The sequence below is a fragment of the Capnocytophaga haemolytica genome (assembly GCF_001553545.1).
GTDB lineage: Bacteria > Bacteroidota > Bacteroidia > Flavobacteriales > Flavobacteriaceae > Capnocytophaga > Capnocytophaga haemolytica.
This window is the reverse complement of sequence record NZ_CP014227.1, coordinates 1,447,859-1,505,529: the sequence shown is the minus strand read 5'-3', so window position 1 is coordinate 1,505,529 and position 57,671 is coordinate 1,447,859. Positions and strand designations below refer to the sequence as shown.

Here is a 57,671-nt window from a genome sequence, read left to right as displayed (position 1 = left end):
CCATAACTTAAACTTATCCCATTCGAGTTTGAACTTATCAGGCTCACCAGGGTGTTCTACTGGGTGGGCAGTGATGTCAATATCGGAGTATTTCACCTCACAAGGCGGAATCTCAATCTGTATATAGCCCCCTGGCTTGTAGTCCATATCCTCAGGGATTTCCACCACAAACTCCTTGATAAAGGACGCCACATTGTAGTTGCGCACTACGGTTGCTTCCCACTTCTTGATACCAAACACTTGCTCAGGCACCCCGATTTCCATATCTTGCTTCACCTTCACTTGGCACGCCAAGCGCACCCCTTCTTTGAGTTCCTTCTTGGTGAAGTGCGGTGTCTCGGTTGGGAGTGCTTCCCCCCACCGGAATACACGTGGCACTCACATTGCAAGCACGAGCCCTTACCACCACAAGCCGATGGCAAGAAGATCTTTTCATTCCCCAAGGTAGATAGCAGCGAGCCTCCGATAGGCACTTCCACTACCTTCTCTTTATTGATTGTAATCTTCACAGGTCCTGTGGGCGTTAGCTTTTGCTTCACGTAAAGCAAGATAATCACCAATAGCAGAAGGATTACCAATAAGCCAACGACAGTTACTGTAATCGTTGTTAATATTTCACTTGCTAATATCATCGCTTAAATCTTTTGTGTTATGAGCTAATTTATCTGCTGCCTTCTCGGGCTGCAATGTAGTCTCTTTCTTAGGTTCTTCTTTCTTCTTGTCGCTACCGCCTGTGAGCATACCACCGAAGCTCATAAAGCCGATAGCCATAAGCCCCGTAGTGATAAAGGTGATTCCCAAGCCACGCAACTGTGGTGGCACGTGCGAGTAGCGTATCTTCTCGCGAATCGCCGCCATTGCCAAGATGGCTAAGAACCAACCCAAGCCTGAACTAAATCCGTACATCACCGAAAGCCCAAAGGTAGGTATCCCACGCGATTGCATAAAGAGCGAGCCACCCAAGATAGCACAGTTCACCGCAATCAGTGGCAGGAAGATACCTAAGGAATTGTATAGTGCAGGAGCAAACTTCTCAACAATGATTTCTACTAACTGCACCATCGTAGCTACCGTTGCTATAAACAAGATATAAGTAAGGAAACTCAGGTCGTAGTCAGCGTACTGAGGTCCTAACCACGCCAGCGCACCTTCCTTTAAGATATACTCATTCAGCAGCCAGTTCATAGGCACAGTGAGTACCTGTACAAATATAACCGCAACCCCTAAACCAAGAGCGGTGGAAACCTTCTTAGATACCGCCAAGAATGAGCACATCCCTAAGAAAGTGGCAAAAATCATATTCTCAACGAATACCGATTTAAAAAATAGTTCTATATATTCCATTTCTCTGTTAGTTTAAAGATTAATGACTGTCCTCTATTAAGGATTTATTTCTGCTGCGTTGTATCCATACGAAGATACCAAAGCAAACTAATGCCATTGGAGCCAAGAGCATAAAGCCGTTGTTCTCGTAGCCTATGCTGTATAGGCCTGTCTTCTTGATAGGGTCACCCAATACTTGGAAACCAAGTAAAGTGCCTGAACCTAATAATTCACGGAAGAAAGCCACCACTATCAAGGCTATAGAGTAACCCCCTGCATTCCCAAGCGCATCTAAAAACGACTCCTTTGGGGGATTACCCAAGGCAAAGGCTTCAAAACGCCCCATCAGGATACAGTTGGTGATGATAAGCCCCACGTACACCGAAAGCTGTTTGCTGAGGTCGTACATATAGGCTTTGAGCACAAAGTCCACCACGATTACCAAAGCCGCAGCTACTACGAGCTGAGCGATGATACGGATCTTAGGTGGTATCACGTTTCTGAGCAACGAGATTACTACGTTACCCATCGCAAGCACGAAAGTAAAGGAGAGACTCATCACAATCGCAGCTTTTAATTGCGCTGTAATAGCCAGCGCGGAACAAATCCCCAACACCTGAACGGTTACAGGGTTATTATCCATTAAAGGGTCTGTTACTAATTTTAAATCTTTCTTTGATAGTCCCATCGTCTTACTTGTTTAGATTTTTAATAATTGCTACATAATCTCCAAGTTCGTGTAGCATTGCTGCTACGCCATTCCCTGTAAGCGTTGCCCCAGCGATAGCATCAATCTTGCCATCTTCCTTACGCTTGTTCTCAGGGTCGGCATTGGTTTTGGAGATCTCTATAGGGCGGAACACTCCGCTGGCATCTAAAAGGTGCTCACCAATAAAGTCGTCCATAAAGAAACGTTCTTTGATGTTCGCCCCCAAACCAGCTGTTTCACCTTTGTGGTCAAAGAATACCCCTTGAATGATCATATCCTTATCAACAGCTACATAGCCCCAAATAGCATCCCACAATCCTTTCCCTGTTACAGGAATGATGTAGAGCGTTTTGCCGTCTTTCTCTCCTACAAAAAGTTGATACCCTTTGCCTATCTTAGGCGGATTAATGAGGTCAGTCTCTTTAGCCACTCCATCATTAATCAAGTACTGCTTTTTGATGTATTTATCAAACTCAGCCTTTACTTCTGTAGTGGGGATAAACTCCACTTTACCACCGCCGAGCTCGCCTACATTCTTATTCACCCCCATAGCGTAGAGGATGTTCTGTTGCTTTTCGAGCTTACGGTTATTGCTGATCTGCTCACTGAATGCAGAAGAAACCCCGCAAGCAACGCGCCGACTATCACCACCATTACGATGGTGAAAATCACTGTATATGAATTACTGTCTGTCTTTAGTGCCATAACTTATGCGGTTTTAGTTTTTAGACGTTTTTTTCTGCGAGATACGTTTGCTTGTACCACAAAGTGATCGATGGTTGGAGCAAAGACGTTCATAAGTAGGATAGCGAGCATTACTCCTTCTGGATACGCTGGGTTAAAGCAACGCACTAAGATAGAGATTACCCCTGCTAAGAAACCGTAAATGTATTTCCCTGTGTTGGTCTGTGCAGCCGTAACAGGGTCTGTCGCCATAAAGACTGCCCCAAATGCCAAGCCACCTATCATCAGGTGTTGCCAAGCTGGGAAGCTCCATATTGCGTAGAAGTTAGTGCCTACTACACTTGGTGCCAAAGCGTTGAAAGTAGCAGCCATTAAGAATGCTCCTACGAACATACTCACGATGATGCGCCAAGAGGCGATCTTACTGAATATGAGGAAGCAGGCTGCCAGCAATATCAACAGGGTTGAGGTCTCCCCTACTGAACCAGGGATAAAGCCAAAGAACATATCGCTCCAGCTATAAGGGTGTGGCATCTCTGCTTGGGCTAAGCCCCCGAGGATGGTTTCCCCTGATACGCCGTCCAAGGTTGTCCCTGAAAGCACTTGCTTACCAGCCATTGCACCCTCTACCCATATCTTATTACCTGTCATTGAGGTAGGATAAGCAAAGAAGAGGAACGCACGAATGGTCAGTGCTGGGTTGAGGATATTCATCCCTGTACCGCCAAATACTTCCTTACCGATGATTACCCCGAAAGCTACTGCTACGGCAAGCATCCACAATGGAATATCAATAGGTACGATAAGCGGCACGAGCATCCCCGTTACCAAATAACCTTCTTCTACTTCGTGCCCTTTGATAGTGGCAAAAAGGAACTCAATGCCCAAACCTACCACGTACGACACTACTATTAAGGGCAATATCTTCACCGCCCCAATGCAAAAGTTCGTCCAACTCCAGAAATCACCACTGAAGAAAGGCAAACCTTGCTTGAAACTCAAGTGCCCAAAAGCCAATTCGCTCTGATAACCAGCGTTGAAGATACCGAAGATAAGACACGGAATGAGTGCCAATATTACGGTGTTCATCGTACGCTTCAGGTCGTCAGCTGCCTTAATGTGCGTACCGCCGTGGGTAACCTCATTAGGCGTATAAAGGAAAGTGTGGAATGCGTTAAACGCACTCTCCATCTTAGTGCCTTTATACTTCTTTTTTAATGTATCTAATTTACTTTTTAAACTCATTTCCTTCCTGTGTTTAGCTTAATTCTTCAATCATTAAATCTAACCCATCGCGGATAATCTGCTGATGTGGCTGCTTCGATACGCAGAAGAACTCCGTAAGCGCAAAGTCCTCAGGAGCTACTTCATAAGCACCTAAGTTCTCCAGCTCGTCTAAGTCCTTGTAAAGGCAAGCCTTCAGCAGCTGCATCGGATAAATATCAAGAGGGAATACTTCTTCATACATCCCTGTTACCACAAAAGCACGCTCTTCACCGTTGGTATTGGTGTTGAGGTTGTACTTCTTTTTCTTGGAATTAAGCCAAGAGAAAGTAAGCGCGCGCGTAAGCGACAGCTTGTTGCTCACGGGCTTGAGCCAGCCAAAGAGGTCATAGTCGTCTCCCTCAGGGATTGCCGTAAGCTGGTCGTCATAGAAGCCTAAGAAGTCCCCATTTGCCTTGGTGCCTGTCAGCACATCACCACTGATAAGGCGGTTGTTGCCTTCTTTGAGTTCGCCTGCCAATACATCGAGGGAAGCCCCTGCGATCATCGTAGCGTATTTAGGCGTCTTAAACTCAGAGCCTGTAAGGGCTACCGTGCGGCGGAGATTGAGCTTGCCAGTGAGCAAGAGCTCCCCGATCACCAAAAGGTCTTGAGGGGTTACTACCCATACCACTTCGCCCTTGTTGATAGGGTCAATCTTTGCAATCTGCGTACTCACGTTGCCTGCTGGGTGCGGACCCGATACATTGTGCAGCACAATGCCACTGAGGTTGCGGAAAGGCGAGAGCGAGCTATCTTTGAACACCGATACGTGCACCTTGCCCGTGGTGAGCTTACCCAACGCGGTTACAGCTGTCTGCAATTCCTTTTCCTTGCCTTTGAGTACGTAGTCGTAATCAGGGGCGAGTGGATTGGTTTTGCAAGCCGAGATAAATACGGCTTTGGGTGCGGCGTCTACAGCGGCAATCACATCGTAAGGACGTTGCTTGATAAGCGGCCAGCAGCCCGAGGCGAGCAAGTGTGCTTTAAGAGCCTCAGCGTTGATGTCCTCTACATTTACCTTTCCAAAGTCAGCAAATTCCTGAGTTGCTGAAGGCTCAATGCGTATTTCAAGGATTTTGCGGCGTTCGCCACGCACGATTTCCTTAATCGTCCCACTCACAGGCGAGGGGAACAACACACGCTCATCGCTCTTTGAAAAGAACAGTGCTTCACCTGCCTTCACTTCACTCCCTTCTCGCTTGAGGAGCTTGGGAATGATTCTATGAAAATCACTGGGTTTGATGCCATAGAGTTTCGAGAGAGGCAACTGCTGGGTAGTCTTGTCAGCCTCACCTTCTAACTGTATGTCGAACCCTTTTCGAATGCGGATGTCGTTTGACATATCTAAATAATATTAGTTAGTTTTATTAAATTTGGGCACAAATATACAGAGAATATCGCACATAAAAATAAAAAAGTCTTTTTTTTCTGAGCGTACGAAAGCCGCTGAGAAAAAAAAGACTCTGAGCAATTTATATATCAATGAGTTACGAAGTATTTGTAATCGTTCTATATTAGGGGTTGATAGAGATCAGAGGGCAGGAGTCAGGGGGCAGAGGGCAGAAAATGTATGACTTTAGGGACAGAGATCAGGGATTAGAGGGTAAAGCTGCCTCAATCTGCGCTATAAGTAATACGCCTAAGGACAGCATTGCCTTGTTGCAGTAGGTCGATGGTAGTTACTCCGCCTTCATAGTTCATTTCAATGCTGATGCCTTGTTTTTTAATATGATACACCACAGCTATCAGCCCTCCTCCCCTACTGACTTTTACCTCTGTATCTTTCTTAGGAAGCACTGCCAATAGCTTATGCGCTTTCTCAATTTTATCACTCTTCCTTATTTGCTGATAAACTGCTGAAATGGTTGTATTCCTGATTGTGCATTCTTCTATAAGCCCCATTTCTATTTCCGTCTCCTTACAGCTTATGCTATCTTTTAGCTTACCGAGGGACTGCGCTATGGATTGCTGCCAACACCCCATAAATACAAGGATGAGGATTAGTAAATATAACTTTTGCATCATACAATTTAACTATTAGAATCAGTGGCGGTTATCACATAGTATGGGAATTACAGCTGCCTTGTCATCGATAAATTCAATGACATCACAGCCAAAAGTAGGGCTGTAGAACCCAGCGATTACAGTGCCTTTCCCCTTAAGAATCTCTCCTGTCCACTGCGTGTTATAAGCATTCTCCTTACATTTACGATCCAAACAAAGTGGCAATATCTCTTCAGGTGATTCCATTGCTACATAAGTCTTGTCAAAAAGGCGTTTTTTACTTTTGGAGTCCTCAATAACCAAATAATAAGCCGATGGTTCATCAGAAATCCCGTCAGTGGTGGTAAGGCTGAGCAGATAATAATTACGTTGCCCTACCGTAGCGCGATACGCCTTGCCATATTGATAGCAAGTCACGAAGTTCCGTTGCAGTAGCTCAGGCTTTATCACAAAAGGAAATTGCTCAATGGCTTGCCACTGAAAGAAAGTGCGCTTACCTGTCTGAAAGGGATTGGCAGCCCCTACATAAGTGTAAGTAACAACATCAAAATTCAGTCCCTTAGGCAGTGCCAATCCGTACTCATAGCTACTGTCGTCTCTATCCTCTGCATCCTCGTATATGTTGATATAACACTTTGCTTGCAAGCCTTTTACAGGGATTTTAAAGACTGTATCCCTATTGACCTCGTACACGTAAATCGTATCGCGCTTACTGATGCCTGCCGACTTAAGCACCATTGCCCTACGGCGCACATCAAGCACAAGGCTGTCCTTTTTCAGTTCCTTAGCAGTGAGGAAATGTGGAGGCAAGTGCACCGACTCTGAGAGATTTAAATAAGTCGGGATCGCGTAATAGAGTTTCATCTTACTATCAATGTGGTAGGGTCGCAAATCTTTACCTTTTACCGATACAAACTGTTTGCCTCCTTTCTTAAAAGTCTTAGTTGCTTTAATCGTATCCTGTTCAACATCCCTTGCCTCTCCAAACTCAGAGGCATTTTGCACAGATAGGGTATCAAGTGCCATTCCATCTATCTGTGTGCTTGCCTTCTTATCCCAACACCCCATAAACACAAGGGTAAGGATTAGTAAATATAACTTTTTCATAACCTATTATTTCCTTCCATACGCCTTAGTAGCCTCTGCGAAGTGCACTTGCCACCGCCAGCACTTCCAAAGTATCCACACCACAGTTACTCTAATGGTAAGATAAACATAAGGCGTCATTATATTGAGAATCTTTACTCTAGCAGTCTGTTTGTGTGCAAGCACGTCCTCATCAAACCAATAGCTCATTCCGCCGTCCATATAAGGCATAGGTAGCCCCCACAAAAGAAGTTCTAATGCTATTAGCAATAGGCAGCCTCCAGCAACCCACTGTCCATACGCAAGGTGTAGGCTTGGGTAACGTGTCCATAAGTAAAGCCCCACAGCACAAAGGAGTGTACTCACTCCAAAATACAGATTGCCATTAAGCCCCATTATTGCAGTGCTCATCGTTATAAGCCCTATGATCAGCAGCAGCAGATAACACCCTTTAAGCATCGCCTTAGCACGCAGATAATCCTTAAAAGTGATAAGCAATGGCAATAACTCTGCACGCCGTTCTTGTTCCTCTTTTGGCAAGTCTTGGTAAGGCACCCCAGAAGGGAAGAAAATCTCCTTCTCTACCTCCTTGCGCAATCGTTCATCGCGGATACCTTCCAACAGTTCTGTTGGAAATTTACGATTAAGCACCTGCTGCCTGCCCCGTTCAATGAGTGCCTGCTTATGTCTCAACTTCTCACTAATATTCATTGTATTCATTGCAATATTAATAGGATTTCAATGCTCACTTACAGATAGTATTTATACAAAAAGGCTCTATATTTATTTCTGTAAAGTCTTATTGATATGACGGTACAAAAGTGCTACTTTCTCAGCAACTAACCAAATTATTTTACTATTATTTTCATAACTTTCGCATAACCTAATTATTTCCTTCCATACGCCTTAGTAGCCTCTGCGAAGTGCACTTCTGCCTGCCACGCCTGCCATAGCCTCAAGCCTACGAAGAAGTGTATCGCTAATAACAGGTATGGCGAGAGTAAGTTCAACGCCCTTGGGATGACCAGAAAGCTCAGTTCTGAAAGCATATACTTTACATCTCGCACTTCATAGGGGATGAAATAGTCTGGCAAGCCACAAATCGCAAGGGGCAACAGCTGTAGGGCTACATAGGCTACCATTACCCACTTCCAGCCTGCCTCTGAGCGCTGGACAAAGCGGTGCCAACACCATATCCCGATGCTGCACAGCAGACTTGCAAAGCCAAAGAGGTAATTTAAGTTACGCTCCACTACGCCATTGAGCACTGTAATGACCCCTACTGCGAAAAGCAGTATACACGCCACCTTTAAGCGTCGTTTTGCCTGTCTATCTGCCTCAAAAGCTGTTACTATTGCGTGTAAGTTTGTACGTCGCTCTCTTTCCTCTTCTGATAAGTCCTTAAAGGGTATTTCTGAGGGGAAACACACTTTTTTTATCAGCTGTGCTCTGAGTTTCTTATCCGCCCGATCGAATAGCTCGGCAGGGAAGATTCCTTGCTGCAACATTGCCTTTCCCTCGGCTACATAATCGTGTGCTGCTGTGGCATTGAAGTCGAACGGCTTGAGCGCTGTGTGTTGCTGGATGAGGGCTATCCTATCCTCGCCTGTGTTGTTCCACAAGGTGGCTTTGGTGATGACCATCGGCAAGCCTCGCTTTTTCTTGTAGATGACCGTTCCAAGGATCAGCAAAAGCACTATGGGCAATTTTGCATATAGTTTCATTACAAAAAAGGAAGTATAATCAAACAACTCAAAATCAAACCAACTAGTATACAAATAGTCAGCATATAACAATGCGTATTCTACAAGGAATACCACCCAGATATTGCCTCCCCATTCGGCGTATAACCACGAGCTCCAAAGGAAGTTAAAGAAAATGTATATCAGCACACTTAAAACAGCAAATTTCAGCGATCTTTCAAATGTAATTGTCAGTGTTTCTTCTTCAAAAAATATGGGAATAATTCGATTAAGGAGCGATATCAATAGAAACACAAGCGCTATCTTCAAAAAGCCCCAGCGTGCCTCTCGAAAGAGGTTGCCAAAGATAATTCCGCAGTATGTAATTACCGTAATCAAGACGGACATTGATATAATCATAACGGCATATCTATTCCCCAGAAGATTTATCAGGGCTTCTCTGGCTACTTCTCTATCAAGGATTGCCCATAGTTCACATAGGATAACATACCCGAAGGTAACGCCTAAAAACACTAACCCATACAGAGGGTTGCCCTCAAAGCCCAGCACTCGCTGCCAACGCTGATGTATATTGCACATTAGGGCAGCGACGAGCAATGGCAAAAATGTAACCATCGCCAACAAGACTCTTTGCCTTTGTAATTGCACGGGATGGTCACTGAGTGCTAGATAATCAATAAACCCATCTAAGTATTGAGACAATACGAGCGATACCGCATAACTAAGCCATATAATTATGGCGATCTTAACTTCTTTAGTCATCATTTTAAAACATTATTTTTCAGCGGCAAAGGTACATATTATTGTACGAACCAGCAAGAAAAGGCAATAGAATTTTAAGTAAATGTTTTATGACACTGATTTTAAATTTGTTAAATAAAATAGGCAAAGTTGTCGTATTCATTATCAACAACGCCCCCCACATACTGTCGTACTGCAAAAGGATCTCAGCAGTGAGGTAGCTTTAACATATTCTCATCGAAATTTAACTATTATTAAATAATATGCAATCGCTAATAGTACGGAAATAGGGGCTTTTTAGGTACGGAGAAAGTCCGTAGTGCATCCGTATTGGTACCGTATTGCAACCGTAGTTGCTCTTACCTTCCTCTTACCTTCCTCTTACCTTGCTCTTAGGTAGGTCTTACGACAGGGGTCAGAGATCAGGAGGGCAGAGGTCAGAAAATTGGACTGTGGTGTTGTGTTGTAGTATTGTTAAAAAGATGGCGCAAAGGTAAGAAATAATTTATAATGTACAATGGATAATGAATAATTCTTTTAAGGGTATAGATCGGGGTTGTTGTATACTGTTGATTATCAGTAATGTAATTTGATGTATAGCTACTGTATTGAATGCGTTTGGCGTAAAAATTCTCTTTTTGTATTTGTGTTTTTCCAAAAAAGTAGTACCTTTGTCGCTCAAAATAACTTAACAATTACATTAGATTATGGCACTTATAAAGTCTATTTCGGGCATTCGCGGCACTATTGGCGGCACCCCTGACGAGAACCTAACCCCTATTGACGCGGTGAAGTTTGCTGCGGCATACGCTACTTGGCTCAAACAGCACTGTGGCAAAGAGCGACCTGTGGTGGTGGTGGGGCGTGATGCGCGCATCTCGGGTGAGATGGTGCAAAACTTAGTAGCCTACACCTTAGTGGGTATGGGCGTTGATGTGGTGGACACTGACCTCTCAACGACCCCAACGGTGGAGGTAACGGTAACGGCCCAGCACGCCGATGGGGGCATTATCATCACGGCAAGCCACAACCCTAAGCAGTGGAATGCGCTGAAACTCCTCAATGAGCGAGGTGAGTTCTTGAATGCTGAGGAAGGGGCTGCCATACTCAAAATAGCGGAGAAGAACGACTTTCATTTTGCTGAGGTAGATGCTTTGGGGGCATTGACCCTCTATACGGCTTCGATTGACGACCATATCGATAAAGTGTTGGCACTGAAAGCCGTTGATGTAGAAGCGATTAAGAGGCGTAAATTCAAGGTAGTGGTAGATGCAGTGAACTCCACAGGGGGGATTGCGATCCCTAAGCTACTGAAAAAATTAGGCGTGGAAGTGGTAGAGCTCTACTGCGAGCCTAACGGGCACTTCCCTCATAATCCTGAGCCACTGAAAGAACACCTTACTGACATCTCGGCTTTGGTGCCCAAGGTAGGTGCTGACCTCGGCATTGTAGTAGACCCCGATGTAGACCGTTTGGCACTCATACAAGAGGATGGGGTGATGTTTGGCGAGGAGTACACCTTGGTGGCTTGTGCGGATTACGTGCTCAGTTTGACGCCAGGCGATACGGTCTCCAACCTATCCTCTTCAAGAGCTCTTAGGGATATTACTGAGGCGCACGGGGGTACTTATACGGCTGCGGCAGTGGGTGAGGTGAACGTAGTAACGCAGATGAAGGCGACTGGGGCTGTGATCGGTGGTGAAGGCAATGGTGGGGTGATCTATCCCGAACTGCACTACGGACGCGATGCGCTGGTAGGCGTGGCGTTGTTCCTCTCGCTCTTGGCTAAAAAGGGTGTGAAGGCGAGTGAGCTACGTGGGGAGTATCCTGCGTATTTTATGAGTAAGAATAAGATTGCGCTAACTCCTACCACCGATGTCGATGGCTTGTTGGAGGCAATGGCAAAGAAATACGCCAGCGAGCAGGTAAACCGTATTGATGGGGTGAAGATCGACTTTGCCGATAGTTGGGTGCACCTGCGTAAGTCGAACACAGAGCCTATCATCCGTATTTATACTGAGGCGAAGATGCAGGCAGAGGCTGATGCGCTGGCAGTGCGCTTTGTTGATGAAGTATCGGGATTAGCGAGCAAGGCTTAGCAAGTAGAAGTTTTTACGCAATGAATTTTTATAAAAAAGAAATACAATGAGTACAATTACAATGACAGGTAATTTAAGGGATAATTCAGATATATTCCTTATAGAGGGTATAATGAAAAAGTTTTTATCTAACTTTTCATTTACATTAAAAGAAGCAAAGGAAGATGATTCTCTTATGACAAAAGAAGAGTTTTTTTCTAAAATAGATAAGGCAAGAGCAGAAAAGGATGTCGCTATGAGTCTTGATGATATGAAAGAGTATTTAAGAAATAAGACAAATAGTGATGGAAAATAAAGATATATCTTCCACAGAGTACGTAATTGAATATAAAGATGAGTATTTTGAAGATATTGAAAAACACTCAAAATCAGGACAAAAGAAGTTAATCGAAAAAATAATCACTTTATTAGACGAAATAAAATATGCCCCAAAAGTTGGAATAGGTCATCCAGAAGCTTTAAAAAGTTACGGAGATATGAATGTATGGTCACGAAGAATAGATGGAAAACATCGATTGACTTATGAAATTTTTGAAGATGAAAAGAAAGTGAAAATACTTACAGCTTATGGACATTACGGAGATAAATAAATTGCATTGCTAACCTTAACCTACTATACACTCAATAATAAGGATAACAAATTTCTAATTAAATAATCGTTTTTTATGAAGCATTTATTTTTGATTGGGGCATTTTTAGTGAGTGCCGTAGCCGTTAAAGCGCAGACTTTGGCGGAGGTAATTAACGCTGATGGAACGCTATTGGTGGATGTTCGCTCAGCAGATGAATTTGCAAAGGGCTCCGTTGATGGGGCTATCAACATACCTTTGGAACAAGTAGAGAAGCAGATAGCGAAGTTTAAAGACGCGAAGGCTGTGGTGCTTTTCTGTCGTACGGGCAATCGCTCGGGGAAAGCAGAGGCACTCTTGAAGAAGAAAGGTATCAAGGCTGTCAATGGCAAGACGGTAGAGATGGTAAAACACCTTCAAAAGGTGAACATCCTCAGCAAGGTGCAGTACCATACCGATAAGCGCAGTACTTGGTTTGTAAAGGATGGAAAGAATATTCGTCAAGTAGCTGTTGCCTTGGGCGAAGGTGCAATGCTCACTAAGCACAACACTAAGATACCCGCTACGCTCATTATGCTCAAAGGTTCAGTGCGCTTTGTTATCGAAGGGGAAGAAGTAATCCTAAATGAGTTTGACACCTATCAAATCCCAGCGAACATTGACCACGAGGTGATAGGGCTTACAAAGGAAAACCTCTTTATAGTAACCAAAGGAGAGTAGTATTACCCTATAAAAAGAGCGCCAACTTAGTAATGAACAAGTTGGTGCTCTTTGATTTAGCTTCCTCAAAGTGCTATATTATCTATGAGCCTTACGCCCTCTGCATAAACTACTATAAAGGCGCGATAGTGTTTTGCTTTTTTCTTTTCAGTGATAGGCTGCAAGGTATCTGCATCGTTGATAGTAAAATATTCAAGTGTGAAGTCGGGGTGAGCGTCGAATTGCCCTTCTACCCAAGCTATTACCTCAGTAGCAGTTTGGCTTTGAAAGCGCTTTTTAGCACTTGTCAAGGTTTTGTATATGAAGGTAGCTTTGTGCTTCATATCTTCACTTAGCAATTGATTGCGTGAGCTCAGCGCCAAACCTTCTTCATTGCGAACGATCGAACAGCCAATAACTTCGACAGGAAGCCGTTTTTGTGTTACCATCATTTTAATAATGAGTAACTGTTGGTAGTCCTTTTCGCCAAAATAGGCTTTATTAGGCGTCACGATCTCAAAGAGTTTTTTTACTACAGTACCAACCCCTTCAAAGTGACCAGGGCGTGAGGGTCCTTCCATCACTTTATCAAGTGTTCCGAAATCGAAGTGTTCGGCTAATACATTTTCACCATAAATATCCTCGACTGTTGGAGCATAAATGAGAATATTTTTGCTAAGAGTTGCAATTTTTTTTGCATCAGCCTCTAAGGTACGTGGATACTTCTCCAAGTCAGCTGGGTTATTAAACTGTGTAGGATTGACAAATATACTTACTACGGCTATATCATTTTCCTGTAAAGCTCTGTTAATGAGTGATAAATGTCCCTCGTGAAGTGCTCCCATTGTGGGTACAAAGCCAATAGTTTTTCCTTGTTTTTTGTAGTCAGAAATAAGCGATTTTAGTTCCTTTTGTTGGGTATAAATTTTCATTATAAAATCTTTTTTGGGTGCAAAATTAGATATTTTTGTTGAGTTATGAATATTTTTTTGTACTTTTGTGCCTTCAAAAACTAACGAAAAAAACAATTTACTTTTTATGAAAGATAAAAAAGTACTCTATGTGTCGTCGGAGGTTTTGCCTTATTCACCTGATAGTGAGATTGCAAGAATGTCATTTGAAGCACCTCGTATGGTAAATAATAAAGGCGGGCAGCTGCGTGTCTTTATGCCTCGTTTTGGGAATATCAACGAGAGGAGGCATCAGCTACACGAAGTGATCCGTCTTTCAGGGATGAATATTATCATAAATGATATCGATGTACCTTTGATTATAAAAGTAGCCTCTATACCCAAAGAGCGCATACAGGTCTACTTTATAGATAATGATGAATATTTTAAGCGAAGTGGCACGCTTTTTGATGAGAATGGCACGTTTTATGCTGATAATGATGAAAGGTGTATCTTTTTTGCAAAAGGGATTGTAGAGACGATCAAGAAGCTGAATTGGAGGCCAGATATTATCCATATTCACGGATGGCTTCCTGCTTTGCTGCCTCTGTATCTGAGGACTTTTTATAAAGACGAACCACTCTTTTCTGAAAGTAAAATTATCACATCAGTTTTTGACAAAGGGTTCGATGGTCAGCTAAACACTACCTTGATTAATAAGGTAGCCTTTGATGGTATTAGCAAGAAAGTAGCTGAGCCCCTCAAGGAGCCTCACTATTACAACCTGATGAAGATGGCTATCAAGAATTCCGATGGGGTAATTGTGGTAAGTGAAGATATGCCCGAGGACTTTCAAACCTACCTGAGAGGACTGAGAAAGCCTGTTCTTTTCAACAGTGATAAAGAGACTTTCCAAGACTCATATCACAATTTTTATTTACAAATATTAAAACGATAAATATGATAAAGAAATTAAAGTTTGTTACACTCTTTGTAGGAGGAATTGCCTTTTTAAGTGCTTGCTCTGACGATGCATTCAATGAGATAGAAAGTAGCTTACCCAAAGATCCTAATTACAATACCGATGTATATACAGCTACGGTGTCCGTTAGTAATATAAAGGAAAAGGCTATCCAAACTAATGGACTGAGTGGTTACTTATTAGGAAAATACACCCAAGCTCCTTTTGGTACTAAAAATGCTACCATTGCCTCGCAAGTGATATTACCCTCAGCAAACCCTCGCTTTGGTGCTCTTACACAAGCAGATGAAACAGCAAAGAACACCCCTGAAAACGAAAAAGTAACTGAGGCGTATTTGTATATCCCGTTCTTTAATATCAATAGCTCTAACAGTAGAGCTACTTATAATAAAGACACTGAGTACCAGTTGGATTCTATCTACGGAAACAAGGATGCTTCCTTTGCAATCAATGTGAGCGAACTTAATTACTACCTGAGTAATATTGGTACTGACTACCAACCAAAGACCTATTACTCAAATGATACGGATATACCTACCCACATAGGAACTTCGGTAGCATCAGTAACTTCTTATACTATTAGTAACAAATCCATTACACGCTATCAGTTTGACGACCCTAAAACGCAGGACGATGAAAGCAAAAAAGAAGCAGATGTATTGGCACCAGGTATCCGCATACCACTGAGCACTAGCTTCTTCCAAACAAAGATCATTGATAAAGAAGGAAGTGATGAGCTATCAAACGCTGAAAAGTTTAGTAAGTACTTTAAAGGGCTAGTGATAAGCACCTCTAACTTCTCAAAGGATTTAATGATGCTACTCAATATGGCTGGTGCCAAGATAGAAATCGTTTATAGCTACGACACGACTAATAATGGGACTAAAAGCACGCTTAAAAGTCGTTATGAGCTCAACTTAGGGGGAGGCATCACCGTAAATTTGCTGAGCAACTCAGATGAAAACTTATCGGACAGCACCAAAACATACCTCAGTGGGGCTTTGGGGCAAACTGCTTCTATCACCATTGCCGATACAGATATTACCAAATTCAAAGAAGGTAACTGGCTGATTACGGATGCAAGTCTGTATCTATATGTGGATAATTCGGTGACTTACGCTAAGGAACCCGATAGATTATTTGTGTACAACGCCGAGACAGGCAACGTACTAGTCGACTATCAATACGACCCTACCTCAGCAGCTAAAACTGCTGCCAGCTCTTACCTGATACACCTCGGTAAGCTGCAAAAGCAAAACGGTAAAGGAGCTTATTACCAGTTGCGTATTACAAACCATTTAGTAGACCTAATCAAGAATAGCACCAACAAAAATATCCCATTGGGCATTGCAGTAGCTTCAAGTGTAAAAGTAACTACCTCAGGCGTTTACTTGGATACATCAGGTGCAAACCATAAAATAGCATTGACTACCTTGGCTACACCATTGAGCACTGTAATCAAAGATGTGCAGCTGATCATTCACTATACTAAGGCAAAATAACCATTGGCTAATGCTTAAAGAACAACTACAAGCCCTCTTCCCCGACCATATAATGGAAGAAGAGCCCCAAGAGGAAGCTGCACCTTATTGGATGCAGGACGACCCACTGCTCTGTAAGTACGAAAAGCGCAAAGGAAAGCCCGTTACCATCATTGAAGGGTATAACGGAGCCGATGCGGACTTCAAAGCTCTGGCTAAGGACTTGAAAACCTACTTGGGCGTTGGCGGTTCGGTGAAGGAAGAGACTATCCTCATACAAGGCGACTATCGTGATAAGATTATGACCTTCCTTAAAGAGAAGGGCTTTAAAGTAAAGCGCGTAGGAGGGTAAAGACGTATTACAACAAGATTTAACTATTTATTCACATACGAGTATGAAATTATTAGAAGGAAAAACAGCTATTATCACGGGGGCAAGCCGTGGCATTGGGCGAGGGATTGCACTGCTTTTTGCACAACACGGGGCAAATGTAGCCTTTACATACAGTGCCTCTGTTGAGAAAGCACAAGCATTGGAGAACGAGTTAAAGGCTTTTGGCATCAAGGCTAAGGGATACCAAAGTGATGCTGCCGACTTCGGTGAGGCTCAGAAGCTGGGCGAGGAGATAGCTACTGAGTTTGGCAGTATTGATATCTTGGTGAACAACGCGGGTATCACTAAGGACAACCTGCTGATGCGCATCTCTGAGGAGGACTTTGACAAAGTGATAGAAGTAAACCTCAAATCAGTGTTTAATATGACCAAAGCCGTGCAACGCACTATGCTCAAGCAGCGCAGCGGCTCTATCATCAATATGAGCAGCGTGGTAGGTGTGAAGGGCAACGCGGGGCAGAGCAACTATGCAGCTTCAAAAGCGGGGATTATAGGCTTTACCAAATCCATAGCACTGGAGTTAGGCTCGCGCAACATTCGCTGTAACGCCATAGCCCCAGGCTTCATAGAAACAGAGATGACTGCCGTACTCGATGAGAAGGTAGTGCAAGGCTGGCGCGATGCTATCCCACTGAAACGCGGTGGCAAGGTTGAAGATGTAGCAAATGCTTGTGTGTTCTTGGCTTCGGATATGGCCGCCTATATCACTGGGCAGGTGCTGAATGTCGATGGGGGAATGCTGACTTAATGCAGCCATAGCCGCCGAAAATTCGCAGTGGAGGAGAATGCTTTTTACAGTGAAAATGTAAAAAGAAAAATTTTCTGAGAAAGCGAAGGGAAAACACAGGGAAAACAAAGGGAAAACAAAGGGAAAACACAAGTAGGCAAAATTCCAATTTGTGCGTTTTTATAAAATAAAGAAATTTTAGTTTATTTTTATAAAAACATAAAGAATAACAGAAATTATTCATTATTCAATTCTATCTGTTTTAACCTCTTGGGAAGGGGTTTTCCACCATTGGGAGAAGATAAATTTTGTCAGTTAAATAAAATGTTGTACTTTTGCCGAATGCAAATGAAAAAATACATCCTATTAGGGCTTATAAGTGTGTTGCTCAGCAGTTGCAGTGAGTACCAGAAGGCACTCAAATCGCAGGATGCCGCAGTGAAGTACACAATGGCTGAAAAGCAATACCAAGCTAAGAAATACAAGAAAGCTAATCGCCTGTTTGAGGTGATTGCCAGTGAATATTCTGGGAAACCGCAAGGGGAGCGGGTTTATTATATGTACGGTAAATCGCTTTATGAATTGGGGCAATACCAACTGGCTGCCTACCAGTTTGAGCGTTTGCAAAAGCTCTATCCGCGCAGTGAAAAGGCTGCTGAGGCGGGCTTTTTGGAGGCTAAGTCGCTGTATAATGAGTCACCTAAGTATAGTGTGGATCAGACTTATACGTACGATGCCTTGGAGAAGTTGCAGAGTTTCTTAGACCGCTACGGTTCTTCGGAATTCGCTGAGGAAGCGAATAAGATGACGCTCGACTTGGTAACGCGTCTGCAGAAAAAGGATTTTGAGATTGCTAAGCAGTACGACCAAATCCGTGACTACCAAGCAGCTATGAAGTCGCTGGACAATTTCTTGGCAAACAATCCTGGCTCGGTGTTCAAGGAAGATGCGCTGTATGTGAGGTTGCACTCGGCTTATGAATGGGCGATTAACAGTGTGGAACACAAGAAGAAAGAGCGCCTTGAGACTGCTAAGGAGGCTTATGAGACCTTGCTGAGGACTTTCCCTGAAACGAAGTACAAAAAGGAAGCTGAGAAGATGCTCGAAAAGATTAATACATCACTAAAAAGTTTAACATAACAAACACATATTATGGATTTTAAGAGAATTGATGCGCCAACCACCACCGTTACTTATAGCCGAACTGCCATTGAGGCTCCTACAGGTAACATCTACGAGGCAATATCGATTATTGCCAAGCGAGCGACTCAAATCAACACTGAGATTAAGAAGGAGCTCAGTGAGAAGCTCGAGGAGTTTGCTACTGCTAACGACAGCTTGGAAGAAATTTTTGAAAATAAGGAACAAATAGAGGTATCGCGCTTTTACGAACGCCTGCCTAAACCTCAAGCTATTGCAGTAAAGGAATGGTTAGAAGGAAAAATATATTACAGAGAGGCGAATTAAGCATTTTATAGTACCATAAAAGAGGCTTTAAGCAATAGGGAACCCTTATTGTTTTAGAGTCTCTTTTTTATTCAAAAGAACCCTGAACTATGAATATTCTATTAGGCATCACCGCTGGTATTGCGGCTTATAAAACCCCTCAACTGGTGCGTCTGCTCACTAAAAAAGGGCATACGGTGCGCGTGATAATGACGGAGCGTGCGCAGGATTTTGTGACCCCACTGACGCTTTCTACCTTATCGAAACAGCCTGTGCTGACTGACTTTCAGAGTGCTGATCATCAGTGGAATAGCCACGTGGAAGCCGCTCTTTGGGCTGAGGCATTGCTCATTGCCCCTGCTACGGCTAATACGATGGCAAAGATGGCAAATGGCATCTGCGACAATCTCCTTTTAGCTACTTATTTTTCGGCCAAGGCACCTGTGTTTATAGCCCCTGCAATGGATCTGGATATGTACGCTCACCCTACGGTACAGCAGAATATAAAGCGGTTGGAGAGCTTTGGGAACTATATCATCCCTGCGGCTTATGGTGAGCTTGCCAGCGGACTGATAGGGCAAGGGCGTATGGAGGAGCCTGAAAATATCGTCGCTTTCCTTGAGAACCACCTGAGTGGCAGCCAGCCTCTAAGTGGTAAAAAGGTGCTTATCACCGCAGGACCTACGTATGAAGCCATTGACCCTGTGCGCTTTATAGGGAATTTTTCGACTGGCAAAATGGGAATTGCCCTTGCCAACGAAGCTGCACGGCAGGGGGCTGAAGTACACCTCGTGCTGGGTCCGTCAGCGGAAAACAACATAGCGCCGAGCGTTCGGGTGCACCGTGTGGTAAGTGCTCAGGAGATGCTGCAAGCCACCTTAAGCGAGTACGACAACAGCGACCTTGCAATCCTCTCGGCTGCGGTGGCTGACTATCGCCCTAAGGAAAAAGCTCTTGAAAAAATCAAAAAGCAAGGTGGCAGCTTGCATTTGGAACTGACGGAGAACCCCGACATACTGACAACTTTGGGCAAAGGCAAAACGCATCAAACCCTCATTGGTTTTGCCTTAGAGACGGAAAATGAACTCACTAATGCACAAGCGAAGCTCGCAAAGAAAAACTTAGATGCCATTGTGCTTAACTCGCTTAAGGACAAAGGGGCGGGCTTTGGCACAGATACCAATAAAGTGAGCTTTATCACTGCTGAAGAGGTTGTTTCTTTCCCTCTGAAAAGCAAATCGGAAGTAGCTAAAGACCTCTTAGGAGAGGCTCTTACCCTTATGAACCGTAAAAAATAAGCTGATAATGAAACGCATATTAACAACCTTTACCGTACTGACACTTGCGGCGTGTTCGCACCAAGAACCTTCGGCAACAGAAGCGCAACCTACTGACTATGTGGCTTATGTAAACCCACTGATGGGTACCGACTCAACCTTTGAGCTCTCTAATGGCAACACCTACCCTGCCATTGCGGTGCCTTGGGGAATGAACTTCTTTACCCCACAGACAGGCAAGATGGGCGATGGATGGGCTTATCAGTATCACGCCAATAAGATCAGGGGCTTCAAGCTGACTCACCAGCCCAGTCCGTGGATAAACGACTATGGGGCTTTTGCCCTAATGCCTACGACAGGAGCTTTGAAAATAGCCGAAGAGGATCGCGCTTCGTGGTTTTCACACAAGGCAGAAACGGCACAGCCGCACTATTATAAGGTATATTTGGCAGACTATGATACTTCTGTGGAGATCACCCCCACCTCGCGCGCCGCTCAGTTGCGCTTTACTTATCCCGCGACAGAGGAGGCGCACCTACTTATTGATGCTTACTTCAAAGGCTCGATGGTGAAAATACTCCCTGAGGAGCGCAAGATTATAGGTTATGCGCGCAATAACAGTGGAGGGGTGCCTGAGAATTTCCATCACTACTTCGTGATGCAGTTCGACAAAGACTTCACTGCCTACAACACTTGGGGCGATGGCTACAAGCTCAGCAATAAGCCCGAAGCCGAAGGTGAGCACACGGGGGCAGTACTGCACTTTAAGACCCAAAGAGGTGAGCAAATTACGGCAAAAGTAGCCACTTCGTTCATCAGTATTGAGCAAGCAGCATTGAACTTACAGCGCGAAGTAGGGAGTGATACTTTTGAGCAAACCCGCACAAAAGCCCACCGATTATGGCAAGATGAGCTTTCTAAAATAGCTGTTGAAGATACGAATACCGATGCGCTGCGCACTTTCTACTCTTGCCTGTACCGCGTATTGCTCTTTCCACGTACTTTTTACGAATACGACAAAGACAACAAAATAGTGCATTACAGCCCTTACAGCGGCAAAGTAGAGGCAGGCTATCTCTTTACCGACAATGGTTTTTGGGATACTTTTAGAGCTGTATTTCCGCTGTTTAACCTCGTATATCCTGAGCAGAACAAACTCTTTATGAAGGGGTTAGTCAGTACCTATCGCGAGAGTGGCTGGCTGCCTGAGTGGGCGAGCCCTGGACATCGCAACTGTATGATAGGCTCGAACTCAGCTTCCATCATCGCCGATGCTTATCTGAAGGGCAATATCAACAAGGCGGATGCTAAAATACTGCTGGAGGCAATGCTGAAAAACGCTACGGTAAGCGAGGGACGCCCTGTGAAATCCGTAGGACGCGAAGGCGTAGACTATTACAATCGATTGGGCTACGTGCCTTATAACGTGGGTATTAACGAGAATGTAGCCCGCACCTTAGAGTACGCTTATGCCGACTACTGCATTGCACAAATGGCTGAAAAGATGGGTGAGAAAGCTATCGCAGCTCAGTACAGGAAACAATCGTATCGCTATAAAAACGTATTTGACAAGGAAACAGGCTGGATGCGAGGGCGCAATGAAGACGGTAGTTTCCAGCGTCCTTTTAATCCTTTGAAGTGGGGCGATGCTTTCACCGAAGGGAACAGCCTGCATTATAGCTGGAGTGTATTCCAAGACATTGAGGGGCTTATGGCGTTGATGGGTGGTAAGGAGGCTTTCGGCAAGAAGCTCGATGAGGTATTTTCGATGCCGCCGCTCTTCGATGACTCTTACTACGGCTTTACCATTCACGAAATCCGAGAAATGCAGATAATGGATATGGGCAACTACGCACACGGCAACCAGCCTATACAACACCTTATCTACCTCTATCCATACGCTGGCGAGCCCCGCAAAGCACAGCAGCATATCCGTGAGGTGATGACCAAGCTCTACACCCCTACCCCCGATGGCTACTGCGGTGATGAGGACAACGGGCAGACCTCAGCGTGGTACGTGTGGAGTGCATTGGGCTTCTACCCCGTAACCCCTGCTTCTGACAATTATATCATAGGTAACCCTATCTTTGCAAAGGCAATCCTCCACTTGCCTAATAACAAGAATTTTATCATAGAAAATAGGGAGAAGACCCAAGGAAATATCTACATCAAGAGCGTAGAACTCAACGGAAAGCCCTTTACTGACTTCCGTTTGCCTTTTAAAACCGTTAGGGAAGGTGGCAAGCTCGTATTTAATAGGGATTAACCTGAATTGTAGAAAAGAGTGCAAAAGGGTATAGTGCACGCTATACCCTTTATTTCTCACCTGTATAGAATAATAAAGTAATAGCACACTTAACTTCAAGCAAAAAGTGATTTTTTAACTTATTAGTTTACAAAGAAATAAAGTAACATCCCCATTATAAAAGATCGACAAGTATTGCTATTTCTTAGTTGTGATTACAAAAAAACTTCGCACTTTTCTTGCATATTCCGTTAATTCTCTGTTATTTTGCAATCTTAATACACAGATATAAGAGAATTATGAATACCGTTACTCGCTTGTTTGATATTCCTTATTATCAGGCAGCTAACTATCCTTTGGAGGATGCCTTAGCGACTAAATACAACGGGGCGTGGGCAAGGACCTCTACTGAGGAGTATATCAAAAAAGCTAATACTGTAAGCCGCGGACTCTTGCGCCTCGGTGTTGAGAAAGGTGATAAGATCGCCGTGATTTCGCACAACAACCGCACTGAATGGCACGTCTTGGACATCGGTCTGCTGCAAATAGGGGCGCAAAATGTGCCCATTTACCCAACCATCACCTTAGAGGATTACGAGTATATCTTCAATCACTCGGAATGCAAATACTGCTTTGTATCTAACAAAGAGCTATTGGATAAGATTACTTCCATCAAGGATAAACTCCCTCATTTGCAAGCTATTTACACCTTTGAGGAGGTGGCTTATGCCCATCATTGGCAAGAGATTTTTGACCTCGGGGCAGATGAGAGCAATCAGGGGGAAGTGGAGGCGCGCAAGGCGGCTATTGGCAAGGACGACTTGGCTACGATTATTTACACCTCAGGCACTACCAATCGCCCTAAGGGGGTGATGCTCTCGCATTGGAATATCATCTCTAACATACTGAATTGCAAGGAACGACTACCGCTGAAGGCAGGTTCGCGTGCGATGAGTTTCTTGCCTGTGTGCCACGTCTTTGAGCGTATGCTGACGTATTTTTATCAATACAATGGCTTGCGGCTTTATTTTGCGGAATCTATCGACAAGGTAAGCGATAACCTCAAGGAAGTGCAGCCCGATATTATCACAGCGGTGCCACGCCTCTTGGAGAAGATTTTTGACAAGATTTTCGCTAAAGGTACGGAGCTGAAAGGCCTCAAGCGATCACTATTTTTCTGGGCAATACGCCTTGGAGAGCAGTATGAGCCTTACGGGGTGAATGGCTGGTGGTATCGTTTCCGCCTTGGGATTGCGCGCAAGCTGATATTCAGCAAGTGGCAAGAGGCATTGGGCGGTCATCTGGGGATGATTGTCTGTGGTAGTGCGGCACTTTCACCTCGTTTGGCACGCATATTTTCGGCAGCAGGGCTTTACGTAATCGAGGGGTATGGGCTTACAGAGACGGCACCCGTAGTGGCGGTGAATCGCCGTGCGGGAAGGCTTTGGCGCATTGGTACGGTGGGCAAGCCTATCGACAATGTAGATGTGAAGATCGCTGAGGACGGTGAGATACTTTGCAAAGGCGAGAATGTGATGCTGGGCTATTACAAAGCACCTGAGCTTACTGCCGAAGCCATCACGGATGGGTATTTCCATACGGGCGACATCGGTGAGCTTGATGACGAGGGTTTCCTTAAAATCACCGACCGCAAGAAGGAGATGTTTAAGACTTCGGGGGGCAAATATGTATCGCCACAACTCATTGAAAACCAGCTTAAGCTCTCGCGATTTATCGAGCAGGTGATGGTAGTAGGCGAAGGTGAGAAGATGCCCGCAGCCATCATTCAGCTCAACTTCCCTTTTGTGAAGGAATGGGCGCGCCGCCATCGCATTAAGATTGGTAAGACTAATGAGGAAATCATCAAGAGCGATAAGGTTTTTGAGCGGGTGAAAGAGGAGGTAGAACGTGTGAATAAGAACTTAGGGCAGTGGGAGAAGATCAAGCTCTTTGCCTTTACCCCTGATGAGTGGAGCATCGATGCGGGGCATCTTACCCCTACGCTCAAGCTCAAACGCCGCGTGATCAAGGAGAAATACATCGATATTTATAACAGCTTTTACAGTGAAAATCATAACGGATCTCTCTAACTTCACTGCTGATAGGGGTACGGTGGTAACCATTGGCACCTTTGACGGGGTGCACTGTGGGCATCAGAAGATCATCAAGCGATTGACAGAAGCCGCGAAAGCCGAAGGGCTGCTCTCTACGGTGTTCACGTTTTTTCCGCACCCGCGTATGATAGTGCAACACGACACGCAGTTGCGCCTTTTACACACCCTTGCCGAAAAGCAGACACTGCTCGCTGCCTTGGGCGTGGATTTGCTCATCGTGCAGCCTTTTGACAAAAAGTTCTCACAGATGTCTGCCGAGGAATTTGTGGAAGAGCTATTGGTGAAGCACTTGCGCGTACAAAAGGTGATTATCGGTTATGACCATCGCTTTGGCAAGAACCGTACGGCTGACATACGCGATATGCACCGCTTTGGCGAGCACTATGGCTTTGCGGTGGAGGAAATATCAGCGCAGGAGGTCGATGAAGTATCGGTGAGCTCTACCAAAGTGCGCGAGGCATTGCTCAGCGGGCAGGTGGAGAAGGCGGAGAGCTATCTCGGGGTGCCCTATAGCCTTACGGGCAAAGTGGTACACGGACAAAAGCTCGGGCGCACGCTTGGCTACCCAACGGCGAATATTCAGGTTGAGGAGGATTACAAACTCATTCCCGCCGATGGGGTGTATGTGGTGTACAGCCTCCTTGAGGGGAGGAAGGTCTATGGAATGATGAGCATAGGCAAGAACCCGACCATTGCGGACAAAGGCAGCAGCATAGAAGTGCACTTCCTCGACTACGATGGCGACCTTTACGATAAGTCGCTCACGGTTTATTTTATCAAATACCTGCGTGCGGAACAGAAGTTTGCTTCTGTGGCGGCACTTCAACAACAAATAGAGCAAGATGAAGAACAATCCCGAAAAGCAATTGCGCTACGATAAAGCCTATATGCGTATGGCATTGGAGTGGGCAAAGCTCTCGCACTCCACCCGCAAGCAAGTAGGTGCTATTATGGTGAAAGACCGTATGATTATCTCCGATGGCTACAACGGTACGCCTACGGGCTTTGACAACTGCTGTGAGGATGAGGAGGGCAACACCCTTTGGTACGTGCTCCACGCCGAGGCGAATGCTATTATGAAGGTCGCTGCCTCTACGCAATCTTCAGAGGGGGCAACGCTCTATATCACAATGTCGCCCTGCAAGGAGTGTAGCAAGCTCATTTACCAATCGGGCATAAAGCGCGTGGTGTACAAAGAAGGTTACCGCGATGACGATGGCTTAGAGTTCTTGCGCAAAGCTGGGGTGGAGATAGTGCATTTGGAGGAGGTATAATATAATGCACAATGGATAATTGATAATGTATAATATTAGAACTCTTGTGCAAAGCTGAGGTGGAGATAGTGCATTTGGAGAAGATTGGGAGTACAATATGTCAAAGAACTTAGTAATATTTCACGCTGCAAAATTACTAAATCCTGACATACCTCACAAAACTAAAGTTGTAATAAAGTTATAATATTTCTATACTCTTGAAAATAAAAGAGACCGCCTTCCCAGCGGTCTCTTATTATTATAAAAACGGAGTTAAATTCTCTTAGTTTAGTTTGTAAGTTAAACCAAAGGTAGGAGTAGTAAAGAAGTTGTTAAATACATTGAAGTCTCCTTTAAATGTATTGGTTGCATCACTTCCTTTTGGTTTACGAGAGTTAAATGAAATAATATCAGATAAGCCAAAATTAATAGCTAATTTTGGGGTAACAAAATAGTTCATTCCTAAGCCTGCCCCGATATTAAATGTGGTGTACTTGTCCTTACTACCACCTCCTACGGGTTGATCGCTTTCGAAATCAAAGCCTAAATCAGCTTGACCATATACTTTAAATCTCTGACCTAACTCGAGTAAGTAATAACGACCAAATAAATCAAAACCGAAAGAACTTACTTTTTGACTTGCATTTGGAACTACTTTACCATATTTTTCACTTGTAGTATCCCACTCTCTTTTAATATTTTTGTATGCTTTGTAGCTAAGTCCAAGTCCTACTGCGAACTTATCAGACAAAAAGTAACCAGCTGCTGGACTTACTTCAAAAAGATTGCTTTTTGAGTCACTATTTGCACCAGCTGTCCATTGACTTGAAAATCTTACGTTACCTTCTAAGAAAAGATTTCCTTGATTAAACCCGAAGTCACCTCCGTCTTGTGCTTGCGCTGCTGCTCCGAAACCGAAGATAGCAACTAATGATAAAATGATTTTTTTCATTGTAATATGTAATTTTAAAAATTAATACTGCAAAGGTAAGCCCTATTTTCGAAACTGCCAAATTTTTTAACACTTTTTTTCTTTGAAAAGTTTCTTAGTGCTGACCTATAATCAATTAGCGAGTAGCTTTTAGTTTATACCTCCTGCTTATACTATAAATTAGCTATTACGAAAGCCTATATTTTTCTTATTTTCTTTTATAAATTTTGACCCAGTCTACTTGTAGTCTAACAGGCTTCTCAAGTCCTTTGTCAATATGTTTTTCTACTTGAAAACAGATATGATGTGTCACCTTAGGAATGGTTTTTCGGTCTTCGAGCGTCCACATTAACTTTCCATCTACGTAAGTCTTGATATAGTCAGGCGTCCACTCCATTGCAACCACGCGCCACTGTGTTTTATCCATATCATAATTATGGTGATGTGTTTTGTGTTCTCCTTGATCATTGACATAATGGATATAGGTATCCCAACGGTGTGTTTCGTACTCTGTTTCAAAGATATCGTTCTCACCATCTTTAGGCCATACTTCACTTTCAGGCCAAGTAAGGGCAACACCACTGGTAGCGTATAGAGGGTCGTGATCCATACGTATCCTAAACTCAAACTTACCATAGAGATAGTTCTTGCGACAGCCTATCCCACCCGCCATAAAGTGCGAAGAATCTGTAGGGTGCTTATCAACGATACAGTTGAGCAAGCCATCTTTCACTTCAATAGCTTCAACACGGCGTTTGTGGTCGGGATTAGTACTCCCTGCATTGTCGTAAATTGTCCAGTTATCCTTATTGAGCTGGGTACCATCGAAATTATCTTCAAAGTCTAAAACCCACTCACCAGAACCCGAGTCGTCTTTTCCACAAGACGACACCATCATTGCAGACATTACTGCCATAAAATAAATAATTTTTTTCATTGTAATATGTATTTTAAATTTTATTCTGCAAAGATGTGACTTATTTTGTAACTACCAAATATTTTTCACTAAAAATAATAAATAGGTTATAACTTTTGTTCTTATTACAAAGCTATAACCTATTTGCTAAAAGCTATTTTCTATTCACTTTCCTTAAGAAAACATTTCTTTTACTTTCTCAAAGAATGACTTATCTTCTTTGGAGGGGTTAGGAGTGAAATGAGTATCGTCTTTCATCTGTTCAAAGAAGGCTTTTTGTTCCTTGCTCAACTCTTTAGGCGTCCATACATTCACGTGGATGATGAGGTCGCCTACCCCACCGCGCAAGCTCGGAACGCCTTTATCTCTCAGACGCAGTATTTTACCGCTTTGGGTGCCTGCTTCTATCTTGATGCGTACCTTGCCTGTTACGGTTTCTATCTCTTTGTTGGCACCAAGTGCTGCCTCTGGCATACTAATGTACAGATCGTAGTGGAGGTTGTCACCCTCACGCTTGAGCTTTTCGTGTTCCTGCTCTTCGATGAGCACTAAGAGGTCACCTGCAATACTATTCTTGGAGGGAGCCTCATTGCCTTTACCATCTATTTTAAGCTGTATGCCGTTCATCACCCCTGCAGGGATAGGAACAGTTATGGTCTCTTCTACGGTCTTCATCCCGTTGTGGTCGCTGCCCTCTGGACGATGGTCAAGCACCTGCCCTGTACCGCCACAATGGCCGCAAGTCGTGGAAGTTTGTATCATCCCCAATATTGTCTGGGCTTGGCGTAGCACTTGCCCTTGTCCGTGACAAGTGGGGCAAGTTTTATAAGTCACGCCTTCGGCTTTTACCTTGCGACGTACTTTGACTTTCTTTTCGGTACCTTTTACAATATCCTCCAAGCTCACTTTTACACGTATGCGGAGGTTTTCGCCTTTTATATAGGTTTGCCCCGAGCTTCTGCCACTGCTGCCAAAGCCAAAACTTGAGAAATGGCCTCCGAAGATATCGCCAAAGTGTGCAAATATATCCTCCATTGAGGAGAAGCCACCGCCTGCTCCCCCTTCAAAGGCAGCGTGACCAAAGCGGTCGTACTGGGCGCGCTTATTCTCATCGCTGAGCACCTCATAGGCTTCGGCGGCGAGCTTAAACTTCTCTTCTGCTTCTTTATCCCCAGGGTTCTTATCGGGGTGATATTTAAGGGCCTGCTGTCGGTAGGCTTTCTTAATCTCCGCCACCGTTGCTGTCTTAGATATCTCTAAAACTTCATAATAATCTTTCTTCATCTTCTGTTACTTATTGACCTACTACCACTTTCGGGAAACGAATGACTTTATCACCGAGCTTATAGCCTTTTTCCACCACATCAATGATTTTGCCTTTCAGGTCGGGCGTTGGGGCAGGTATTTGGGTAATAGCGTCGTGGTGCTCACTATCAAAGGGATCGCCAGCATTTACCTCCACAGGCTCTAATCCTTTGGCTTTAAGCATATTCATCAGTTTGTTGTAGATCAGTTCCACGCCTGTGAGTGCGGTATGGTCGCCCAGCTTGGTGAGTTCTGCCAAAGCTCTGTCAAAATCATCGAGAATAGGCAGCATAGCTGACAAAATGTCCTGTCCTGCGGTTTTAAAGAGTTCGATGCGCTCCTTAGTGGTACGCTTTTTGTAGTTCTCAAACTCGGCAAATAGGCGAACATAGCGATCTCTTTCCTTAGCTAATTCATCGGCAGGATTACTCTCTGAGGTAGTTGTTTCTTCCTCATCCTGAGCCTCTTCAGGCGTTTCATCAAAAACCTCTTGCTCTTCTGGCAAGAGCTCTTCGTTTATTTCTTCTGGTTCTTCTGTATGATCTGTATACTCACTCATAATATTCTTTTTTATAGTTTACCGTGTATATAGCAAAGACTTTGCCAGAGTGCTTTTGCCTGACAAATTGTCAGGTGTTTTTCACCCTGTGGCAGATTTCTGACATAAGAGGATGTTTTTTGAGAAGTATCGAAATAGAAAAACTTTCTTTTCGGTGGTAGTTCGCTCGTGGTTCGATTGTCCTCCGAAGATGGTTCGCTCATATAGGCTGTATTTTTTATAAATAAAATACTGTTATTATATTATTTATTAGAAAGATAAACTAATAACCAGTATTGTTATTTGTATTTTCTCATAAAGAGACCTTTATGATTTTGAGGTAGATCCGTTAAAATTTTTTAATTTCTTTAAAACAAATTCTTGCACATTTTATTATTTTATCGTACATTTGCCGCGAAGAATACACGACAACTTATTAAAGACACTACCAAAATGCCTAAAATTGAGTACATATTGAGCGATGATGGGCACACTCTGGTGGAGTGGTGCCTGAAGAAAACAGCGGAGATTGATATGCCTTCGAGGGTAGAACTCTCTGGGATAGAGGCGATTGCACCGAGAGCTTTTGCTGATTGTAATAAGCTCACGACTTTGGTACTCTCGGAAGGGTTAACTACCATTGGCGAGCGGGCTTTTGAGCGTTGTAAGCGGCTGAATTCAATAGTAATACCCGAGGGGGTGGTGAGTATTGGTGACTGGGCTTTTGCAGATTGTAATGCGCTTGTAGAGGTGCATTTGCCACAGGGGATTACACATATTGGCGAACGTATGTTCTCGAAGTGTGAAAGCCTTACGAATATAGTGCTTCCGCCTAAGGTACAGACTATCGGTGATCGGGCTTTCGGTGAATGTATCTCGCTTGAAGAGGTAGTGCTCCCTGAAGGGGTGACCAGCCTTGGTAAATGGGCTTTTAGCTATTGCTCGAAACTACGGAAGGTATCACTCCCTGAGAGCCTTACCACTATTGCTGATCACGCTTTTTTAGAGTGCCATAGCCTTACAGATATTCATCTGCCCGACAGCCTTGAGATGATTGGCGATACGGCATTCGCTTTTACTTCGCTCACCGATCTTGTGATCCCTGAGGGAGTTAAGGCGATTGGTGAACGGGCTTTTGCAGGGGTGCATTTAAAGCAGCTGACACTGCTTCCCCCCTACCCTCCTACCCTTGGTGAGGCTGCTTTTGACCTGAGAAAGACGATTGTCAATCTGCCTGAGGAGCATCGAGCGCTTTATAAGGAGAAACTCAATTGTGACGGCCACTGACCTGACATAATGTCAGGTGCCTGCCATTGTGGAATATTTCTATGATGAGGAAGGAGTTTGGCACAGTTTTTGACGGTGAATACTAATTAAAATACATATTAAAAAGATGACAACATATCGCATTAATGGAATGGGTTGTGAGGGTTGTGCCTCAACCGTAAAGGAACGCCTTTCGAAGGTAGAGGGCGTAAAGGAAGTAGCAGTGGACTTTGCTGGGAGCAAGGCTACTATTGAAATGACAAAAGAAGTGCCTTTATCGGCTCTACAAAAAGCGTTGGAGGGAACAAGCTATAGCATTACTAAGTAAGCACTATGGAAGAGAACAATACAAATAATACTTTTACTTATTACATAAAGGGAATGAGTTGCGCAGGCTGTGTGAATACGGTGCAGCAGGCGCTTTCAGGTGTTGAAGGGGTGAGCAGCGTTCAGGTAGACCTCAATGAGAAGAAGGCTACCATTGAGAGCGCCGAGGAAGTGCCTTTTGAGGTGCTTGAAAAGTCGCTGGAAGGGACGCACTACACTATCCATAAGACCGCTGAGGAGGCTACGGAGCAACACTCTCTAACGCTTGTAGAAGAAGGAGAGGAAGGTACAGGCGTGTTCTATTGCCCGATGCACTGTGAAGGCGATAAGACTTATGATCACCCTGGTGCCTGCCCTATCTGCGGTATGGACTTGGTGGAGCAAGTAAGCAGTGTTGAGGCTGCTGCCGAAGGCGAGAGGATGAAGCTACGCGATTTGCGGCGTAAGTTCTGGGGCTCAGTGATCTTCACTTTGCCGATTTTCGTAATTGCAATGAGTGAGATGGTGCCGAACAATCCTCTGTACGAGTGGCTGCCTCAAGAGTATTGGAATTGGATACAGTTTGACTTATCGCTACCTGTGGTATTCGGTTTCTGCTGGGTGTTCTTTCAGCGGGCGTGGCGCAGTATTGCAACACTGCGGTTTAATATGTTCACCTTGATTGGTATCGGTGCGGGTGTGGCGTGGCTTTTCAGCGTAGTGGGGCTACTCTTCCCGAATATATTCCCTGAGCAGTTCCTCTCACATCACGGTACGGTACACGTTTACTTTGAGGCTGCTACTGTGATACTGACCCTTGTGATGCTGGGGCAATACTTAGAGGCAATCGCTCACGGTCGCACTCAGAACGCTGTGCAATCGCTGCTTAGCTTAGCGCCTAACACCGCCATAATAGTAGATGAAGAGGGCGATATAGAGGTGCCTATTGACGAAGTAGTGATAGGCGACTTGCTGCGAGTAAAGCCTGGTAGTAAGATCCCTGTTGATGGGCATATCGTGGAAGGCAGTAGCAGTGTAGATGAAAGTATGATCACGGGGGAACCTATCCCTGTGGAAAAACAGGTGGGCGATAAGGTATCGGCAGGCACACTCAATGGTACTGAGGCTTTTGTAATGGAAGCTGACAAGGTGGGTGCTGAGACCTTACTTTCGCAGATTGTGGCAATGGTACAGAAAGCCAGTATGACCCAAGCACCTATACAGAAGCTCGCCGATCGGGTTGCGAGTTATTTTGTGCCTGTGGTGATTGGGATTTCGGTGCTTACCTTTGTGCTGTGGGCTATCTTTGGTGGTGAACACGCCTTGGTATACGCTTTAGTAAATGCTATTGCAGTGCTCATTATCGCGTGCCCGTGTGCACTGGGCTTGGCTACCCCAATGTCCGTAATGGTAGGAGTAGGCAAAGGCGCCCAGAATGGTATACTCATCAAGAATGCGGAAGGCTTAGAGCGTATGAATGTGGTTGATACATTGGTAATCGACAAAACAGGTACGCTTACCGAAGGCAAGCCCGTAGTAGAGCGAATGGTGTTATTCAGTGATATGACGGAAGAGGAGCTCTTACAGATTATCTATTCAATCAATATCAACAGTGAACACCCTCTAGCAAAAGCTACTAATGCGTACGCTGAGGAGAGAGGCGTTGAGCCTTTAAAGATAACAGACTTTAAAGCTATTGCTGGTAAAGGGGTGGTAGGCGCTTATAACGAGCAAACATACTACTTTGGCAATGAAGCCCTACTGAATACTGCTGGAATAATGCTCATAGGTGTCGTAAAAGCAATGGTGACTGAAGAGCAAGCCCGTGGTAAAACAATCTCGTATATAGCTACTAATAAGAAGATTGTAGGGGCAGTGGTGATCTCAGACCCTCTGAAGGCAACTACGGTTGATGCTTTAGCTGACTTACGTGATTTAGGTATGGAGATTATAATGCTCACAGGCGATAATCAACTTACAGCTAAAGCCGTAGCTAAAGCGGCAGGCATCACGGACTATAAGGCAGGAATGTTGCCACAGCACAAGCAGAAAGAGGTAGAGCGCCTGCAAAGAGAGGGCAAGATAGTAGCAATGGCAGGTGATGGCATTAACGATGCGCCTGCTTTGGCACAAGCTGATGTGGGCATTGCAATGGGTACAGGCACCGACATTGCTATTGAAAATGCTGAAATCACCTTGGTAAAAGGTGAACTCAACGGTATTGTAAAAGCAAAGAAGCTCAGCCAAGCGGTAGTGCGCAACATACGTCAGAATCTCTTTTTTGCTTTGATATACAATGCCATAGGAATACCTATTGCAGCAGGGGTGCTATATCCATTCTTTGGTGTCCTCCTCTCGCCGATGATAGGAGCGCTGGCAATGAGTTTCAGTTCGGTAAGTGTGATTAGCAATGCTTTGCGCTTGAGAAGTGTAAAGTTATAGCCTGACATCTTATTTGGCAGGTATTGACAGATTTTGTTATTAAAAACTGACATTTTGTCAGGTTTTTGGAGTTTGGCACAATCATTGTCTATAGTAAGGCGTAAGTGATCAGCGCAAGGGCGCTACCTTACAAGTGATTTTAATGATAATTTAATAACAGAAAAAACAGACAATTAATATTATGGGTAAAATTATAGGAATTGACTTAGGGACCACCAACTCGTGTGTTTCTGTAATGGAAGGTAATGACCCTGTGGTGATTACCAATGCTGAAGGCAAGCGCACCACACCTTCGGTAGTTGCTTTCGTTGAAGGCGGCGAAATTAAAGTGGGAGATGCTGCAAAGCGTCAGGCAGTAACGAACCCTCATAACACGATTTATTCAATTAAGCGTTTTATGGGTAATAAGTTCTCTGAGCTGAGCAAAGAGATTGCGCGTGTGCCTTACAAAGTAGTTCGTGGTGATAATGATACACCACGTGTGGATATTGACGGGCGTTTGTATACGCCTCAGGAAATCTCAGCAATGATTCTCCAGAAGATGAAGAAAACCGCTGAGGACTTCTTAGGGCAGCCAGTAACTGAAGCGGTAATCACCGTACCAGCTTACTTCAACGACGCACAACGTCAGGCTACCAAAGAAGCTGGTGAAATTGCTGGCTTGAAGGTACAGCGTATTATCAATGAACCAACAGCAGCTGCCTTAGCCTATGGCTTGGATAAGCAACATAACGACCATAAGATTGTGGTATTCGACTTCGGTGGTGGTACGCACGACGTTTCTATCTTGGAACTCGGTGATGGTGTATTTGAAGTACTTTCAACTGATGGTGATACCCACCTTGGTGGTGATGATGTAGACGAAAAGATCATCAACTGGCTTGCTGAAGAGTTTGAGAAAGAAGAAAGTTTAGACCTTCGTAAAGACCCTATGGCGCTTCAACGCTTGAAAGAAGCAGCAGAAAAGGCTAAGATTGAGCTTTCATCATCGTCAGAAACTGAAATCAACTTGCCTTATATCACTGCCACAGCTACAGGACCTAAGCACTTAGTACGCAAGCTCAGCCGTGCGAAATTCGAGCAATTGATCGATGATTTAATTCAACGCACTATTGAACCTTGTAAGAAAGCCTTAGAGAATGCTGGCCTACAGGTGAGTGATATCAACGAAGTGATTTTAGTAGGGGGTTCTACACGTATCCCTGCTGTACAAAACGCTGTTGAGAAATTCTTCGGAAAGAAACCTAATAAGAGTGTAAACCCTGACGAAGTGGTTGCTATTGGGGCAGCTATCCAAGGAGGGGTGCTCACAGGTGATGTTAAAGACGTGTTATTGCTGGACGTAACACCTCTTTCACTCGGTATCGAAACAATGGGTGGCGTGATGACTAAGCTCATAGAAGCTAATACAACTATCCCTACTAAGAAGTCACAGATCTTCTCAACTGCTGCGGATAATCAGCCAAGTGTAGAAATCCACGTATTGCAAGGTGAACGACCTATGGCGAACGATAATAAAACTATTGGTCGCTTCCACTTAGATGGTATTCCACCTGCCCCACGCGGTGTGCCACAAATCGAAGTAACCTTTGATATTGACGCCAATGGTATTATCAACGTATCGGCTACTGACAAGGGAACAGGTAAATCGCACGATATCCGTATTGAGGCTTCATCAGGACTTTCAAAAGAGGACATCGAAAAGATGAAACGCGAAGCAGAAGCTAACGCCGAAGCTGATAGAAAGGCTAAGGAAAAAGCTGACAAACTCAACGAAGCTGACGCTATGATCTTCCAAACTGAAAAGCAATTAAAGGAGTTTGGTGATAAGTTGCCTTCTGATAAGAAATCAGCTATTGAGTCGAGCTTAGAAGAACTTAAGAAAGCCTACAATACTGGTGATTTAGGCACTGTAGAACAAGCCTTGAACAAGATGAACGATGTGTGGCGACAAGCCTCTGAGGACATCTACAAAGCACAGCAACAAGGAGGTGCACAGCCAAATGCAAGTGAACCTCAGCAACAAAGCGGTGCTGACAATGTTCAGGATGTAGACTTTGAAGAAGTAAAATAATATTTAAAGAGTATAAATATGTCTTATAAATTAAAGCCAGGTCCAAAACCAATAGCAAAATCTACTGGTGAGGTTGATAAAAGAAGAAGAGATAATAAGGATACGCCAAAGAATAATCCTGCATTAAAACCTTCAAAATCATCTTCTAATAAATAGTAGATTTATTGAATAAACGATATATTACGCATATGTGTAATATATCGTTTTATTTATGTATAATTATCAGGGTGAAAAAATATGAAAAGACAAGTTTTATCAGCTAATATTTTAGAAATGATTTCCAATCTAATTGGGGATACAAATGAAGGATTAAAAGGCTCAGAAATTACTCGATTTTTAGCTCAAGCTCATATAGATGAAAAAGAGGAGGATAAAGCAATGACTAAAAGGATGCGATTGTTTAATGCTTTCGCAAATTTTCAGAATAAAGAGAGATGTTCAAACAATATCTTAAACTTTATTTCATTAGTCCTTTCTCCTTCAAGATATGTTAATGATAAAAGTAAATTTGATAACCTACGAACTAAAATAAACCAACAATTAGCTTTTGTTGGATATGAGTTAAAAGAAGATGGAAAATATAGACTAATACAGAAAGCAAGTACAATTTCTGATGTTCAAATAAAAACAGAGAATCTAAAACAGGAATTGGATAAACGGAACGCTCATGCAGAAATATTTAAATATTGCAAAGAAGAATTATTGCAAAACAACTATTTTCATTCTGTATTAGAAGCGAATAAAGGGTTATTCCAACGAATTAGAGATTTATCTAATATCTCAACAGATGGAATTAATTTGATTCAAGAAGTTTTTAGTTCAAATCCAATTTTGATAATTAATAACTACCAATCTAATTCTGAAAAGAATGAACATACTGGTTTCTGTAATTTATTGAGAGGCTTGTGTTCTATGTTTCGTAACCCAACAGCACACGAACCAAAAGTGGAATGGGAAATAAAAGAGCAAGATGCTTTGGAAATATTAGGAATAATATCTTACTGCCACCGAAGATTAGATAACGCTCAAAAAATACGGTAGATTAGAGATTAAGAATATACAATCAAACCTGAATAGAATTAGGTCAATCTTATGATATATTATGACAAGCTAATAATCAGTTAGTTATAAATATTTTATATATTGAGTTTTTATCTTATATCTACTTAGGAATTAATTAATTATAAAATCTCGTGCATTTAACTTAACTTTTTTTTGTAAAAATATTTGTAGATTAAAATAATTGTCGTAACTTTGCCGCCGAATTAAAAAACGTACATAATAATCATTAAATTAATATTGGAATGTATTTAACAAAAGAAGTTAAGGCTGAACTCTTTGCTAAGCACGGAGGCAGCGAGAAAAACACGGGTTCAGCAGAAGGGCAAATCGCTCTTTTCACATTGAGAATTAATCACCTTACAGAGCACCTGAAGAGAAATCAAAAGGATTTCAATACCGAACGCTCATTGGTGAAGTTGGTAGGGAAACGCCGCCGCTTGCTCGATTACTTAAAGCGTATCGACATTGAGCGTTACCGTAACATTATCAAAGAACTGAATATCAGAAAATAATTTACTGCAAAAAAGGGGCGCACATCGTGTAGCCCTTTTTTGCATTATTCTTTCATTGGCACATTAAACCACAACACGACGCCTTATAATAATTAAATTAAAAGAAATGATTCCAGAACCAAAAAGAGAAATCATCGAATTGGGAGATGGGCGTACCATCTCTATTGAAACAGGCAAGTTGGCTAAGCAAGCCGATGGGTCGGTTGTTGTGCGTATGGGCAATGCAATGCTGCTGGCAACAGTAGTCTCTGCTCGTGAAATTAATCCCGAGACGGACTTTCTGCCGCTCACTGTGGATTATCGTGAGAAGTTTGCTGCGGCAGGGCGTTTCCCTGGGGGCTTCTTCAAACGTGAGGCGCGCCCCAGCGATCAGGAAATCCTGACAATGCGCTTGGTAGACCGCGTATTGCGCCCGCTATTCCCTAAAGATTACCACGCCGAAACGCAGGTGATGATACAGCTCATCTCTCACGATGAGAATGTAATGCCCGATGCGCTGGCAGGTTTGGCAGCCTCTGCTGCGATAGCCGTATCAGATATTCCGTTTGCAGGGCCTATCTCCGAGGTACGTGTAGGGCGCGTAGGGGGTCAGTTTGTGGTAAACCCCAGCAAGGCACAGTTAGAAGAGTCGGATATCGACATTATGGTGGGTGCTTCGCGCGACTTTGTGGCAATGGTGGAAGGCGAAATGGATGAAGTATCCGAAAAGGATATGGCTGAGGCGATTAAGTTTGCCCACGAAGCTATCAAGTCGCACATCGATGCACAGTTGCGTTTAGCTGAGAAGGTAGGCGTACCTACTGAAAAACGCGCTTATGAGCCTGAGGTAGAAAACGAAGAGGTGAAAGCCAAAGTATATCCTTATGCTTACGATAAGTGCTATGCGATTGCTAAGGAAGGAACTACTAAGCAAGAGCGCGGTGAGAAGTTTGCTGCCGTATTAGACGAGTGCTTGGCGTTCTACACAGAGGAAGAGCAGGAAGAGTTGGCACCGCTGGTAAAGAAATACTTCGGTGATGCTGAGAAAGAGGCAGTGCGCCGCTTGATATTAGACGAAGGTATCCGCCTCGATGGACGTAATACCACGCAAATACGCCCTATCTGGTGCGAAATCGACTACTTGCCATCGGCACACGGGTCGTCTATCTTTACGCGTGGGGAGACGCAATCGCTCACTACCGTAACACTTGGTACTTCGCGTGAGGCAAACGTCATCGACCTGCCTACTGAGCAAGGTGAAGAACGCTTCTACTTACACTATAACTTCCCGCCATTCTCCACAGGCGAGGCACGCCCATTGCGTGGTACTTCGCGCCGTGAGATCGGTCACGGGAACTTAGCACAGCGCGCCTTAAAGCGTATGGTGCCTGAGGATTGCCCATACACCGTGCGTGTGGTATCGGAGATATTAGAATCTAACGGCTCCTCATCAATGGCGACTGTTTGTGCGGGTACGCTCGCGCTTATGGATGCTGGGGTGCAGATGATTAAGCCTGTATCAGGGATTGCAATGGGGCTCATCACCGATGGCGATAAGTATGCGGTACTTTCTGACATCTTGGGCGATGAAGACCATCTCGGCGATATGGACTTCAAGGTAACAGGTACTAAGGACGGTATCACCGCTTGCCAGATGGACATCAAGATTAAGGGCTTGACGTATGAAATCCTTGAAAAGGCGTTGGAGCAAGCGCGTGAAGGGCGTATGCACATCTTGGGTAAGATTACCGATACTATCGATGCGCCTAAGCCAACTGTGAAGCCACACGCGCCTAAGATTGTGAAGATGGAGATGCCTAAGGAATACATCGGTGCCTTTATCGGTACGGGTGGTAAGAATATCCAAGACCTACAAGCGCGCACTGAGACTACTATCGTAGTGGAAGAAGTGGGTGAATTTGGTATTGTGGAAATCTTAGGCACGAACGAGGCAGGCATTCAGGAAGCTATTGAGGCAGTGAAAGCGGTGTCGTTTGAGCCTGTAGAAGGGGAAACCTACACCGTAACAGTAACCCGCTTGCTCGAGTTTGGTGCGGTAGTAGAGTTTATGCCCGGTAAGGATACGCTCTTGCACATCTCGGAAGTAGCGTGGGAGCGCACGGATAAGATTGAGGACGTACTCAAAGAAGGTGATGTGCTTGAGGTGAAATACTTGGGTATCGACCCTAAGACAAAGAAGAGCCGTGTATCGCGCAAGGCACTCTTGCCACGCCCGCCACGTGAAGACCGCCCCGAGCGTTCTGACCGTCCGCGTGAAGACCGCCCAAGAGGAGGCCACAACGGGAAGCCACGTAGTGGTAACAACGATCGCAGACACGATAACAAGAGATAGCAGAAGAGCTACTTAGTTGTAACTATAAGCCGCGTACGGAGAGGTGCGCGGCTTTTTTTGATATAAAATAAGTTGGATTAAAATATTTTTTATATCTTTGCACTTTATACTTAAAGATGAAATTATGTTTAAAAAGATTTTAATAACGATAATAATACTGCTCATTCTTGGTGGAGGTTATTGGGCGTATAGTGCTTTGTTACGTTCTAATACAGCTTTCAATGAAAAGGAAGTTGTGCTATACATTTCAACAGGGAGTGATTTTAGCGATGTGATGCACAAACTTACCCCACTACTAAAGGACAGGATAGGTTTTGAGCTCATTGCCAAGCAGCGAGGCTATACAACGAATGTAAAGGCAGGAAAGTATATCATCAAACGTGGAGACTCTAACATCACTATTATAAGGACTTTACGCAACGGCAATAGCCCTGTAAAAGTTCGGTTTAACAATCAGGAACGCATTGAGGATTTAGCGGGACGTATTGCCGAGCAGATAGAACCTGATAGCATAGCGCTCTTACAGTCATTTTTAGAACCTACATTCCTAAAAGATAATGGTTTTACTCCCGAGACAGCTATTGCCATGTACATCCCTAATACCTATGAGTTTTACTGGAATACAAGTGCCACTGAATTTCGTGATCGCATATTAAAAGAGTACCAACGGTTTTGGACAGAAGAACGCAAGACTAAAGCTGCAACTTTAGGCCTAACTCCTGTGCAGGTAAGTACCTTAGCTTCTATCATTCAAAAGGAAACTTCAAAGAAGGAAGAATTGCCTCGTATTGCTGGTGTATATATCAATCGTCTACGCGAAGGTATGAACCTTGGCGCTGACCCTACAGCTATCTTTGCGATGAAACAGTATACGGGGAATTATAACTTAGTAATCAAACGAGTAAACGGTACGCATACAAGTGTAGACAACCCTTATAATACCTATAAATACGCAGGGTTACCTCCTGGACCAATCACTATGCCTGATATTACAGCTATTGATGCCGTACTAAATGCTGAGCAGCACGATTATCTGTATTTTGCAGCTGACCCAGAACGCTTTGGTTATCATAATTTTGCTCGTACTTTTGAGCAGCATAGAATCTTTGCTAAAAAGTACTGGAATTGGGCTAATGAGAAGGGCGTAAAATAATCGCAAAACACTATAAACAAAAAAAGTTATCCTTGTACAAGGATAGCTTTTTTGCTGAATTATTAGGACAGTTACCCTACAAAGCGTTGAGTTCGGCGATGAGTTTACCTGCTTTTTTTGCGAAATCAGCTCTTAGCTGTTTCAGGTAAGTGCCTCTCTTTTCCACTTTGCGATCTGAGATTTTTGAAAGGTACTCATCAAAGGTGCTAAAGATATCGCCGATGAGGGCTTTTCCTTTTTCAGTCTCATACTTTCCTGTGAAGAACGTAGCGTCGAGGATATCGCCCAGCACATTGTGTATGTCCTTCTTTAGATTCTTAATACTTGCCATAATTTCTTTTCTTTTATGTTTCGGCTGCAAAGTTATAAAATATTTTTTGTATATGAAATATTTTCCGTACATTTGCAGAAAAATTAATCTGTATGTATGTGTATAATTTAACAGCTGTGGTGAGCAGAGAAGTGCTCAGTGAATGGCAGCTGTGGCTAAAAGAAGTGTATCAACCAGCAGTGGCAGCGACAGCATCTATTGAGCAACTATTTGTGTACAAAGTGTTGAGCACTGCGGGCAACACCACTACCGACACTACGTATGCACTACATCACCAAGCAGCTACGGCAGCTGACTTAATGGCATTTATCACCGAAGTGTTACCTCCCTATCTACAACTCTTAGCAGAGAAGTTTGGTGATAAAGTACTGCTATTCGGCACAGAACTCAAATTAGTGATTAATGAGTAGAGAGTAGAGAGTAATATTGCTAACGCACCGATTTCATTACTCTCAACTCATTAATAAAGAATTTGGCACGAAAATTGTAGTTGGTATATAGGAGAGTAGAAGAAGAGGAAAGCAGAAGAAGAGAAAAAAGAGAAGAACTGAGCTAATTTTCTAATTTCCACCTTTTCTACTTTTCTAAAATAAGAATAGATATGAAGAAAAACACTCAACTCAGGAGTGCCTTTAAGCTGGCGGCAGTGGCAGTGGTGGCACTTGTTTTAGGCTCGTGTGGCGGGTATTATTACGCTGACGGGGTCTATGGTGAGCCCGAAAGGGTGATGGTGGTCGATCGCAGGTATGACGAGGCTCCACAGCCTGTGGAGAACCGCTATACGCCCAATCGCTATAAAGACTATTTTGGCGAGAAAGCGCGTCAGTACAGTGCGGTGAAGGATACGTCTTTTACGCATTTCACGGACGTAAATGCCTATAGCTCACAGCAGTACTCCCGCGAAGGAAATCGCTATGGGGGGTGGGGCAGTCAGCCTTCAAACGTAAATGTGAATGTGTACAACAACGGCTGGTACGATCCTTATTGGGGGTATAATTCCTATTGGGGCTATGACCCATATTGGGGGTACGACTCGTACTGGGGTAATTACTACCGTCCGTACCGCAGTGGTTGGAGCTGGTCATTCGGTTGGAACTCGCACTATGGTTCGTATTGGAATGGCTATTACGGCTATGCACCTTATTACCGAGGGTATTACCATCCTTATTGGGGCTATGATCCATTCTGGGGTGGGTATTACTATCCTTATGGTGGGTATTATGGGTATTATCCTTACTATCGTGGGTATTACTACGATTATTATCCGCGGGATTATTATTATACGCCACGAGGCAGCTACGACCGCGATAGAGATAGAGACGACCGTGAATACTACCGCAGATATTACGGCAATGGTGGGCGTGCCATCATAAGAGAGAACGACCGCCGTGGCGATAGCGACCGTTATCAGAACTACGAGCGTACGGGCGACACGCGTAGCTACCAGCGCCGCGATTACAATCAGTCGCAAAACAACTCGTACAACGGCTACAACAACGGTTATAACAACAATAACACCCAGCGCAGTTACAACCAAGGCAATTACAACGAAAGGAGCTATAACAGTGGAGGCTATGAGCGCAGAGATTACAACTCAGGCAATAGCGGTAGCGGCAACAGCGGTAGAGGTGGCGGTGGCGGTTACACCAGTCCTAACCGTATGTAATAACACTTAAATGGACACGTATATGAAGAGAATATATTATTTAGCAGCCTTTGCCCTACTCGGTGGGGCAGCTGCAAGTGCACAGAATTACGGCGATGCGCTGCGCTACAGCACTGAGGAATTGGGCGCTACGGCGCGCTTTCGCGGGTTGAGCGGTGCCTTTGGTGCCCTCGGCGGCGATCCTTCAGCAATCAATATCAACCCTGCGGGAAGTGCAGTGTATAACGGTTCGGAGATTTCGTTTTCACTGAACAACAACGCCCGTAAGTATGACATTCATTTCTTAGACACCAAGAGCACTGATAAGATGAATGATTTTAATGTCAATCAGTTTAGCGTAAACTTTGTTATCCCTACAGGTGAGCCTGTGGTAAAGAAGATTACTTTCGCTTTTAACTATAACCAGATGAAGAACTTTGATGTGGATAAGTTTACTTATTTTGGGAATGGAGGAAAGGGGCTGACAGACTATTTTACGCATTATGCAAACGCTGGGAATGGAGGCAGTGGCTATCAGTTTGGCTACTTAACACCCATTGATTTATACAATCGCAATATCAATACGCGCTGGTATCAGGAGGATGTAGGAGAACAGTATGCACACTTGCGAGGCAATGCCTGTACGGCTTTCTTGGGCGTAATCTCGGGAATTGTAGAGCCTGTTGCGCTTACAGCGACCAACACAAGTTATACTTCTAATGGTGGTAATAATTGGAAGCACAAATACAAATTGGAAAGAGATGGGTATGTGAATAAGTACAACTTTAACTTTGGAATGCAGTTGGGGGATTATGTATTTGTAGGTACCAATTTGAATAGTCATAGTATCAATGAGAGGGCATTTTACGGTCTGCGCGATGATGCTAATGGAGACAACTCAACGGTTACTTATGTCAATCATCAACAAAGGGTAGAGACTACAGGTAGCGGGTTCTCATTTCAATTAGGGGCTATTGCTAAGCCTATTGAAGGTTTGCGCCTCGGGGTTAGCTATCAATCACCTACGTGGTACAGTATGAAAGAGCAATACCGTGAGGTACTCTATTCAAAAGTAGGCACTCAGGATCGTGATTTAGAATTACTCAATCACTATAGCGACCCTATATGGTTCGAACGCGAGTACAAGTTCCGTACGCCAAGTGCGTGGACAGGAAGTGCGGCTTATATCATTGCTAAGCGCGCTATCCTAAGCGTGGATTACACTTACAAGGCGTATGACAATCTCACTTTCCGCAGTAGCAATATGAGAGATGAAAACCAGATTATCCAAAAAGATTTGGGCGATACCTCCGCGTTACGCATCGGTGGGGAGTTCCGTGTGCCTTTCAAGATGGGCGGGGCTACCAACTATTGGAGTTTCAGAGCGGGCTACCGCTATGAGCAAAGTCCTTACCGCAAGGAGATTGCTCCTGTGGGTGACCTTACCGCTTATTCAGGAGGTATTGGGGTAACCCTCGGTGGGGTACGCTTAGATGCTTCGTACGATGTGGCTAAGCAAACCAACACCTTCCAGATGTACGAGAACGTACTCACTGACAAGGCAGAAATCAAGTCTACCCAAGGCAACTTCTTGTTTACCTTTACCGCGAGATTATTCTAAATTAGCGAATTAGAAATAAGCGAATAGCGAATAGAAAGGCTGTCCAAAAAGTGTTAGCACACTGCAATGACACTTTTTGGGCAGCCTCTTTTGTATGGGTATTGCGGTTTTGCTGAAAAGTAGTACTTTTGCAAATTGAATATAGCTTATAGCAACAGGACTAAAAGCTAAAAGCTATTCGCTAAGAGCTAAAGAATGAAATTACACAAAAACTTAGTCGAGGCTGTCGTTGAAGGTTTGGGATTGATCTTCAATGAGGGCTATTATGCCGATAAGGTTGCTGAGCGGCAGCTAAAAAAAGATAAACGCTGGGGGGCTCGCGATAGGGCTTTCATCGCTGAAACGCTTTACGACATCGTGCGCTGGCGGCGGCTTTATGCAGAGATAGCCGAGGTGCAGTCGCCTTATACGCAGCAAGGACTCAGGCGTCTGTTTGCCGTATGGGCAGTGCTACACCAAATTGCTTTGCCCGATTGGGGGGATTACTTTGAGGCAGTGTCTGAACATAAGGTTAAAGAACAGTTTGGTGCGTTTTCAAAAGTGCGAAAGCTGTGTGAGTCTGTCCCCGATTGGTTAGATGCGGCAGGAGTGGCAGAGTTAGGAGCTGCTTTTTGGGAGCAAGAATTGCGCGCCCTCAATGTGCAAGCTCCCGTAGTGCTGCGTGCCAATAGGCTTAAAACCACTGTTGCGCAGCTTTGCGAACGTTTGGCAGCGGAGGGCGTAGAAGCCTCCACACTGAACGATTACCCTGATGCTCTGCGCCTTACAGAGCGTACGAACGTGTTTAAAACTAAGGCTTTTGCTGAGGGACTCTTTGAGGTGCAGGATGCCTCCTCACAGCGCGTAGCTCCGTTTTTGCAACTCGACAGCAGCGTAAAGCGTGTGATAGACTGCTGTGCAGGGGCTGGAGGCAAGACGCTGCACTTAGCAGCCCTGATGCAAAACAAGGGGCAGATTCTCGCTATGGATATTTACGAGGCTAAATTGCAAGAACTCAAACGTCGTGCGCGCCGTGCAGGAGCCTTTAATATCGAAACGCGCTTGGTAGAGCCTCAACAACTCAAACGCTGGCGAGGCACTGCTGACCGTGTGCTCATCGATGCTCCGTGCAGTGGATTGGGCGTGCTCAGGCGTAATCCTGATGCTAAGTGGAAGCTCACTCCCGAGTTTTTAGACGAGATACGCACCACCCAACAAACTGTGCTACAACAGTATGCCAAACTCCTCAAACCCAGCGGCAAGTTGGTATATGCGACTTGCTCTATCCTGCCTTCTGAAAACCACAAGCAAGTGGAGGCGTTCTTAGCCTCAGAGGCTGGCAAAGGGTTTGTGCTTGAAGAGGAACAATGTATATGGGCACACGAAAGTGGCTATGATGGGTTTTATATGGCAAGATTAGCGATTAGCGAATAGCGATTAGCGAATAGGAGATAGCGATTAGTAGGCGTTATGAACAATAAAGATATAGATAAGAAAAGTTTAGAGCAAGCAAAAGCATTGTTTGCCTCTGGTGCTATTGAGGCAATAGAAGTAGGCACAGTAAGGGGCTTGTGCGATATACATCGGCATTTGTTTGAGGGCTTGTATGACTTTGCAGGGAAAGTGCGAGAGGTGAATATCTCCAAAGGTGGTTTTAGGTTTGCCAACAGTATGTTCCTCAGTGCAAATCTGCCTCTTATAGAGCAGATGCCCGAAGATAGTTTTGAGGCTATCATCGCCAAATACGTAGAGATGAATATTGCGCATCCTTTTATGGAAGGCAATGGACGCAGTATGCGTATATGGTTGGATAGAATGCTTAAAAAGAACCTCAACAAAGTAGTCGATTGGCAACAGGTGGATAAAACGGCTTACTTACAAGCAATGGAACGCAGCCCTATCAACGACTTAGAGCTGAGAGTGTTGCTGCAGGCAGCACTTACAGAGAATATGAACGACCACAATGTTATCTTCAAAGGAATAGAACAGTCCTACTATTACGAAGGCTACGAGGGCTAAGGAATGTCAATTATCCCACAATAGCATATTAGAAAAATTTCCTAACGGTATCAGTACGGATTATGTACGGTATCAGTACGGTACCAGTACGGAAGGAGTTAAGCGGTTTTTAGACAAGTCTAAATCAAGTAAAACATATTATTTTAGTAAAATATACTATTATTTAGCCTTTTAACTTCATAATGCACAATCTGAGATTATGGCACGATCTTTGGTATAATCCTTATCACTAAAAAATGTGTAGAAAATGTTTGGCAGTCTACTTATTTTGCTGTACCTTTGCAGCGCAAAATAGGCTACCTTTAACTCATAAATAGCTATCATTCAATGAAAAGACTTTTATTTATCATAGCATTAGGCTTTAGCTTGCTTACTCAGGCGCAAATATTAAACCCTGTGAAATGGACTACGAGCGTTGAAAAGCTAAGCGATACTGAATACAACTTGGTAAGCACCGCTACCCTTGAGAAGGGCTGGAAGATCTATGGGCTCAATGTGCCTGAGGGTGGTCCTGTGGCTACGGCGTTTACCTTCCCTAAAAGTGCAGACTATCAGTTGGTGGGTAAGATGCTGAGCGTGCCACAGCCTATCACTAAGCACGAGGAGATGTTTGATATGGTCATCTCTTTTTACTACGACAAGGTAACGTTTAAGCAGCATATAAAAGTATTAAAATCAGTAAGTACCATCAATGCGAGCGTTGAGTTTATGAGCTGTAACGATCGCAATTGCTTAGCCCCTAAGTCAGTGGATTTATCCTTTGCTGTAAATGCGAAAGTAAGCGGTCAGGCAGCAGCGGTAAGTGCCCAGCAAGGGGATAACCATACACAAATGGCAGCCCAAAGCGCAACCTTACAGCCACAGATGGGCGGAATTATAGGCTCACAAGAATCTAATACTGAGCAACAAACATTGAGCACAGAGAGCAATAGCACCCAGCAAGTGGTGAGTGATACGCAAAGCGTAAAGCCCACTGCTGAGAGCACTCCATTGAAAGCTCAGAACGTATGGACGATATTCTTCCTCGCGTTCTTATCGGGCTTTCTGGCTTTGCTGACCCCTTGTGTATTCCCTATGATACCAATGACGGTGAGCTACTTTACCAAGCAGAGTAAAACCAAAGCAGCGGGGGTGCGCAATGCGATCTTCTACGGAGTCTCCATCGTGGTGATCTATGTGATTTTAGGTTCCGTGGTTACAGCAGCCTTTGGTGCAGATTCTCTGAATGCGCTCTCGAGCAGTGTGCTATTTAATCTCCTCTTCTTTGTGATATTGGTAATATTCTCTATCTCCTTTTTGGGGGCTTTTGAGATTACCCTGCCGAGTTCGTGGAGCACTAAGGTAGATGCCCAAGCCGATCACAAGGGCTTTGTAGGCATCTTCTTTATGGCATTGGCGTTGGCTATTGTATCCTTCTCGTGCACAGGACCTATCGTAGGGACGCTCTTAGTGCAAGCAGCCACTGAGGGAGGGATTGCCCCTGTGATGGGTATGTTGGGCTTCTCATTGGCAATAGCGTTGCCTTTTACCCTCTTTGCAGCTTTCCCAGGGTGGCTCAATGCGATGCCCAAGTCGGGCGGATGGCTCAATACGGTGAAGGTAGTCTTAGGTTTTGTGGAATTGGCATTAGCCTTTAAATTCCTCTCGAATGCTGACTTAGTCATTGAAGGACATTGGTTAGAGCGCGAAGTATTTGTCGCCATCTGGATTGCCATCTTTGCAACCCTTACGCTTTACTTATTTGGCAAGATACGCCTACCGCACGATTCCCCTATAGAGCATATCTCAGTGGGGCGATTGAGCTTAGGGCTTACTTCGTTGGTCTTTACACTCTATTTATTACCAGGGCTTTGGGGGGCACCTTTGCATCTGATCAGTGCCTTTCCGCCACCGCAACATTACAGTGAATCGCCTTATGGCGTGGGCTATAGCAATACGGGAGGGGGAGCCGATATGACCCGTGCAGAAGCCGCTTTGCCACACGGAGCCCACCTCTTCAAGCCTCACAATATTGTTACTTTTGAGGATTACGAGGAAGGTTTAGCGTATGCAAAGCAGGTAGGCAAACCTGTGCTGATTGACTTCACGGGTAAAGCGTGCGTGAATTGCCGCAAGATGGAGAACAACGTATGGACAGACTCGCGCGTATTAGAGAAACTTAAAAATGAAGTGGTGCTTATCTCGCTATTCGTAGATGATAAGCGCGATTTGCCTGCCGATAAGGTAGTGCCATCAGTGCTTGAGAAAGGCAAGATGCTCACTACCATTGGCAAGAAGTGGAGTGAGTTCCAAACAGTTAGATACCAATCTAACTCACAGCCTTTCTACGTGTTGATGGGGCACGACGAGCAGAACTTAGTGCCTCCTGTGGGCTATACGCCCGATGCGGATGAGTACACAGCGTGGCTTGAGAAAGGTATTAATGCTTTTAAAAATAAATAATACTATATGAAGATGTTATGAATGCAATAAGGCGTAGGAACTACTTACTACCTATCTTTATAGGAGCAGCCTTAGCTTTGGGGCTAATTGCTGGGCGCAAGTTAGCGAATTTTTATATTCCTAAACCGCCCCCTCCTATGCCTTTGCCCATTACTGACAGCGATACGATCCCTGAGAACCCCTATAAGGCTAAGCTGAGTAAGCTGATAGACTATATTGAGAATGAGTATGTGGATAAGGTGAATACCGATAGCATTGTCGATCTGACAGTCAATGGCATATTGCGCAAGTTAGACCCTCACTCTACCTACATATCAAAGCAGGACATACAAGGGGTAGCTGAGACAATGAGCGGTAAGTTTGTAGGGGTTGGCGTGAGTTTCTATATGTATAGAGATACCATTGCGGTCATACGCGCTATTGAAGGCAGTGATGCACAAGCTAAAGGGGTACGTTTTGGCGACCGTATCTTGATGGTTGGCAAAGATACACTTTACAGAAAGCACCTATCAGTAGAGAAGATACGCAGTTTACTTAAAGGAGAGATGGGTTCAAAGGTTGATTTAACACTCTACCGCAAAAGTAGTGATAGCCTTTTTAAACTGCCCATTGAACGTAAGTTTATACCTATCAAGAGTGTCGATTGTTACTATATGGTAAATGACACCTTGGGGTATATCCGTATGAACCGCTTTGCAGAAACTACTTATAATGAATTTTCAGACGCCCTAAATCAGTTGCAAAAGCAAGGGCTAACCAGCTTGGTACTCGACTTGCGCAACAATGCTGGGGGCTTCCTCAGTGTAGGCATTCAAATAGCCGATGAGTTTCTGCCGAAGGACAAAATGATTGTCTTTACTAAGAACAATCGCAAGGAGATAGAGCAAACCTATTCCACAGGTAACGGCAAGTTTCAAAAGCAGCCTCTCTTTGTGCTGGTGAATGAAAATACAGCTTCTGCCAGCGAGATTGTTGCAGGGGCTTTGCAAGATAACGACCGTGGGGTAATCGTCGGGCGACGTAGCTTTGGCAAGGGCTTAGTGCAAAGTGAGATGCCCCTACCCGACGGCTCAGCTGTGCGACTTACCACAGCGCGCTATTACACTCCCACAGGTCGTTCCATACAGAAACCTTACAACCTGCGCCATCAGCGACGTAGCTTCCAGATAGACAATGCCACAGTGCCCGATTCTTTGAAGTTTACTACCCCAAAAGGTAAAACTGTATACGGTGGCGGGGGTATTTATCCCGATGCTTATATCCCGATGGATATGAAGCCCGAAGCCTATATGGTGCGTGAGGTGCTTAGCTCTGGGCTTACCGACTATTTCCTATTTGAATATTTGGACAGCCACCCTAAACAGAGCCATAAACCGAATGAACGTGTCTTTATCAAAGATTATAAAATCAGCAAGGAGATGTTTGCCGCTTTTAGTAAGTTCCTCAAAGAACGCAAAATACTTATCAATATATACCAAAGCAGTGCAGAGGTGTCTAAGTATCTGAAAGCAAGTCTTGCTGAGATATGGTACAACGACAATGTAGCGGGCTACATCCGCAATCAGCACGATTATTACATTGATAAGTGCCTGCACTACTACCGCAATAAAGAGCACTCACACACCTCTACGGCTATGCTGAGGAAAGACAAAGTAATCAAAAAACGGGCTGTGAAGCCTTCTAAAAATAAAAAGTTAAGAAATTAATATGAGCAAAAGTTTAACCACACGTGGTGAAGATTATTCAAAATGGTACAATGAGTTGGTAGTTCGCGCTGAGCTGGCTGAGAGTTCAGGGGTGCGCGGCTGTATGGTGATCAAGCCTTATGGCTATGCTATCTGGGAGAAGATGCGCGATGAACTCGACCGTATGTTTAAGGAGACAGGACACGTAAATGCCTACTTTCCACTATTTGTACCCCGTAGCTACTTTGAGGCTGAAGAGAAGAACGCTGAGGGGTTTGCCAAAGAATGTGCCGTAGTTACCCACTATCGCCTAAAAACAGACCCTGACAACCCCGGTAAGTTGATGGTAGACCCAGAGGCTAAGCTCGAGGAAGAACTCATCGTGCGCCCTACTTCTGAGGCAATCATCTGGAATACATACAAAAACTGGATACAATCCTATCGCGACCTGCCGATCCTCATCAACCAATGGGCAAACGTAGTGCGCTGGGAGATGCGTACACGCTTATTCCTACGCACCGCTGAGTTCCTTTGGCAAGAAGGGCACACTGCCCACGCTACCAAAGCAGAAGCCCTTGAAGAGGCTGAAAAAATGATGAATGTCTATGCTGATTTTGTAGAAAACTTTATGGCAGTGCCTGTCGTGAAAGGACTTAAAACAGAGACTGAACGCTTTGCAGGGGCAGATGAAACTTACTGCATTGAGGCACTGATGCAAGACGGCAAAGCATTGCAAGCCGGCACTTCACACTTCCTTGGGCAGAACTTCGCGAAGGCTTTTGATGTGAAATTTACTTCTAAAGAAGGTACGTTAGACTATGTATGGGCAAGCTCTTGGGGCGTATCAACACGCCTTATGGGAGCTTTGATTATGACCCACAGCGACGACAAAGGCTTGGTGTTGCCGCCTAAGCTCGCTCCTTTGCAAGTGGTGATTGTGCCTATCTACAAAGGCGAAGATCAATTAGAACAGATACGCGAGCGCATTGCACCGCTCTTAACCGAGCTGAAAGCCAAAGGCATCAGTGTGAAATTTGATGATGATAACACTCAGAAACCAGGCTTTAAGTTCAATGAATATGAGCTCAAAGGGGTACCTGTACGCTTAGCCGTAGGGCAAAGAGACTTAGAGAACAACACCTTTGAAGTAGCGCGCCGCGACACCCTCACCAAAGAGACCGTGTCAGGGGAAAACATTGTAGCCCATATTGAGCAACTATTGGTGGATATACAGAACAACATCTACCAGAAGGCATTGGACTATCGTAATACGCATATCACTGAGGTGAACAGCTATGAGGAGTTTAAAACCCTTTTAGAGACCAAAGGCGGGTTCCTCTCAGCCCACTGGGACGGCACCCCTGAGACCGAAGAGCGCATCAAAGAGGAAACGAAGGCTACTATCCGCTGCATTCCTCTCAATCGCAAAGAAGAATCAGGCACTTGCATCTACTCAGGTAAGCCTTCCAAAGGGCGCGTACTCTTCGCGAAGGCGTATTAGGGCAACAATAAATAAAGTCGAGCTTATATGAACTCGACTTTTTTCTTTTATCTGTATTCGTTAGGGGTTCGTTGTGCATTCGAATTAAGACAAAGAACAAATAAACGCTTCACAAACTTATAATGAAATTGTATTCTAAAATTATACAGAAAAAATTTTTTATTTATACTTGCTAATTAAAATATTTGTATTACTTTTGCCGAAATTTTTTAAATACCTATTCATTTATGTATTGGACATTAGAACTTGCATCGTATTTAAGTGACGCGCCTTGGCCTGCGACGAAAGACGAACTCATTGATTATGCGATCCGTACGGGAGCTCCTATGGAAGTGGTTGAAAACCTTCAAGAAATAGAAGACGAGGGTGATATGTATGAGTCCATCGATGAAATATGGCCTGATTATCCTTCCGAAGACGACTATCTTTGGAATGAGGACGAATATTAATGAATAATGCACAATGTATAATTTATAATGTATCAATCGCCTGACTTTGTGCTGGGCAATTTACACATCATAAGTTATGAATGATTAGTGACCTGACATTTTGTCAGGTTGCACTATATTGGAATGATATTTGACAATGAATAATGTATTGTTTATAATGTATTTTTTGCTATCTACAATTCTACATTATACGTTGTACATTAAACATTAAACATTAGATAAATGAGCATAATAAATTCACTTATTAAAATTTTTGTAGGCGATAAAGCTAAGAACGACATCAAAGCCATTCAGCCTATTGTTGAGAAGATCAAAAGCTATGGTGCGCAAATGGAGCGCATCAGCAATGATGAATTGCGTGCTAAGACCTTAGAGTTTAAGGAAAAGATCAAAGCTGCACGCGCTGAAGCTGATGCTAAGATCGCCGCCTTGCAAGCCGAAGCAAATGCTACCGACGATATTGACAAGAAAGAAGATCTTTACACTGAGATCGATAAGCTCAGCGGTGAAGCCTACACTGCTTCAGAGAAAGTACTCAATGAGATACTCCCTGAAGCCTTTGCAGTGATGAAAGAAACCGCACGCAGGTTCGCTTCAAACCCTACACTAAAAGTTACTGCCTCAGAGCACGACCGTGAGCTCTCTGGACTGCACGATTATGTTACTATTGAGGGGGATAACGCTGTCTGGAAGAATTCTTGGGATGCTGCAGGTAAAGAAGTTACTTGGGATATGGTTCACTACGATGTTCAGCTCATCGGAGGGATTGCTTTACACCAAGGAAAGATTGCTGAGATGCAAACAGGGGAGGGTAAAACGTTAGTAGCCACCTTGCCCGTCTATTTAAATGCGCTCACAGGAAATGGCGTTCATTTGGTAACTGTGAACGACTACTTAGCAAAACGCGACAGTGCTTGGATGGGTCCTCTCTTTGAATTTCACGGATTACGCGTTGATTGTATCGATAATCACCAGCCTAACTCTGAGGCAAGGCGTCGCGCTTATAATGCAGACATTACTTATGGTACAAACAACGAGTTTGGCTTTGATTATCTCCGTGATAATATGGCACACACTCCAGAGGACTTGGTGCAGCGCTCCCACAATTATGCCATCGTTGACGAGGTGGATTCGGTGCTTGTGGACGATGCCCGTACCCCGTTGATCATCTCAGGACCGATGCCAAAAGGCGAATTTCACGAGTTCAACGAGCTGAAACCCTTAGTGGCTGACTTAGTAAACAAGCAGCGCACTTACTTAACCAAAGTTTTAGCTGATGCTCGCAAGCTTATCGCTGAAGGCAACACAAAAGAAGGTGGTTTCTTGCTCCTGCGCGTGCATCGAGGCTTGCCTAAGAATAAAGCCCTTATAAAATTCCTCAGTGAAGAAGGCGTAAAGCAACTCTTGCAAAAAACAGAGAACTACTATATGCAAGATAACAATCGCGAGATGCCTAAGGTGGATGAGGAGCTTTACTTCGTGATTGACGAGAAAAATAATCAGATAGAACTTACCGATAAAGGCTTTGCCGACATTGCTTACGACGGCGATAAGGATTTCTTCGTACTTCCAGACCTTAGCGTGGAGCTTACAGCCATTGAAAATGAAAATTTATCCGTGGAGGAAGAGGGTGCACGCAAGGATAAGCTCTTTGAAGACTTCAATGTGAAGAGCGAACGCATTCACACACTCAATCAGCTCTTAAAAGCCTACACTTTATTCGAGAAAGATATTGAATACGTGGTAATCGACAACAAGGTGCTCATCGTTGATGAACAAACAGGTCGTATTATGGACGGACGCCGCTATTCCGATGGTTTACACCAAGCTATCGAAGCTAAAGAAGGCGTAAAGATTGAAGCAGCCACTCAAACCTACGCCACTATCACCTTGCAGAACTATTTCCGTATGTATAAGAAGCTATCGGGGATGACGGGTACTGCAATTACCGAGGCTGGCGAGTTCTGGGAGATTTATAAGCTCGATGTAATGGAGATCCCTACCAATAGACCTATTGCACGCAAGGATCACAACGACCTTATATACAAAACCAAGCGCGAAAAATACAACGCCGTGATCGATAAGGTGGTGGAATTGTCCCAAGCAGGGCGTCCTGTGCTTATCGGTACTACATCGGTGGAAGTTTCCGAGTTGTTAAGCCGTATGCTCACGATGAGAAAGATAAAACACAATGTTCTCAACGCAAAGCTCCACAAAAAAGAGGCTGAAATCGTAGCAGAAGCAGGGCAACCTGGGGTAGTTACCATTGCTACCAATATGGCAGGGCGTGGTACCGACATCAAATTGACGCCTGAAACACGCGATGCGGGCGGTTTGGCGATTATCGGCACTGAAAGACACGATTCTCGTCGTGTTGATAGGCAGCTCAGAGGGCGTTCAGGTCGTCAAGGCGATCCTGGTAGTTCACTCTTCTATGTTTCATTGGAAGACAACCTGATGCGCCTCTTCGGATCGGAACGTATCGCTAAATTAATGGATAGCCTCGGGCATAAAGAGGGTGATGTAATTCAACACTCGATAATGACCAAGCGAATTGAGGCTGCACAAAAGAAAGTTGAGGAGAATAACTTCGGAATACGCAAGCGCCTCTTGGAATACGATGATGTGATGAACGCACAGCGCGAAGTGATCTATAAACGCCGTCGTCACGCATTGGAGGGCGAGCGCCTCAAAGTTGACTTGGCTAATATGATCTACGACACCTGCGATTTGATCGTTGAAGGCAATAAAGGCGAGGGCAGCTTCCGAAATTTTGAATACGAACTCAAGAAATACTTCTCGCTCGAGTCAAAAATCACTGAGCAAGAGTTCGCACGCACTTCGGCAGAGAGTCTCACCAAAAAACTCTATCGTGAGGTGCTCGACCACTATCAATCGAAGATAGAACACAGCGCTCAGATGGCATTCCCCGTTATCAAAAACGTTTACGAGAATCCTTCGAACACCTACGAGCGCATCGTCGTGCCTTTCACCGATGGTGAGAAAGCGCTTAACGTGGTCACCGATTTAAAAGAGGCTTACGAGAGCGCAGGCAAGCAGCTCATCAACGATTTCGAGAAGAATATCACCCTATCGATCATTGATGAAGCGTGGAAAACCCATCTGCGCAAGATGGATGAGCTGAAACAATCGGTGCAGTTGGCGGTGCACGAGCAAAAAGACCCGCTCCTGATTTACAAGTTTGAAGCCTTCGAGCTTTTCAAGAGTATGATCGATAAAGTCAATAAAGACATCGTTTCCTTCCTCTTCAAAGCCGAATTACCCGTACAAAACGCACCAATTCAGGAGGCTCACAACATAAGAAGGACTGAAAACTACCAAACCAGCAAGGAAGAGGTGCTCAACAGCGATGAAGAAGCCGCAAGAAGGGCTGAAGCAATGCAGCAACCTCAAAGACACTCGGTGGTAGAAACTATCATACGCGAAACTCCGAAGATCAACCGTAATGACAAGGTTACGATACAGAACATCCATACGGGCGAGCGCAAAGAAATGAAATACAAACAAGCACAGCCCCTCCTGAGTCAAGGACAATGGGTGATTGTTAAATAGAAGGTGAGAAATCAGATATCAAAGGTCAGAGATCAGATTTAGTACTGAATAACAAAGGTTAAAGTACGCTTTTCTGATCGCTGACCTTTGATTTTTTGACTTATAACACCGCTTTCTTATCCCTAATCCTTCATCCTTAACCACTAATCACTATTATCTAATCCCTAACCCTTAATCCTTAATCACTAAGTAACCATTTTTTATCAATAAACACCGATCTCTCATCTCCAATCTCTGAAATCTTATCACTGATTACTGTTCTCTGACCCCTGATCTCTGAATTCTTATCACTGATCCCTGTTCTCTGAACCCTGATCTCTGATTGCTGAACTCTGATTGCTGATCCCTGATCACTAATACACATTTTAATGAATTTATTTACCGAATTAGGGCTCTCAACGCCTATTATCAAAGCCGTAGAAGATATGGGCTTTGAAACACCCTCCGAAATCCAACAAAAAGCAATCCCTATTTTACTGGAAAACAACACAGATATGGTAGCACTTGCCCAAACGGGTACAGGAAAAACAGCTGCTTTTGGGTTTCCACTCTTGCAAAAGATCGATCCAGCGCGTCGCACTACGCAGGCGCTCATCCTCTCCCCTACTCGCGAGCTGTGTTTGCAAATTACCACCGAATTGCACCATTATGCTAAGTATCTTCCTGAAATAAAGGTCGTAGCGGTTTACGGTGGGGCAAGCATCGATGAACAAGCCCGTGCTTTGCGCAAAGGAGCCCAGATCATTGTTGCAACACCGGGCAGAATGCAGGATATGCTCCGAAGAAACCTTGCTGACCTCTCAGAAATAGACTTCTGTGTGCTTGATGAAGCCGATGAAATGCTTAATATGGGCTTCTACGAGGACATCAACGCTATATTATCGCATACTCCTGAGGAAAAATACACGTGGTTATTCTCCGCAACGATGCCCAACGAGGTGGCAAAGATTGCTAAAAAGTTTATGCGCAAGCCTATAGAGATCACCGTCGGAAATCGCAATGAAGCCGCTAAGACCGTGCGCCACGAATACTATTTGGTCAATGGAAGACACCGTTATGAGGCACTGAAAAGGCTTGCCGATGCTAATCCCGACATCTTTTCGGTAGTGTTCTGCCGTACCAAACGCGATACACAGGCAGTTGCCGAGAAATTAATCGAAGATGGCTATAATGCAGCCGCTCTCCACGGCGATTTAAGCCAAAACCAACGTGATTTAGTGATGAAATCCTTCCGAGGAAAGCAAATACAAATGCTTGTAGCCACCGATGTAGCCGCAAGAGGCATTGATGTGGATGATATTACGCACGTGATACACTATCAATTGCCTGATGAAATAGAAACTTACACCCATCGTAGCGGAAGAACGGGTCGCGCGGGAAAATCGGGCGTTTCGATGGTCATTCTCCCAAAAAGTGAACTAAAAAAGATAAAAACCATTGAGAAAATCATCGGTCAGAAGTTTGAACAGCAACCTTTACCCGATGGGATGGAGATCTGCGAAATACAACTCTACCATCTGGCTAATAACGTGAAAAACATCGAAGTAGACCCCGCTATCGACGACTACCTGCCCGCGATCAACAAAGTTCTACAGGACGTTGACCGTGAGGAATTGATAAAAAAGATATTCGCCGTGGAGTTCAATCGCTTCTTCAGCTATTACAAGAATGCCAAAAGCCTGAACCTCACCGACGAAAAGGGTGATACAGACAGAGATAGCAACAACGATGAGGTGCGATTCTTTATCAATATTGGTGAAAAGGATGGCTACGACTGGCGCACGCTGAAAGACTTTTTAAGAGCCACCCTTAATATGGGTAAGGACGATATCTTTAAGGTAGATGTGAAAAACACCTTCTCATTCTTCAATGTTGATGCATCGGAAGCTCAGGAAGT

At 44.3% G+C, this 57,671-nt stretch carries 49 protein-coding genes and 2 pseudogenes (2 of these 51 running past the window's edge); 35 read left to right on the top strand and 16 right to left on the bottom strand.

Annotation, left to right across the window (positions count from 1 at the left end; translation table 11 throughout):
* From nqrF to AXF12_RS06720, 10 genes and pseudogenes are all read right to left on the bottom strand, one after another.
* Positions 1–632: pseudogene (gene nqrF, locus AXF12_RS06765) on the bottom strand (NADH:ubiquinone reductase (Na(+)-transporting) subunit F); it reaches 684 nt to the left of the window's first position.
* Positions 616–1,344: an NADH:ubiquinone reductase (Na(+)-transporting) subunit E gene (gene nqrE / locus AXF12_RS06760; RefSeq protein ID WP_074860685.1), complete on the bottom strand. Its 729-nt coding sequence runs from the start codon at positions 1,342–1,344 to the stop codon at positions 616–618. The pseudogene nqrF and the gene nqrE overlap by 17 nt, the downstream one beginning before the upstream one ends.
* A 19-nt stretch (positions 1,345–1,363) precedes the next feature.
* Positions 1,364–2,011 carry an NADH:ubiquinone reductase (Na(+)-transporting) subunit D gene (locus AXF12_RS06755; RefSeq protein ID WP_066429443.1) on the bottom strand — a complete coding sequence of 216 codons (648 nt, stop codon included), beginning with the start codon at positions 2,009–2,011 and terminating at the stop codon, positions 1,364–1,366.
* Positions 2,012–2,015: 4 nt separating this feature from the next.
* Positions 2,016–2,737: pseudogene (locus tag AXF12_RS06750) on the bottom strand (Na(+)-translocating NADH-quinone reductase subunit C).
* Positions 2,738–2,740: 3 nt separating this feature from the next.
* The gene (locus AXF12_RS06745; protein WP_066429440.1) at positions 2,741–3,961 is read right to left on the bottom strand and encodes an NADH:ubiquinone reductase (Na(+)-transporting) subunit B; all 1,221 of its coding nucleotides are present in this window, start codon (positions 3,959–3,961) and stop codon (positions 2,741–2,743) included.
* A gap of 13 nt (positions 3,962–3,974) precedes the next feature.
* On the bottom strand, positions 3,975–5,324 hold the full coding sequence (locus tag AXF12_RS06740; RefSeq protein ID WP_066429437.1) for a Na(+)-translocating NADH-quinone reductase subunit A: 1,350 nt from the start codon (positions 5,322–5,324) through the stop codon (positions 3,975–3,977).
* Positions 5,325–5,596: 272 nt separating this feature from the next.
* Positions 5,597–6,007, bottom strand: coding sequence for a hypothetical protein (locus AXF12_RS06735; protein ID WP_066429434.1), 411 nt, complete (start codon positions 6,005–6,007; stop codon positions 5,597–5,599).
* An 18-nt stretch (positions 6,008–6,025) separates the two neighbouring features.
* Positions 6,026–7,093: a hypothetical protein gene (locus tag AXF12_RS06730; RefSeq protein WP_143324996.1), complete on the bottom strand. Its 1,068-nt coding sequence runs from the start codon at positions 7,091–7,093 to the stop codon at positions 6,026–6,028.
* 6 nt (positions 7,094–7,099) lie between these two features.
* On the bottom strand, positions 7,100–7,792 hold the full coding sequence (locus AXF12_RS06725) for a hypothetical protein (protein WP_066429431.1): 693 nt from the start codon (positions 7,790–7,792) through the stop codon (positions 7,100–7,102).
* 167 nt (positions 7,793–7,959) lie between these two features.
* Entirely contained in the window at positions 7,960–9,540 is a 1,581-nt protein-coding gene (locus tag AXF12_RS06720; RefSeq protein ID WP_066429427.1) for an ABC-2 transporter permease, read from the bottom strand.
* 683 nt (positions 9,541–10,223) lie between these two features.
* On the opposite strand from AXF12_RS06720, the gene glmM reads away from it, so the two are divergent.
* The 4 genes from glmM to AXF12_RS06700 all read left to right on the top strand — a co-directional run bounded on the left by glmM (position 10,224) and on the right by AXF12_RS06700 (position 12,904).
* Positions 10,224–11,615, top strand: a complete 1,392-nt coding sequence (gene glmM / locus AXF12_RS06715; protein WP_066429426.1) for a phosphoglucosamine mutase — start codon at positions 10,224–10,226, stop codon at positions 11,613–11,615.
* A 46-nt stretch (positions 11,616–11,661) separates the two neighbouring features.
* Positions 11,662–11,910 (top strand): hypothetical protein, encoded by a 249-nt coding sequence (locus AXF12_RS06710; protein WP_066429425.1) that lies wholly within the window; start codon positions 11,662–11,664, stop codon positions 11,908–11,910.
* Positions 11,900–12,205 (top strand): Txe/YoeB family addiction module toxin, encoded by a 306-nt coding sequence (locus AXF12_RS06705; protein ID WP_066429424.1) that lies wholly within the window; start codon positions 11,900–11,902, stop codon positions 12,203–12,205. The genes AXF12_RS06710 and AXF12_RS06705 overlap by 11 nt, the downstream gene beginning before the upstream one ends.
* A gap of 75 nt (positions 12,206–12,280) precedes the next feature.
* Positions 12,281–12,904 (top strand): rhodanese-like domain-containing protein, encoded by a 624-nt coding sequence (locus tag AXF12_RS06700; RefSeq protein ID WP_066429422.1) that lies wholly within the window; start codon positions 12,281–12,283, stop codon positions 12,902–12,904.
* Positions 12,905–12,969: 65 nt separating this feature from the next.
* On the opposite strand, the gene panC is transcribed toward AXF12_RS06700, so the two are convergent.
* The gene (gene panC, locus AXF12_RS06695) at positions 12,970–13,815 is read right to left on the bottom strand and encodes a pantoate--beta-alanine ligase (protein WP_082752979.1); all 846 of its coding nucleotides are present in this window, start codon (positions 13,813–13,815) and stop codon (positions 12,970–12,972) included.
* A 106-nt stretch (positions 13,816–13,921) separates the two neighbouring features.
* Here panC and AXF12_RS06690 point away from each other — a divergent pair, with 106 nt between their 5' ends.
* From AXF12_RS06690 to AXF12_RS06640, 11 genes are all read left to right on the top strand, one after another.
* Positions 13,922–14,731, top strand: coding sequence for a glycogen/starch synthase (locus tag AXF12_RS06690; RefSeq protein ID WP_066431839.1), 810 nt, complete (start codon positions 13,922–13,924; stop codon positions 14,729–14,731).
* A 2-nt stretch (positions 14,732–14,733) separates the two neighbouring features.
* Positions 14,734–16,257: a DUF4270 domain-containing protein gene (locus AXF12_RS06685; RefSeq protein ID WP_095114435.1), complete on the top strand. Its 1,524-nt coding sequence runs from the start codon at positions 14,734–14,736 to the stop codon at positions 16,255–16,257.
* A gap of 10 nt (positions 16,258–16,267) precedes the next feature.
* A complete protein-coding gene (locus AXF12_RS06680; RefSeq protein WP_066429419.1) occupies positions 16,268–16,588 on the top strand; it encodes a translation initiation factor in 321 nt (106 codons plus the stop codon).
* Between the two features lie 43 nt (positions 16,589–16,631).
* Positions 16,632–17,378, top strand: coding sequence for a 3-oxoacyl-[acyl-carrier-protein] reductase (gene fabG / locus AXF12_RS06675; protein ID WP_066429417.1), 747 nt, complete (start codon positions 16,632–16,634; stop codon positions 17,376–17,378).
* Between the two features lie 321 nt (positions 17,379–17,699).
* Positions 17,700–18,497 (top strand): outer membrane protein assembly factor BamD, encoded by a 798-nt coding sequence (locus AXF12_RS06670; RefSeq protein WP_066429416.1) that lies wholly within the window; start codon positions 17,700–17,702, stop codon positions 18,495–18,497.
* Between the two features lie 12 nt (positions 18,498–18,509).
* Positions 18,510–18,824 carry a DNA-directed RNA polymerase subunit omega gene (locus tag AXF12_RS06665; protein ID WP_066429414.1) on the top strand — a complete coding sequence of 105 codons (315 nt, stop codon included), beginning with the start codon at positions 18,510–18,512 and terminating at the stop codon, positions 18,822–18,824.
* An 89-nt stretch (positions 18,825–18,913) separates the two neighbouring features.
* Positions 18,914–20,101 carry a bifunctional phosphopantothenoylcysteine decarboxylase/phosphopantothenate--cysteine ligase CoaBC gene (coaBC, locus tag AXF12_RS06660; RefSeq protein WP_066429412.1) on the top strand — a complete coding sequence of 396 codons (1,188 nt, stop codon included), beginning with the start codon at positions 18,914–18,916 and terminating at the stop codon, positions 20,099–20,101.
* Between the two features lie 7 nt (positions 20,102–20,108).
* Positions 20,109–22,346, top strand: coding sequence for a GH92 family glycosyl hydrolase (locus AXF12_RS06655; protein WP_066429411.1), 2,238 nt, complete (start codon positions 20,109–20,111; stop codon positions 22,344–22,346).
* A gap of 278 nt (positions 22,347–22,624) precedes the next feature.
* Positions 22,625–24,415, top strand: coding sequence for an AMP-dependent synthetase/ligase (locus AXF12_RS06650; RefSeq protein ID WP_066429409.1), 1,791 nt, complete (start codon positions 22,625–22,627; stop codon positions 24,413–24,415).
* Positions 24,390–25,319: a bifunctional riboflavin kinase/FAD synthetase gene (locus AXF12_RS06645; RefSeq protein ID WP_066429408.1), complete on the top strand. Its 930-nt coding sequence runs from the start codon at positions 24,390–24,392 to the stop codon at positions 25,317–25,319. Before AXF12_RS06650 ends, AXF12_RS06645 begins: the two co-directional genes overlap by 26 nt.
* Positions 25,282–25,713, top strand: coding sequence for a deoxycytidylate deaminase (locus tag AXF12_RS06640; RefSeq protein ID WP_066429406.1), 432 nt, complete (start codon positions 25,282–25,284; stop codon positions 25,711–25,713). Before AXF12_RS06645 ends, AXF12_RS06640 begins: the two co-directional genes overlap by 38 nt.
* 262 nt (positions 25,714–25,975) lie before the next feature.
* Here the strand turns inward: AXF12_RS06640 and AXF12_RS06635 are convergent, their stop codons facing one another.
* The 4 genes from AXF12_RS06635 to AXF12_RS06620 form a co-directional block, all read right to left on the bottom strand.
* Entirely contained in the window at positions 25,976–26,644 is a 669-nt protein-coding gene (locus AXF12_RS06635) for an outer membrane beta-barrel protein (protein WP_066429404.1), read from the bottom strand.
* Positions 26,645–26,831: 187 nt separating this feature from the next.
* Positions 26,832–27,560 (bottom strand): glycoside hydrolase family 16 protein, encoded by a 729-nt coding sequence (locus AXF12_RS06630; protein WP_066429402.1) that lies wholly within the window; start codon positions 27,558–27,560, stop codon positions 26,832–26,834.
* 153 nt (positions 27,561–27,713) lie between these two features.
* Positions 27,714–28,823 (bottom strand): molecular chaperone DnaJ, encoded by a 1,110-nt coding sequence (gene dnaJ / locus AXF12_RS06625; protein WP_066429400.1) that lies wholly within the window; start codon positions 28,821–28,823, stop codon positions 27,714–27,716.
* Between the two features lie 10 nt (positions 28,824–28,833).
* Entirely contained in the window at positions 28,834–29,403 is a 570-nt protein-coding gene (locus tag AXF12_RS06620; RefSeq protein WP_066429397.1) for a nucleotide exchange factor GrpE, read from the bottom strand.
* A gap of 432 nt (positions 29,404–29,835) precedes the next feature.
* On the opposite strand from AXF12_RS06620, the gene AXF12_RS06615 reads away from it, so the two are divergent.
* The 9 genes from AXF12_RS06615 to mltG all read left to right on the top strand — a co-directional run bounded on the left by AXF12_RS06615 (position 29,836) and on the right by mltG (position 40,529).
* A complete protein-coding gene (locus tag AXF12_RS06615; protein ID WP_095114437.1) occupies positions 29,836–30,669 on the top strand; it encodes a leucine-rich repeat domain-containing protein in 834 nt (277 codons plus the stop codon).
* A gap of 106 nt (positions 30,670–30,775) precedes the next feature.
* The gene (locus tag AXF12_RS06610) at positions 30,776–30,976 is read left to right on the top strand and encodes a heavy-metal-associated domain-containing protein (protein WP_066429393.1); all 201 of its coding nucleotides are present in this window, start codon (positions 30,776–30,778) and stop codon (positions 30,974–30,976) included.
* Positions 30,977–30,981: 5 nt separating this feature from the next.
* Positions 30,982–33,396, top strand: a complete 2,415-nt coding sequence (locus AXF12_RS06605; RefSeq protein ID WP_066429391.1) for a heavy metal translocating P-type ATPase — start codon at positions 30,982–30,984, stop codon at positions 33,394–33,396.
* Between the two features lie 181 nt (positions 33,397–33,577).
* Positions 33,578–35,470: a molecular chaperone DnaK gene (gene dnaK / locus AXF12_RS06600; RefSeq protein ID WP_066429390.1), complete on the top strand. Its 1,893-nt coding sequence runs from the start codon at positions 33,578–33,580 to the stop codon at positions 35,468–35,470.
* Positions 35,471–35,488: 18 nt separating this feature from the next.
* On the top strand, positions 35,489–35,626 hold the full coding sequence (locus tag AXF12_RS12265) for a hypothetical protein (protein ID WP_169792828.1): 138 nt from the start codon (positions 35,489–35,491) through the stop codon (positions 35,624–35,626).
* Between the two features lie 81 nt (positions 35,627–35,707).
* Positions 35,708–36,511, top strand: a complete 804-nt coding sequence (locus tag AXF12_RS06595; RefSeq protein WP_066429388.1) for a TIGR02391 family protein — start codon at positions 35,708–35,710, stop codon at positions 36,509–36,511.
* A 263-nt stretch (positions 36,512–36,774) separates the two neighbouring features.
* Positions 36,775–37,044 carry a 30S ribosomal protein S15 gene (gene rpsO, locus AXF12_RS06590; protein ID WP_066429386.1) on the top strand — a complete coding sequence of 90 codons (270 nt, stop codon included), beginning with the start codon at positions 36,775–36,777 and terminating at the stop codon, positions 37,042–37,044.
* A 106-nt stretch (positions 37,045–37,150) separates the two neighbouring features.
* A complete protein-coding gene (locus AXF12_RS06585; protein WP_066429385.1) occupies positions 37,151–39,376 on the top strand; it encodes a polyribonucleotide nucleotidyltransferase in 2,226 nt (741 codons plus the stop codon).
* Positions 39,377–39,500: 124 nt separating this feature from the next.
* Positions 39,501–40,529, top strand: a complete 1,029-nt coding sequence (mltG, locus tag AXF12_RS06580; protein ID WP_066429383.1) for an endolytic transglycosylase MltG — start codon at positions 39,501–39,503, stop codon at positions 40,527–40,529.
* Between the two features lie 76 nt (positions 40,530–40,605).
* Here mltG and AXF12_RS06575 read toward each other — a convergent pair whose 3' ends face one another.
* Positions 40,606–40,860: a hypothetical protein gene (locus AXF12_RS06575; RefSeq protein ID WP_066429381.1), complete on the bottom strand. Its 255-nt coding sequence runs from the start codon at positions 40,858–40,860 to the stop codon at positions 40,606–40,608.
* A gap of 98 nt (positions 40,861–40,958) precedes the next feature.
* Between AXF12_RS06575 and AXF12_RS06570 the strand changes: the two genes are divergently transcribed.
* The 11 genes from AXF12_RS06570 to AXF12_RS06515 all read left to right on the top strand — a co-directional run.
* Entirely contained in the window at positions 40,959–41,270 is a 312-nt protein-coding gene (locus tag AXF12_RS06570) for a DUF4286 family protein (protein WP_159429705.1), read from the top strand.
* 191 nt (positions 41,271–41,461) lie between these two features.
* Positions 41,462–42,526: a hypothetical protein gene (locus tag AXF12_RS06565; protein ID WP_066429375.1), complete on the top strand. Its 1,065-nt coding sequence runs from the start codon at positions 41,462–41,464 to the stop codon at positions 42,524–42,526.
* A 22-nt stretch (positions 42,527–42,548) separates the two neighbouring features.
* Complete coding sequence (locus AXF12_RS06560) at positions 42,549–44,126, top strand: OmpP1/FadL family transporter (RefSeq protein ID WP_066431837.1); 1,578 nt, start codon at positions 42,549–42,551, stop codon at positions 44,124–44,126.
* Between the two features lie 195 nt (positions 44,127–44,321).
* A complete protein-coding gene (locus AXF12_RS06555; protein WP_066429373.1) occupies positions 44,322–45,539 on the top strand; it encodes an RsmB/NOP family class I SAM-dependent RNA methyltransferase in 1,218 nt (405 codons plus the stop codon).
* A 36-nt stretch (positions 45,540–45,575) separates the two neighbouring features.
* Positions 45,576–46,124, top strand: coding sequence for a protein adenylyltransferase Fic (gene fic, locus AXF12_RS06550; RefSeq protein ID WP_066429371.1), 549 nt, complete (start codon positions 45,576–45,578; stop codon positions 46,122–46,124).
* Between the two features lie 327 nt (positions 46,125–46,451).
* Positions 46,452–48,566, top strand: a complete 2,115-nt coding sequence (locus AXF12_RS06545; RefSeq protein ID WP_066429369.1) for a protein-disulfide reductase DsbD family protein — start codon at positions 46,452–46,454, stop codon at positions 48,564–48,566.
* A 26-nt stretch (positions 48,567–48,592) separates the two neighbouring features.
* Entirely contained in the window at positions 48,593–50,272 is a 1,680-nt protein-coding gene (locus AXF12_RS06540; RefSeq protein WP_066431835.1) for a S41 family peptidase, read from the top strand.
* 1 nt (position 50,273) lies between these two features.
* Positions 50,274–51,752 (top strand): proline--tRNA ligase, encoded by a 1,479-nt coding sequence (gene proS, locus AXF12_RS06535; RefSeq protein WP_066429367.1) that lies wholly within the window; start codon positions 50,274–50,276, stop codon positions 51,750–51,752.
* Between the two features lie 227 nt (positions 51,753–51,979).
* On the top strand, positions 51,980–52,201 hold the full coding sequence (locus tag AXF12_RS06530) for a DUF2795 domain-containing protein (RefSeq protein WP_066429365.1): 222 nt from the start codon (positions 51,980–51,982) through the stop codon (positions 52,199–52,201).
* A gap of 222 nt (positions 52,202–52,423) precedes the next feature.
* A complete protein-coding gene (gene secA / locus AXF12_RS06525) occupies positions 52,424–55,774 on the top strand; it encodes a preprotein translocase subunit SecA (RefSeq protein ID WP_066429363.1) in 3,351 nt (1,116 codons plus the stop codon).
* 368 nt (positions 55,775–56,142) lie between these two features.
* Positions 56,143–57,671, top strand: partial view of a DEAD/DEAH box helicase gene (locus tag AXF12_RS06515; RefSeq protein WP_066429359.1) — the 5' portion only. It continues 235 nt past the right edge of the window; only the first 1,529 of its 1,764 coding nucleotides appear in the window; the start codon lies at positions 56,143–56,145; its stop codon lies off the right edge, out of view.

Excerpts from the sequence above, each read along its gene's own strand:
- AXF12_RS06615 (WP_095114437.1), top strand. The coding sequence starts at position 29,836 with ATGCCTAAAATTGAGTACATATTGAGCGATGATGGGCACACTCTGGTG.
- fic (WP_066429371.1), top strand. The coding sequence starts at position 45,576 with ATGAACAATAAAGATATAGATAAGAAAAGTTTAGAGCAAGCAAAAGCA.
- AXF12_RS06745 (WP_066429440.1), bottom strand. The coding sequence starts at position 3,961 with ATGAGTTTAAAAAGTAAATTAGATACATTAAAAAAGAAGTATAAAGGC.
- AXF12_RS06725 (WP_066429431.1), bottom strand. The coding sequence starts at position 7,792 with ATGAATACAATGAATATTAGTGAGAAGTTGAGACATAAGCAGGCACTC.
- secA (WP_066429363.1), top strand. The coding sequence starts at position 52,424 with ATGAGCATAATAAATTCACTTATTAAAATTTTTGTAGGCGATAAAGCT.
- AXF12_RS06610 (WP_066429393.1), top strand. The coding sequence starts at position 30,776 with ATGACAACATATCGCATTAATGGAATGGGTTGTGAGGGTTGTGCCTCA.
- panC (WP_082752979.1), bottom strand. The coding sequence starts at position 13,815 with ATGAAAATTTATACCCAACAAAAGGAACTAAAATCGCTTATTTCTGAC.
- fabG (WP_066429417.1), top strand. The coding sequence starts at position 16,632 with ATGAAATTATTAGAAGGAAAAACAGCTATTATCACGGGGGCAAGCCGT.
- dnaJ (WP_066429400.1), bottom strand. The coding sequence starts at position 28,823 with ATGAAGAAAGATTATTATGAAGTTTTAGAGATATCTAAGACAGCAACG.
- dnaK (WP_066429390.1), top strand. The coding sequence starts at position 33,578 with ATGGGTAAAATTATAGGAATTGACTTAGGGACCACCAACTCGTGTGTT.
- AXF12_RS06705 (WP_066429424.1), top strand. The coding sequence starts at position 11,900 with ATGGAAAATAAAGATATATCTTCCACAGAGTACGTAATTGAATATAAA.
- AXF12_RS06620 (WP_066429397.1), bottom strand. The coding sequence starts at position 29,403 with ATGAGTGAGTATACAGATCATACAGAAGAACCAGAAGAAATAAACGAA.
- AXF12_RS06665 (WP_066429414.1), top strand. The coding sequence starts at position 18,510 with ATGGATTTTAAGAGAATTGATGCGCCAACCACCACCGTTACTTATAGC.
- AXF12_RS06555 (WP_066429373.1), top strand. The coding sequence starts at position 44,322 with ATGAAATTACACAAAAACTTAGTCGAGGCTGTCGTTGAAGGTTTGGGA.
- AXF12_RS06575 (WP_066429381.1), bottom strand. The coding sequence starts at position 40,860 with ATGGCAAGTATTAAGAATCTAAAGAAGGACATACACAATGTGCTGGGC.
- rpsO (WP_066429386.1), top strand. The coding sequence starts at position 36,775 with ATGTATTTAACAAAAGAAGTTAAGGCTGAACTCTTTGCTAAGCACGGA.
- nqrE (WP_074860685.1), bottom strand. The coding sequence starts at position 1,344 with ATGGAATATATAGAACTATTTTTTAAATCGGTATTCGTTGAGAATATG.
- AXF12_RS06700 (WP_066429422.1), top strand. The coding sequence starts at position 12,281 with ATGAAGCATTTATTTTTGATTGGGGCATTTTTAGTGAGTGCCGTAGCC.
- AXF12_RS12265 (WP_169792828.1), top strand. The coding sequence starts at position 35,489 with ATGTCTTATAAATTAAAGCCAGGTCCAAAACCAATAGCAAAATCTACT.
- AXF12_RS06735 (WP_066429434.1), bottom strand. The coding sequence starts at position 6,007 with ATGATGCAAAAGTTATATTTACTAATCCTCATCCTTGTATTTATGGGG.
- AXF12_RS06630 (WP_066429402.1), bottom strand. The coding sequence starts at position 27,560 with ATGAAAAAAATTATTTATTTTATGGCAGTAATGTCTGCAATGATGGTG.
- AXF12_RS06585 (WP_066429385.1), top strand. The coding sequence starts at position 37,151 with ATGATTCCAGAACCAAAAAGAGAAATCATCGAATTGGGAGATGGGCGT.
- AXF12_RS06595 (WP_066429388.1), top strand. The coding sequence starts at position 35,708 with ATGAAAAGACAAGTTTTATCAGCTAATATTTTAGAAATGATTTCCAAT.
- AXF12_RS06655 (WP_066429411.1), top strand. The coding sequence starts at position 20,109 with ATGAAACGCATATTAACAACCTTTACCGTACTGACACTTGCGGCGTGT.
- AXF12_RS06650 (WP_066429409.1), top strand. The coding sequence starts at position 22,625 with ATGAATACCGTTACTCGCTTGTTTGATATTCCTTATTATCAGGCAGCT.
- AXF12_RS06690 (WP_066431839.1), top strand. The coding sequence starts at position 13,922 with ATGAAAGATAAAAAAGTACTCTATGTGTCGTCGGAGGTTTTGCCTTAT.
- AXF12_RS06730 (WP_143324996.1), bottom strand. The coding sequence starts at position 7,093 with ATGAAAAAGTTATATTTACTAATCCTTACCCTTGTGTTTATGGGGTGT.
- AXF12_RS06565 (WP_066429375.1), top strand. The coding sequence starts at position 41,462 with ATGAAGAAAAACACTCAACTCAGGAGTGCCTTTAAGCTGGCGGCAGTG.
- AXF12_RS06530 (WP_066429365.1), top strand. The coding sequence starts at position 51,980 with ATGTATTGGACATTAGAACTTGCATCGTATTTAAGTGACGCGCCTTGG.
- AXF12_RS06710 (WP_066429425.1), top strand. The coding sequence starts at position 11,662 with ATGAGTACAATTACAATGACAGGTAATTTAAGGGATAATTCAGATATA.
- coaBC (WP_066429412.1), top strand. The coding sequence starts at position 18,914 with ATGAATATTCTATTAGGCATCACCGCTGGTATTGCGGCTTATAAAACC.
- AXF12_RS06670 (WP_066429416.1), top strand. The coding sequence starts at position 17,700 with ATGCAAATGAAAAAATACATCCTATTAGGGCTTATAAGTGTGTTGCTC.
- AXF12_RS06680 (WP_066429419.1), top strand. The coding sequence starts at position 16,268 with ATGCTTAAAGAACAACTACAAGCCCTCTTCCCCGACCATATAATGGAA.
- AXF12_RS06640 (WP_066429406.1), top strand. The coding sequence starts at position 25,282 with ATGAAGAACAATCCCGAAAAGCAATTGCGCTACGATAAAGCCTATATG.
- AXF12_RS06755 (WP_066429443.1), bottom strand. The coding sequence starts at position 2,011 with ATGGGACTATCAAAGAAAGATTTAAAATTAGTAACAGACCCTTTAATG.
- AXF12_RS06740 (WP_066429437.1), bottom strand. The coding sequence starts at position 5,324 with ATGTCAAACGACATCCGCATTCGAAAAGGGTTCGACATACAGTTAGAA.
- glmM (WP_066429426.1), top strand. The coding sequence starts at position 10,224 with ATGGCACTTATAAAGTCTATTTCGGGCATTCGCGGCACTATTGGCGGC.
- AXF12_RS06720 (WP_066429427.1), bottom strand. The coding sequence starts at position 9,540 with ATGATGACTAAAGAAGTTAAGATCGCCATAATTATATGGCTTAGTTAT.
- mltG (WP_066429383.1), top strand. The coding sequence starts at position 39,501 with ATGTTTAAAAAGATTTTAATAACGATAATAATACTGCTCATTCTTGGT.
- AXF12_RS06635 (WP_066429404.1), bottom strand. The coding sequence starts at position 26,644 with ATGAAAAAAATCATTTTATCATTAGTTGCTATCTTCGGTTTCGGAGCA.
- AXF12_RS06685 (WP_095114435.1), top strand. The coding sequence starts at position 14,734 with ATGATAAAGAAATTAAAGTTTGTTACACTCTTTGTAGGAGGAATTGCC.
- proS (WP_066429367.1), top strand. The coding sequence starts at position 50,274 with ATGAGCAAAAGTTTAACCACACGTGGTGAAGATTATTCAAAATGGTAC.
- AXF12_RS06560 (WP_066431837.1), top strand. The coding sequence starts at position 42,549 with ATGAAGAGAATATATTATTTAGCAGCCTTTGCCCTACTCGGTGGGGCA.
- AXF12_RS06605 (WP_066429391.1), top strand. The coding sequence starts at position 30,982 with ATGGAAGAGAACAATACAAATAATACTTTTACTTATTACATAAAGGGA.
- AXF12_RS06545 (WP_066429369.1), top strand. The coding sequence starts at position 46,452 with ATGAAAAGACTTTTATTTATCATAGCATTAGGCTTTAGCTTGCTTACT.